Raw genomic sequence first — 54720 nt, 5'->3', positions numbered from 1 at the left:
CCCACCTCTACGAACTGACCTGGTCCGCACCGGCGTTCGGCGGCGCGCTCGGAGCCTGCCACGGCCTGGACATCCCGCTGCTGTTCGGCACGTACGACGCCGACCTCGGGAATCTGCTGTTCGCGGGGACCGGGGTGCCGGACGAGGCGAGGGCACTGACCGCGCGCTTCCAGGCGGCGTGGACGGGCTTCGCGCGGACCGGGGACCCGGGATGGCCGGCGTACGACGGCGAGGGGCGCGCCACTCAGGTCCTGGACGCCACGCCGGAGGTGCGGCCGTACCCGGAGGAGGTCTCGCGGCGGCTGTGGGAGGGGTACGACTTCGCGGCGCTGCCGCTGCTGAAGTAGGTCTCCCGGGCGCCTTGGGACTCTTAGAGGTTGCCGAGCGGCTCGATGTCGACCCGCACCGGGGTGCCCCACACCCGCAGCACCTCGTAGTCGGTGAACTCGTGGACGAGCCGGTACGCCATCGCGGCGCGCGGTCCGCGGCGCTGGGCGTTGATGTACAGCTCGGCCTCGTGCCGGTCCCGCCTCGGCGTCCCGCACAGCTGCCACTCCTGGCCGGTCCACAGCTCCGGCAGCCAGCGCTGCTGGGGCTGGGGGCGGTCCTCGCGGACGCCGTAGCGGGAGGGGGTGGGTTCGGCGGAGCGGGGGCGCGCGGCGGGACCGTTGATCTCGGCGCGACGGGCCGCCCTGCGCCGGGTCTCGCACAGCAGGCACAGGTCGGGGGCGTTCTCGTCGACCGGACCGTTCGGGTGCTCGGCGCAGCGGGTGGTGGGGACGGCGGTGGTGACGGTGGTCTCCAGCAGCTCCAGGGCCCGCTTGAGGTCGGTCCTGACCTCGTGCAGCTTGGCGTCCGGGGCGTCGCCGGAGAGCGACTCGCCGTGCTCCCCGAGGAGACGGAGGGCACGGCCTAGGGCGGTGAGCTGGGCGTGGTTCATGGTCCCAGTCTGCGTAATCCTTGAGTTTTTCGGTATCGAGGGTGACGCCGACCCGGGTTTTTCTGATCCGGCCCAAGAACGAGCGCTCGCAGCATCGCCGCGCCCGCCCCCACCGCCGCAAGGTGCAGGACCGCCGCGAGCGCCAGGTTTTCCGGCAGGGCTGCATCGGCCGGCTGCGCGACCGCCAGGTACAGGGTGAACGGAAGCTTCCAGCCGCTCCAGGCGAACAATGAGCCCGAGCCGACCCAGCCGAGCACCATCGGGCACCATCGGGGCATTCGTGCGGGCCTGCCTCGGACGGCAGCCCAGGTAGCGGCGGACGCCACGAACGCCCAGAACCCGAAGACGCCGGACAGCACATACCAAGCGAGGTCCCGCTCACCGCGGTGGGCCACACCTGCGGTGCCGCCCACCGCCCAGTACAGCCAGATGAGACCGACTGCGACCCCGACCACGACCATCCATGGCAGCGGCGCCCTTGGCGAGCCCTCCCCACGGTCCCCGAGCCGACCCGCGAACGCGTCCGGCCAGCGTCGCCGCAAGTACGTGGGCAGAGCGATGGCCAGACCCAGCCCCATACCTACGAACCCGATCTGAATCAGCGCTGCCTCCCAGACCGGCATCGACGGGCCTGCGTCGCTCCCGCTCTTCGGATCGCCGTCCTCCGAGCCCAGCAGCGAACTGAGAACGGCGTACGGCAACACCGGGACGAGGAACCCCGTTCCCACCCAGGCGCAGAAAGCCAACGGCGCTCCCGGTATGCGCATCCCCCACGGCCGCACCAGCGCGAGCGCCACCGTGATCCCGATCCCCGCCATACCGATCGTGGCGCTGTTGAGCACCACCCACTCCGCCATGCCGAACCCGGTCCCGACCGGCAGCAGCCCCAAGAGCGAACCGACCACCCACGACACCTTGATCAGCAAGTAGGGCGTCAGCGCCAGTGCTGCCCCATACGCCGCGACCCGCCCGACCCGATCCCACCGATCCACCTGAACCCCCAATTCAAGCAACGGAGTTCCAGTCTCGTTCGGCACGCCCGCACGGGCGTCAACCGCCGGGCGCATCCATGTCATCTCTCAGGAGGAGTGAGAATCAGCCGACGGGAGCACAGGGAGAGGGCTCGGAGCTGGAGGCTTGAGCTTCGGGAGCAGGTCAGCCCATGCTCTTGGCGCCGTCCAGGGACTCTCGGATGATGTCGGCGTGACCTGCGTGCTGGGCGGTCTCGGCGGTGATGTGCAGCAACACCCTGCGGGCCGACCAGCGGGCCCCGGGCTCGTTCCAGGGCGCCTTGGGCAGTGGGTGAGAGACGTTCAGGTCGGGCAGGGCGGTGACGAGTTCGTCGGTGCGGCGGGCCGTCTCGTCGTAGTCGGCCAGCACACCGGCCAGCGTCTCGCCGGGCTGCATCCGGAACTCGTCGGCCCGCCGGGCGAAGTCTTCCTCGGTCATCGCGGTGAAGTCGGGCATGGCCGCGGGGCCGTTGAGGATGAAGTCCGCCCAGTGCCGTTCCACCGACGTGACGTGCTTGATCAGGCCGCCCAGACAGAGTTCGCTGGCCGTGGTCCGCTGCCCGGCCTGCTCGTCGGTGAGGTCGCGGGTCGTGAAGCGCAGGAAGCGCCGGCTGTGGGCCAGCGCCTCCAGCAGGTCGGTGCGCTCGTCGGTGGTGGTGGCGGTGGCGGTGGTGGTGTGTGTGGTGTCGGTCATGGGGCCACGCTAGGAGCCGTATAGGTCAGATCCTGACCTCTACGACCGCCTCGACGAAGGCGGACCATGCCTCCGGCCGGAGCATGAGCTTCGGGCCGTGGGGGGTCTTGGAGTCGCGGACGGGGATGGTAGTGGGGTGACCGTCGGCTACTTCAAGGCAGTCGTCGCCGGTGCCACCGCTGTACGTGGACTTGCGCCAGGACTCAGGGGTGTTCCTCATGTGCGTAATCCTGCGCCATCCTCCTGATCAAGACCAGGGACTTCTCGCGGGGGAGGGCGGATGACGTGAGGAGTTCGTAGTAGAGCCGGTAGCGGGCGACGCTCGCGGGATCGTCCTCCAGCCGTCCGGTGTCGACTCCCTCCAGGTAGACCAAGGGCGGAGCGTCGTCGAAGTCCATCAGCTTGATGGAACCCTGCATCGCCGGGTGGGCTCCCGCGTCGAACGGCAGGACCTGGACGATGACACGGCTCCGGTGGGCCAGGTCGGCGATGTGGTTCAGTGCCTCGCCCATGACCGCTCGGCTGCCCGTGACCCGACGCAGCGCTGCTTCGTCAACCACGGTCCACAACAGCGGCGTTGTTGGATCGGCCAGGATGCGGGTCCGCTCCATCCGGCCCTTCACCAGTTCCTCGATCACGTCGTCCGGAGCCGTGGGCTGATAGGCACGGCAGACGGCTCGTGCGTACGAGGGTGTCTGGAGCAGGCCCGGGATCAGCATCGACGCGTATTGCCTGATCGCCGTACACCTCGCCTCCGCCTCGGCGGCCTCCGCGAAATGCTCCCGATACTTGGACTTCGCCGACGCCCCGCAGTTCCGCCGGAAGAAGTCCTCCGTCCCCAACACCTCATCCAGCAACCGCGCGTACTCCGACTGCATCCTCCGCGTACCCGACTCCAACTGCCCGACGAACGACCCGCTCACGAACAGCCGTTGCCCCAGCTCCTCCTGGCTCAGCCCCGCCTTCTCCCGCGCGTGCCGCAACTCCGCGCCCAGCAGCGCCCTCGGTGACGACGACGGGTCCAGATCCTTCGGTCCTGCCATGCCCAGCTCCCGATCCAGCAGACGAGGTTGTTGGGACGCCCTGTCTGGCCAGGTTAGAGCCGCACCCGACACGCTGTGTTGCGAATCACCAACCCTGCGTGCCGATGGAGGAAGCGTGCGGTCCACCCAAGAAGTCCTGGAGTCCCTGCGGGAGGCACTCACCGGCGTCGGCGTCGTCCTGCCGTCCCTCGCCGTCGACCCCCTCACCGGCGCCGGTGACGAGCCCTTCCCGCTGGTCGACCTGGGGCGCTGCAACGTACGGACGGCCGAGCGGCTGGCGTCCGTACTGCGCGGGGAGCGGCCACCGGTGGGGTCGTACGTCGTCGACGAGCGGGACGGGCGCGTGGGGGAGGTGATGGGACACCTGGGCGGAAGAGTCCAGCTCAGGCCCCTCGGTGGCGGACGGGAGTGGGACTGTCCGCCGGAGTCCACCGGGCCCGCCCCGCAGGCCGACGTACTAAGGGCCAGGGTGCGGAAGGCCAACAGGGAGGGACGGCTGCCCTGTTGACAGTTCCGGGTGCTGGTGGACCTGCCGGACCCAACGGGCGGTCACTTGGGCGACGGAACGGCGAACACCCGTAGCTGGGCTGGGAGTTCGGACGGGTCTGTCAGGAGCCTGGGACGTACTTCTCGATCAGCCCCGCAAGCCACTCCGGGGCAACGTCCTGGTCGGTCTCGCTGCGCAGCGTGATGATGCTCTGGGCGGCTGCGCTGGTGGCACAGGATGCGAACCGCATGAGTCGGTGGAACGCTCGAAGTCATGGACAACACGAGACTGGTTCCCCTCCGAGGCAGTGAGCGCAGCGTCCACGCGGAAGCGCGCTCGACCGGAGCGGTGAGCGATTCAGAACGCATCGAGGTCACCCTGGTCCTGCGTCGGCGCGCCGAGATCCCGGACGAGTTGGTCGAGGGACCCGAGACGATCACGCGTGAGGAACTGGCGTCCCGTTACGGTGCCGACCCGGCCGACATCGACATGGTGAAGCGGTCGGCAGAGCAGCACGGGCTGACGGTGACGCAAACGGATCCGGCCTCACGCCGGGTCAAGATCTCCGGAACGCTCGGCCGGCTGCGATCCGTAGTGCAGGCCGACTCACTGACCATGGTCACCACACCCGACCCGGCGGACGAAGCACGCATGGTGGAGCACCGGCAGCGGACCGGCGACCTGCGCATCCTGCCCGAGTGGGAAGGCGTGGTGATCGGCGTGACGGGCTTGGACAACCGACCGCAGGCCCGCCCGCACATCCAGCGCATGAAGGCCCATGCTGTCCAGTCGTCGTACTCGCCCGTCGACCTCGGCAAGATCTACCGCTTCCCCGACGGCACGGACGGCAGCGGTCACACGATCGGTGTCGTGGAACTCGGCGGTGGGATCCCGGCAGGCGACCTGGACGCGTACTTCGCCGAGCTGGGCATGCCCACGCCGCGCGTGGACGTCGTCAAGGTGGGCGGCGGCAGCAACTCCCCGGGCGACCCGGCCGACGGGGAGGTGATGCTCGACATCGAGGTGATCGGCGCGCTGTTGCCCGGAGCGCGCCAAGTCGTGTACTTCGCGGAGAACAGTGCGCAGGGCTTCGCCGACGCCATCAGCACCGCCGTGTTCGCTGATCCCACGCCCACGGCGGTGAGCATCAGTTGGGGCCAGCGCGAGGACCTGTGGACCGCCCAGGGCCGCGCGATCCTCGACGCCGCGCTGGCCGACGCCGCTGCCGTGGGCGTCACCGTCTGCGTGGCTTCCGGTGACAACGGCAGCAGCGACGGCGACCCGACGGGCCGGCGGCACACCGACTTCCCCGCCTCGAGCCCCCGTGCCCTCGCCTGCGGCGGTACGCACCTGGAAGCCGACCCGGCCACCGGCACTGTCGACTCCGAGACCGTGTGGAACAACGGCGACGGGTCCGCCTCCGGCGGTGGTGTCAGCCGCAAGTTCAAGCAGCCCAGCTGGCAGGCGAACGTCGGAGTGCCCAACGGCAACGGCCAGGACCGCCGACGCGGCGTGCCCGATGTGGCCGCTGACGCCGACCCCAGGACCGGATACAGGGTACTCATCCACGGCCAGGACGAGATCATCGGTGGCACCAGCGCTGCGGCCCCGCTGTGGGCCGCGTTGAGCGTCCGTCTCGCCGAGGCACTCGGCCACCCGCTCGGCATGCTCCAGCCCGTGCTGTACGAGGGTGCGGCACCGGGGGTGAGCCCGGCCGGCTTCCGTGACATCACTCTGGGCGACATCGGCGACTTCGCGGCCACGCCCGGCTGGGACGCCTGCACAGGACTCGGTGTCCCGGACGGTCAGGCGCTGCTGGACCGCCTCGCCTCGGTCTGACAGCCCACACGCGGCGTGCCGTCCACCGGGAAGCCTCTGATGGACGGCCCGGCGAACCCGGGTGTGCCCCGCCTCGGCCAGTCAGGCGTACGGAGCGCCTCTGGACGCGATGGCCGATCCGACCGCGAGTGGAGGGACCAACGCCTATGACTTCAACGGGTATCCGTTGCCTTGCCGCCGCCACGCTGGTCGCCGCGCTGACGGCGACGAGCGGTTGCAAGGAGGACTCTGCTTCGGGCGGAGGAACCGTACATGAGACCAGTGGCCAGGAGACCGGGAACGGCATGGAGACGCCGGCCGCGGCAGAGACGCTCGCCTCGGTCTTCCCGGGCAGTGACGACGAGAGTGGCTCCGGGCCTACGATCCACATGTCGCAGGTGAGGGTGAACGAGCCGGCCACGGGAAACGTGGCGATCAACGCCCGGGGCAACAGCAGCCCAAACCGGAGCAGAACATCGTCTACCGGTCCAAGGGCAACGGGCAGGGCGAGCTCAAGGGCACCGACTGCTTTGGTCCGCAGCCACCGAACCCGTGCACCGTGGCCATCGAGCACACACCGACGCAGCCGGGGCAGTACTCCGGAGAACTCGTCGTCACGACCGCGGACGGCGCCACCACGACCTACCCCGTGGTCGGGTTCGCGGTCGGTGACACGACCCCGACCACGCAGCCCCCCAGTCCGGAGCCCCCCAGTCCGGAGACCCCCACGACGACGGCGCCCACGACGGCGCCGCCCACCCCCTCCGAACCCACGACCCCGCCAGCTTCCACCGCAGACGGCACTTCGACACCGTAGGGCCCCACATCACACGCCGCGGATCTCCACCCACACGGTGTCGTCATCGGGCAGCGCGAGGACGACGCGGTCATTCCATCGGGATGTGCGGGAGACCAGGTAGAAGCGGTTCGGCGCCTTCGCAATGATGCGGAAGCCCTGGTACTCGTAGCGATAGGGGCTGAAACCGGGGCCGCGGTCCTTCGATGTGATGCCCGGCGCGTAGTGGGCCAGGGGCACTCGCGAATGAACCATCACGAATAGGGTGCCCGGGTAACCCTCGTCGATTTCCGCCCTCCCGTCGCCGCGGCCGACCGCCCCCACGTACTGCGACATGTCGTAGAACAGGCTGAGCGTCAACAGGGCCAAGAGGAGCGTGCCGCCGGCCAGCCACAACCGGTCGCTGTGCGGGGGCCGCCGGTTCTGGGCACCCGCGTGCGCGGTCAGGCGCAGGTGGACGGCGAAGACGGCCAGCGCCGCTCCCACTGCCACCGTCAGGGCCGGCAGGAACTGCCGCGCCCATGGCGTCGGCAGGACCTCCCAGCCGAAGGCCACGCAACCCAGCAGCACCACCCCCGCCCCGAGGGTGAGCAGCCCGCTGATCGCCGCACGGCGACGAGCAGCACGCCTGGGTCCGTCCAGCCACTGTGCCAGCCAGCCGAGCGACAGAAACGAGATCAGGCCACCGATCAGGAACAGACACACGGGCAAGAAGACCACGTCCGTGCTGTTGGCGACGGTGCCCTGGATGGAGAACCCGAGATCCTCGGGGAAGACGCCGAGGGTGGTGTAGTACGACTTGGTGTAGACGCTGCCGAAGTAGTAGAGCAACGCGAAGACGATGGTCCCCGGAGCGGCAATGAACGCAGTCTTCCGCAGGAGAGACGCCGCTGGCGATGAGCGCACGGGCTCCGGGCTGGGTGGCGGCTCTGGCGGAGGAACCATGTCTCTCAGCCTCACCGTCGCCGGCCTCCACTGCACCCGGTGGCGTGCCGCTCGGGTGTACGAGGCGGGCTTGCCCGCCCTGTGACCTGGTGAGACCCGCATGACCCGCCCCCGCATCCCGACCCCTGAGCGACGACGGGCTGCAGTCCGACCCGCTTTGCCCACCTGACGGACCTGTCGGTGCGCTGGTGGCGGGCGGGAGCGGGACTGGCCACCGGAAGGCCACCGGGCCCGCCCCGCAGACAGACGTGCTGCGGGCCAGGGTGCGGAAGGCCAACAGGGAGGGACGGATGCCCTGTTGAAATGGACCCATGCCGCTCCTGGACGCCCTCGCCCGCTTCAATGACGCCCACCCGTGGTCCCACAACGCCCACTTCCACCCGTGGCTCATGCGTCAGCTGCCCCGCCGCTACGACCGTGCCCTGGACGTCGGGTGCGGATCCGGGGACCTCGCCCGGCTGCTGGCCACGCGCGCGACACACGTGCACGGCATCGACAGCGACGAGCGCATCATCGACGCGGCGAGGGAGTCGACCGATCCCGGCCTCCCCGTGACCTTCTCCGTCGCGGACGCGCTGTCGTACGACGAGGGGGGCCCTTACGACGTCATCACCTGCGTCGCCGTACTCCATCACCTGCCCCTGACCGAGACCCTCACCCGCTTCCGGCAGCAGCTGGCCCCCGGTGGAACGCTGGTGATCGTCGGGCTGACGCAGGAAGACACCCGCGTCCAGGCTCTCCTCGGCCTCGCGTCCGTACCGCTCAACCTGGTCACCGGGTGGGTCAAGAACAGGGGACGCAGGGCACCACGGCGTCCCGTCGCGATGACCGCCCCGACCCGCCCGGCCGACGTACCCCACACCGCGTTCGTTTGGGAAGCCCGCCGCATCCTCCCCGGGGTCCGGCTGCGGCGGCGGCTCTTCTGGCGATACACCCTCGTCTGGAAAAAGGTGCGCGAGGATGTCGATCCAGGCAGGCTCTGAACGACGCAGGGGTGAGAGCACGACATCCCACGAGAGGTGAAGGCCATGCCCAAGGTCCGGGTCCACAACGTGACGATCTCCCTCGACGGCTTCATGGCCGGTCCGAACCAGCGACTGGACGCTCCGTTCGGCGACGGCGTCGGCTGGGGCGACGAGCTGCACAGCTGGTTCATCTCCGCGTCCGAGGACGCGGCCGCGGGGAAGACCGGGACCGACGTCGACCACTTCGTCCGCGGTGATCAGAACATCGGCGCCACGATCATGGGGCGGAACATGTTCGGTCCGCAGCGCGGGCCGTGGGAGGACGAGTCCTGGCAGGGCTGGTGGGGCGAGAACCCGCCCTACCACCACGACGTCTTCGTCCACACCCACCATCTGCGCCCGGACCTGGAGATGGCCGGCGGCACCACCTTCCACTTCACCGACGAGCCGCCGGAGGCGGTCCTGCGGCGCGCCTTCGACGCCGCGGACGGCAAGGACGTCCGGATCGGAGGCGGGGCGGCGGTCATCCGGCAGTATCTGCGCGCCGGACTGATCGACGAACTGCACGTGGCGATCGCGCCGCTCCTCATCGGCGGCGGCGAGCGGCTGCTCGACGACCTGGGCGAGGGGATCGACGGCTACCGCGTGTCCGAGCTGGTCAGCTCACCGAACGTGACCCACGCGCTGCTGGTCCGCCGCTGAGGCCGCCACCAGGGTTTCGGCCTGGGGTAAAGGTGATCTCGCGCTTCGAGGCCGCCGAGTTACTCGCGCACGGGGTGAAAGTGACGGTATCGGGCGTCTCAGCCCACCACGCCTGTTGCATGGAGCAGCCCCAGGACGGCCAGGACCGTCCCGATCAGGCGGAAGGCAAGCGCGTTGGACGCTGCCCGAAGAGAGCGATGAGGACACCCACGACGACGTTCATGTCAGCTCTCCCGATTCAGCGTCGACGTTTGGCGTACATGGTGTCGGGGAGCACGGGCCCGCAGGGATGCTCAGCGCCGGGCGGCGGGCCCCTACAGCGTCACAACACGGCCACGGCACCCCCACAGTGGCTCCAGGCGTCGCATGATGCCCCCTCAGGATCCAAGCCCCGGGGGAACCATGAAGACCCGCACAGCCGCCTGCGCCGCACTCCTTGTCCTCACCGCCGCCCTCACCGCATGCAACGGCGGAGACGACGCCAAGGCCGACCCAGCCGCCTGCAAGGGGGCCATGCGCAAGCAACTCCAGGACGCCATCGACGCCGGCGCGAGCGCCACACCCGGCACCCACCCCTCCCAGTGCGACGGCATCGCCACCAAAACACTCGAGAAGTACGCGGGCGAGCTCATGGCCGACCAGGTCCGCGACGCCGTGAACGGCGCCCTGCCCACTGCCCTTGCCACCGCCACCACGGGCGTCACGTCCGAGTGCCGGACCTGGATCGAAGACGAACTCCTCAGCACAGGCGGCGGCATCGACGCCACCGAGGGCTACAAGGTCTGCGGCAACGTGCCCGAGGACGAGCTGAACCAGGCCATCGCGGACGTCACCAGCAGCCTGGTCACCGCCGCACCCACACCCTGACCATGCGGGGAGGCGGCGCCGGTACCCAGTCGCACCACCTGACGCGCGGAAGTCGCGACGCGTCCGCCGACCGTTTCGTTGCCGAGCTCGTCGTACGACCACGGCGTGGCGGAGCCGGTCTGGCCGGTCAGCCGGCTGGCGTCGTTGTCAGTGAGTTGTCGCTGCCAGTGCCGCCCGCAGATGGCCCCCCGTCTCCTCCAGGAGCCGGGCCGCCGTGGGGCCGTCGACGTCGGCCAGGATGGTCAGGATCGCGTTCTTGACCTCGCCGTCCGTCGCGGCCAGGGCGCGCTCGACCTCCTCGTCGTCGGCGCCGGTGGCCAGGGCGACGATACGGCGGGAGCGGGCGCGCAGCTTGTCGTTGGAGGCGCGGACGTCGACCATCAGGTTTCCGTAGGTCTTGCCGAGCCGGATCATCGTGATCGTCGACAGCATGTTGAGGACGAGCTTCTGGGCGGTGCCGGCCTTGAGGCGGGTGGAGCCGGTGAGTAGTTCGGGGCCGACGACCACCTCGATGCCGTGATCGGCCGCGGCCGCCAGCGCACTGCCCGCGTTGCAGGACAGGCCGACCGTCAACGCCCCCTGCGCGCGGGCGTGTTGCACAGCGCCCACGGCATAAGGGGTACGGCCGGACGCGGACACCCCGACCACCGTGTCCAGGGCGGTCACCGCGAGGCCGTCGAGGTCGGCCCGCGCCAGCTCCGCGGAGTCCTCCGCCCCCTCGACGGACGTGACCAGGGCCCCGGGGCCGCCCGCGATCAGGCCCACGACCTGCGCCGGGTCCGTGTTGAAGGTCGGCGGGCACTCGGAGGCGTCCAGCACGCCGAGGCGTCCGGCGGTGCCGGCACCGGCGTAGATCAGCCGGCCGCCACGGGCCATGCGGTCGGCGATCGCGTCGATGGCGGCGGCGATCCCGGGCAGCTGCCGGGACACCGCGGCGGGCACGGAGGTGTCCTCGCCGTTCATCAGCCGGGCGATGTCGAGGGTCGGCAGCCGGTCGATGTCGGCGAGCTCGGGCCGGAAGGCCTCGGTGGTCAGTGACTCCAACTGAGCTTGCAGATCACGGGGGTCGGAGGTGGAGGTCATGGAAATCGGCTCTTTCTTCGTAACCGACGTCTGGCGGGTGGGGCGTGTCTACTGCCAGCCGTGTCTACCGGCGGTGCCGGTGCGCCAGTGCCTCATAGGACGCGGAGAGCGCAGGCGCCGCCGTCTCGTACGTCCGCTGCGCCACCCCCACGAACAGACAGTCCACGACCAGCAACTGACTGGTCCGGGACGACATCGCGGCCGGCCGCAGCTCACTCTCCCGGGCCGTGGACGTGGTCAGCACCTGGTCGGCGTACTGCGCCACCGGCCCGTCCGGCCGCCCGGTGATGGCGACGGTCGTGGCCCCGTGCTCGAACGCGACCCGCAACGGCTCGATGACGTCCCCGGTCGAGCCCGAGTGCGTGATCGCGATCGCGACATCCCCGGCCCGCAGCTGCACGGCGTTCGTCACGGCGAGGTGCGGGTCGCTGTGCGCCTGCGCTATCAGCCCTATTCGCAGCAGCTTCTGCGTGAGGTCCTGCGCGACGAGACCGGAGGCCCCCACGCCGTACACGTCGATCCGCCGCGCCGAGGCCGTCGCGGCGACCGCCGCGCCCAACTGCACGGTGTCGAGACCGGCCGCCGTGTCCGCGAGGGTCTGCTGCTCGTCGTAGGCGAGCTTGGCGACCACGTCCGCGATCGGATCGTCCACCGCGATGTCCGTGGTGATCGCGGGCGACCGCCCGGACTGCTGCTGCGCGGCCAGCCCGGCGAGGGCGAGCCGCAGGTCGCGGTAGCCGGGGTAGCCGAGGATCCGGGCCGTTCGCACCACCGTGGCCTCACTCGTCCCCGTGAGCTGGGCGAGGCCCGTGACGGTGAGTGCCGCGCACCCCGCGGGGTCCTTCGCGACGGCCTCGGCGACCCGCTGCATGGAGCGGGTCATGGACGGACCCAGCGTGCGCACCTTCGAGGCGAGAGCGCTGCCGAAAATTTCCTTCACTTCCTGGGGCACGCCTGAAAGATATTTTCGGCCCGGGCCGGTGGTCAAGAGCGCGCACAATGGCTCCATGGAGTCGATTGGTCCACTTGAGCAGGCCCTGCACACCGCCCGCGCCCGTGTCCTCGCCGATCTGGCCGCGGGGGAGGTCGCCGCGCCCGACGTGGTGTCGCTGGTCGAGGACTCCGTCGTACAGCGCCGCTGGTGGGTGGAGCAGTGGCCCGAGGGCGCGGAATTCGTGCCGGGGCTGGTCGCCCAGGACGTCCAGGACGCGCTGCTCGAACGCTACGGCCGCTGGCCCCTGTGCCCGGTGTGCGGCTCCGGTGACCCGCACGCCCTGGAGGTCGAGCCGGAACTGGGCCCCGATCCGCACTGGGTGTGCCACAAGGTGGGCGTGAAGGTGGCGGCGGTCGGCTCGCTCGGGACCGCGGCGGGCGGGAGCGCCCCCTCGTGACCGTCTACGTCGACCCACCCACCTGGCCGGGCCACGGCCGCATGTGGTCCCACCTGGTCAGCGACACCTCCTTCGAGGAACTGCACGCGTTCGCCGAGGAGGCGGGCGTCCCCAGGCGCGCCTTCGAGCGCGACCACTACGACATCCCGTCACACCGCTACGCCGACGTGGTGGCGGCGGGCGCGGTGGAGGTGAGCAGCCGGGAGGTGGTGCGGCTGCTCACGGGGGCGGGGTTGCGGCGACCCAAAGGCCGCGCGTGGTCAACCGGCCCCGCCGGAAAGGACGTACAGCCGTAGCCCCGGCTCCGCCTCCCCGTACGCCTGCTCCTCCTCCACGGTCGCCCGGACGAATCCGGCGCGGGCGATGACCCGCTGCGAGGGCGCGTTGTCGGGCTCGATGGTGGCGCAGAGGCTGCGCACGTCGTCGCGGGCCAGGGCCCAGTCGCTCAGGGCGCGCAGGGCCTCGGTGGCGTAGCCCTGGCCGCGGGCGCTCTCGGCGAGGTCGTAGCCGACCTCCGCGCGGCCGTCCTCGTCCGGGGCGCCGTGGAAGCCCATGCCGCCGATCGCGCGGCCGTCCTCCCGTCGTACGAGGACGAAGAGGCCGAACTCCGGGCGGTGGACGCCCGCCTCGTAGGCCTTGATGGTCATGCCGGCGGCCTCGCGGGTGCCCTCGAAGGGGCCGTCCCCGACCCACTCGAAGTCCCCGTCGCCGCCCGCGGCCAGTTCGGCGGCGGACGCGGGCGTGACGCCCTGGAGGGTCAGGCGTTCGGTGGGCAGGACCAGGTTGTTGCTCCAGCGCCACCGGGTGCGCGGGTCGCGGCCGGGCAGGTCGCCGCGGCCGGTGGCCCACAGGAGGGTGCGCCAGGGGTCGGGGCCGGGCTGGACCTCGGGGAAGATCCGGGTGAGGACGTACTCGGGGAGGTGGGCGGGGGGCTCGTACTCCAGGCCCAGGCCCTCGGCGATGTCGTAGGTGTGCAGCAGTACCTCGGTGACGCCCATCGCGGCGAAGCCCACGCGGTTCGCGCTGCGGAACGGGTACGGGTGGAATGCGCGAGCCTCGCGGGGCGCGGTGCGGACCGCCGCGGCGAGCAGGGCGCCGCCTGTTTCCAGGACATGCAGCAGGCCCGTGTTGTCGGTGCCCTCGTCGAGCGTGATGTCGAAGGGGACGTAGTCGTCCTGGGCGCCTCCGGCCAGGTTCGCGGCGTACGAGATCAGGCAGCCGCAGATGTGGAAGGCCGTCTCGTGGACGGTCCACTCCATCGCGGCCGGCTTCACGGCCGTCCAGTCCCGGTCCACCGCAGGCCGCAGCACTGCCACCGCGCCCGCGACGGCCTCCATCACCCGTTGTCCGCCCAAGTCCCCGCCCATGTCTGCCATGCGGGCAGGCTATGACGCCGGACGCCTCAGAGCGACAGCATTTCCAGCTCCGAGGTGAGGTTGTAGCGGGCCGTGGCCTCCCACTCGCGCTCCCCGTACGGCGTCCTGAACAGCCGGGGCAGTTCGAGCAGTTGACGCAGGACCGCGGACCGGCCCTCGCGGAAGGCGTCGGTCGGGACGAAGCCGTACTCCTCGCGGACGGCGGCCGTGTACGCGGCGTACGCGGAGGGCGGGGCGGCGAGGATCGCGAGGTCGGCGTCGCAGAGGACCTGGCCGTCGCGGTCGTCGTCGGCGGGGGCGTGGGTGGTGGTGAGGCGGACGAGGCGGGCTACTTCGGCCGTGCCTTCCTGGGAGAGCCCGGCCTCGGTGAGGGCGCGTTCGGCGAGGCGGGCGGAGCGCTCCTCGTTCTCCGAGCGGTCCGGGAGGTAGACGGCATCGTGGAACCAGGCCGCGAGACGCACCAGGTCCGGGTCGTCCGCGTACTCCTCCAGTACGTCGACGTGGTCGAGGACCGCCGTCAGGTGGGAGAGCGTGTGGTAGCGCCGCTGCGGCTCCTGCCAGCGGGTGAGGAGGTTGTCGGCGTACGGCGCCGGGTCGGGGCCGTCACCGGCGCGGGCGCTCTCCAGAGCGCGGACGAAACGGTCGCGGAGGTCGTCGAGATCGGCCATGCCTTCATTGTCCCGCGTGTCAGCCGCTGAACGTGCGGCGTATTCTGGAATTGGACTAGACCTGTAGCCGCCCGAGACCGTCGACGAATGGGGTCCCATGAGCAAGCGTGCAGTCCTGGAGGTGATCGCCCTCGACGTCGAGGACGCGATCGCCGCCCAGGCCGGAGGCGCGGACCGGCTGGAACTGGTGACCGACATGGCGGCGGACGGTCTGACGCCGGCGGTCGCGACGGTCGCGGAGATCCGGGGGGCCGTGGACATCTCGCTGCGGGTGATGCTGCGGTTGTCGGGCGGGTTCGGCGCGGGGGACGTCTCGCGGGTGGTCCGGGCGGCGGGCGAGATGCGGGACGCCGGGGCCGAGGAGTTCGTGCTGGGGTTCCTGGACGCGGACGACGAGGTGGACCTGAGGGCCGTGGAGCGGGTCGTCGGGGCGCTGGACGGGTGCCGCTGGACCTTCCACCGGGCCATCGACCACGCGACGGACCGGGACGCCCTGCGCAAGCAGCTGGCCGACCTCCCGGGCCTGGACACCTACCTCACCGCGGGGTCGGCGGCGGGCGTCGACGAGGGGCTCCCGGTGCTCCTCGCGGAGGCGTCGAGGGCGGGGGATCCGGGGTACGAGCCCCAGCTCCTGGTCGGCGGAGGCCTACGACTGGACCACGTCCCGAGACTCCGAGCGGCAGGCATCGACGCCTTCCACATCGGCGGGGCGGCGAGGCGGGAGGGCTGGGGGATGCCGGTGTCGGCGGAGGCGGTTGCGGAGTGGCGGCGGGTTTTGGATGTGGGGTGAGGGGATCACCCCGGGGGTGCGGGGGGCCGGCGAGCACGGGGGCAGGGGACTGCGCCAGGTTGGGCGGGGGCTGCGGGGGCGGCGCGTTTGACGTCGGCGGGGCGGCGGGTGGTGGGCGAGGTGCCCGGTCAGCCCTTCAGAGGGCGCAGACACAGGGGCTCGTCGTGGTCCTTGCTGTACGACGGGCCGACGGAGTGGTCCTCGGACGTGCACGAGTCGTTCGTCCAGAGGTGGACGCTGTACTGCGCGGCAGGGGAGTCACAGGGCTCGGGCTTGAGGTTCTCGTAGGGCCAGGTGGCGTCGTTGCGGGCACATGAGCCGACCGTCAGGGTCGGGTAGTCGCCGCTCGGGTAGTCGGAAAGACCCCTGCCGCTGTCATCACTGCTTGCACCGCTCTCCCTGCTCGGGCCCGCCACCAGACCGATGGCCAGGAGCGCCGTGAACGCGAACACCGCCAGGCCCAGCAGGCCCATCGGGATCAGGGCCAGGATGCCCGCCGGCCGCTTGAACACCGGCTTGCCGGGGTCCAGGGGCGGCCGGAACCCCGGGGCGACCGGTTCCGGGATCCGCCGGATGCCGGACAGCGCGCCGAGGTTGGCCAGCAGGGTGAAGGGAGTGATCAGCAGCGACAGGGGACCCCACCAGCCCAGCACCATCGTGTCCGCCTGCATGTCCCTGAAGCTCGCCAGCGCGCAGGTGCGGCAGAACATCCCCTCGCGCTTCAGGAACCGCATGATCACCAGCATCCCCTGGTGACCGCGGATCGTCACCGGCGCGGCGGGCGCCGCCCCGCAGATCTGACAGGCCACCGGCCCCGGTCCTCCCGTCGGCTGGCCGCCGCCGTACTGCTGCGGCCAGCCGGGGGTGGGCAGTTGCTGGTACGGCCACGGGGCGGGCACCTGCTGATACGGCCCCGGGACGGGCGTCGGCGCCTGCTGGTGGGTCCCCGAAGCCGGTGTCTGCTGATAAGGCCCCGGATTCGGCGAATACGCGGGGTGCGGGGGCGGTGGCGTGCTCAACGGGGGCCTCTCCGGGGGGACATGGCGGAACGGATCAGCACCCTACCCGGCGAGCGCCGCGGGCAGCGGGGCCGTGTGGGTCACGGTCAGGCCTGACACCGCTCGGGTCAGGGCCACGTACAGCCGTCGCAGGCCCGTGCGTTCGTCCGGTTCGCCGTCCACCACCGCCTGCGGCTCGTCCAGGACGACGTAGTCGTACTCGAGGCCCTTGGCGAGGGACGCCGGGACCAGGGTCAGACGGGTCTCGGCCGTGGTCTCCTCGCCCGGGGCGAGATACGGGATCCCCGCCGCCGTCAGCGCCTCGGCCAGTTCCGGGACGCGGGCGTCCGCCGCGATCAGACCGGTCGAACCCTCGTTGCGCAGCAACTCCTCGCACGCGGCGACCACTTCGCCCGCACCGGAGATCTCGCGCACGTCGAAGAAACCCGGGTTCTCACGGACCGACGCGACCGGCGTCAGACCCGGCGCGATGTGCGGGAGGAGACGGGAGGCGTATGTGATGACGTCCGTCGGGACGCGGAAACCGGCCGTCAGCTCCTCGATCACCCCGTCCGCCTTGCCGAGGTGGGCCAGCGCCTCGTCCCAACTCCGCGTCGCCCACGGCGTGGTGCCCTGTGCCAGGTCGCCGAGGACCGTCGCCGAACCGGTCGAGCAGCGGCGGCCGACCGCGCGGTACTGCATGGGGGACAGGTCCTGCGCCTCGTCGAGCACCACATGCCCCAGCGAGTGCGTGCGCTCCACGATGTCCGTCGCCTCGTCGATCAACACCGAGTCCGCGGAAGACCACTTGGCCGACTTCACCGACCGCACCGGCTTCGCCCACAGGATCGTCTTGCGCTCGTCCTCGTCGAGGATCCCGTCCGCGTGTACGGCGAGGAAGTCCGCGTCCGTCAGCAGCCGGAGCACCAGCTTCGCAGGATCCACCGGCGGCCAGATCGCCTTCACCGCCGCCTTCACCGCCGGATTGCGGGCCACCGCGTCCTGCACCCGGTCGTCCGGAGCCTCCCCCGACCGCTCCATCTGCACCAGCACGGCATGCGCGATCCGCTGCGGAAGGGCCTCGCGGGCGGCGCCGTACCGGATGCCCCGGTCGAGCAGCTCCCTCACGATCTCCTCGATCTCGTACGCCGGGACCCGCCACCTGCGCGACCCGCGCACCACCATCACCGGCTCGGTGGGCATCGTCACGTGCGAGTAGACGGCCCGCCTGAGCACCTGAGCCATCCTCGCGTCACCCTTGAGTACGGCGGCGGCCGCGTCATCGGTGCCGCGCACCTCCAGGCCCGCCGCCACCAGGTCGTCGACGGTCGCCTGCTTGACCGACAACTCGCCCAGCGCGGGCAGGACTTGCTCGATGTAGTGCAGGAAGGACCGGTTCGGCCCGATCACGAGGGTGCCGGTGCGGGCGAGCCGCTCGCGGTGTGCGTAGAGGAGATAGGCGACTCGGTGGAGGCCGACAGCGGTCTTCCCGGTGCCGGGGCCTCCCTGTACGCAGACCGTGCCGCCGAGACCGGACCGTACGATCTCGTCCTGCTCGGGCTGGATGGTCGCCACGATGTCGCGCATCGGGCCGACGCGCGGGCGCTCGATCTCCTGTTGGAGCAGCTTGCTGGTGGCCGCGGCCTCGGCGGGGTCGGAGAGGTGCTCGTCCTCGTAGGCGGTGATCTCACCGCGTGTGTAGCCGAAACGGCGGCGCAGCCCGATGTCCATCGGGTCCTTCTTGGACGCCCGGTAGAACGGCTGCGAGACCGGCGCCCGCCAGTCGATCACCATCGGGTCGCCGTCGTGGTCGTGGACGTGCCGGCGGCCGATGTAGAAGCGCTCCCCCTCAGCGCCCTCGGCCCGGTCGGCGCCGGGGGAGTGCAGGTAGTCGAGGCGGCCGAAGAACAGCGGGGTGTCGCTGAGGTCGGCCAGCGACTTGATGCGCTCGCCGATCTGGCGGGCCAGGACCTCGGCGTTGACCCAGTTCGCGGTGACGTCCTTGATGTCCAGCGACTCGGCGTCCTCGCGCATGGCTCTCAGTGCGGCACGGGAGCCGGCGAGGTGGGAGCGTTCGCGGGCGAGGGGGTCGTCGTGCGCGGGCACGGGAGTGGACGGCCTGGACAAGGGGGTGCCTCCGAGGGTGCTGCGGGCCGCGTGGTGGGATGCCGACCGGTTTCCGTCCGGGCGGCGGCACTCCGTGAGGGAGGCGGGCAAGGGGGGAGATTCTAGAGGGGCGGCGTGGGAGGGGGCCAACGGATTTCCCCGGCCCTCGGTTCCCCGGCCCCCGGCCCCCGGCCCTCCAGGCCCCTAAGGGATCGCCCCTCCTCCTCTCGGGGTGGGTCCACCCACGGGCAGTCCTCAGGTAGCACAAGAAGTGGATACCTGGGACCGATGCCCTCCTTATGCCTCGAAAGCCACTATGGAGGCATGAGCGCAGCGACCTTCACCCCAGCCCCCGGTCGCCCGTCCGGGGCGACCCCCCTCTCCGGTACCCACAGCACCCACCGCCTGGGCAACGCCCTGCGGGCGATCCGCGTCTTCGCCGGTGCCGCCTTCGACGTCGTCATACTCGGCGAGTACGGCGAGGAAGCCGGCGTCCGCCGCAGGTAGTCGCAGGTGGCCGCCGGTCAGCTGTCCGCGAGCAGCTCGTCCGCGTCCACGATCCGGTAGGCGTACCCCTGTTCCGCCAGGAACCGCTGGCGGTGCGCGGCGAAGTCCTGGTCGATGGTGTCGCGGGCGACCACCGAGTAGAAGTGGGCCTGGTGGCCGTCCGCCTTCGGGCGCAGGACCCTGCCGAGCCGCTGAGCCTCCTCCTGGCGGGAGCCGAAGGTGCCCGAGACCTGGATGGCGACGGTCGCCTCCGGCAGGTCGATGGAGAAGTTCGCGACCTTGGACACCACCAGCACGCTGATCTCGCCCTGCCGGAAGGATTCGAAGAGCTTCTCGCGCTGGGCGTTGGAGGTCTCGCCCTTGATGACGGGGGCGTTCAGATGCTCGCCGAGTTCGTCGAGCTGGTCGATGTACTGGCCGATCACCAGGATCTGCTGGCCCGCGAACCGCCGTACCAGAGCCTCCGTGACCTTCCGCTTCGTCGCGGTCGTGGCACAGAAGCGGTACTTCTCCTCCTGCTCGGCGGTGGCATAGGCGAGCCGCTCGGAATCGGTGAGGTTCACCCGCACCTCGACGCAGTCGGCCGGCGCGATGTAGCCCTGCGCCTCGATCTCCTTCCACGGCGCGTCGAACCGCTTGGGCCCGATCAGTGAGAAGACGTCCGACTCCCGCCCGTCCTCCCGGACGAGGGTCGCGGTCAGCCCCAGCCGCCGCCGGGCCTGGAGGTCGGCGGTGAACTTGAAGACGGGCGCCGGCAGCAGGTGCACCTCGTCGTAGAGGATGAGCCCCCAGTCCCGGGAGTCGAAGAGCTCCAGATGCGGGTAGACGCCCTTCCGCCGGGTCGTCAGCACCTGGTAGGTGGCGATGGTGACGGGCCGGATCTCCTTGCGCGTCCCGCTGTACTCGCCGATCTCCTCCTCGGTCAGGGAGGTGCGCTTGATGAGCTCGTGCTTCCACTGCCGGGCCGAGACGGTGTTGGTGACGAGGATGAGGGTGGTCGACTTGGCCTGCGCCATGGCCCCGGCGCCGACGAGGGTCTTACCGGCACCGCAGGGCAGCACCACGACCCCGCTGCCGCCGTGCCAGAAGTTCTCCACGGCCTGCTTCTGGTAGGGCCTGAGCGCCCACCCGTCTTCGTCCAGCTCGATCGCGTGCGCCTCGCCGTCGACGTACCCCGCGAGGTCCTCGGCGGGCCAGCCCAGCTTCAGCAGCGTCTGCTTGATCTGCCCGCGCTCGGAGGGGTGCACGGCCACCGTGTCCGGGTCGAGCCGCGCCCCGACCAGCGGGATGATCCGCTTCGAGCGCAGGATCTCCTCCAGCACCGGCCGGTCGGTGGTGGTGAGCACGAGCCCGTGGGCGGGGTGCTTGCTGAGTGTGAGCCGCCCGTACCGGTCCATCGTCTCGGCGACGTCGACGAGCAGGGCGTGCGGCACCGGATACCGGCTGTACTGCACCAGGGCGTCGACCACCTGCTCGGCGTCGTGTCCGGCGGCGCGCGCGTTCCACAGCCCGAGCGGGGTCACCCGGTAGGTGTGGATGTGCTCGGGCGCCCGCTCCAGCTCGGCGAACGGCGCGATGGCCCGACGGCACGCGTCGGCCTGCTCGTGGTCGACCTCGAGCAGCAGGGTCTTGTCGGACTGGACGATGAGAGGACCGTTCACGTACAGGCATCCTTCCGCACGGGCCAAACGTCCAGTGTGCCTCAACCGGGGACGATCAAGGGAGGCCGAGGAGACCGCCGGGTCTCCCGGGGCAACCTCGGCCCCCGCTCGTGTGTCTTGACTGGCGGGACTCGGCCGGGGAGGACACATGGGGATGTCTGCGGGCAGATGGGTGGTCGGCGGGGGCGCGGCAGTGCTGCTGGTGGCGACCGGTGCCTGGGCGCTGCGGCCGGTGGACGTCGACACGGACCTGTGGAGCCGGGTGCGGCCGGCCATCGAGGCGCGGCTCGTGGACCAGGCGCGCGGCACCGGGTACGGGGAGAGCGAGCCCGGGCTCGGGGCCCGGTGGTTCTGCCGGGCGCAGGCGCTGGACCTCGAGGAGCGGGACGGACTCGTGCGGGCCGGCGTCAGCACGCTGTGCCTGGAGTACGGGGTGCGCGCGGGGCGGCTGGTGGAGTGCAGCGGCGCCGAGGTGCCCCAGGTGCTGCGGCTGCGGCGGGAGGCCGACGGCGACTACGTGGTCGTGTCGCAGGAGGAGCCGCCCGAGGGTGCGGGCAACGCGGAGTGGCTGACGACCCACTTCGGTCACGCGATCACCGCCGCACTCGACACCACCGTGCCCTCCACCCCCCTGGAATCGGCGGCCCGCACCCACTTCGGCCTGCCGGCCACGGCCCCGGTGAACACGGACTGCTGAGCCGCCCCGGCACACCGCGCGGACCGTCAGAGGGTCGTCGCCTTACCGGTCGTCAGTCCGTGTCCTCCGCCAGTTCCGCCACCCCGGTCACCCGGTGCAGGGGATACGTGCGGACCTCGTCCGCCGTGTGGTCGTAGGCCGTCACGAAGCCGCCCTCGACGCGGACGGGGGCGATGACGCGCTGGCTGGCGGCGCCCTCGGCGTTGACGTAGCCGATCCACAGGGCCTCGCCGGTGAGGACCGCGGCCTGCATGGTGGCGAGGGTCTCGGCGGGGCTGGTGCGGGGGAGTGCGCCGCTGGCGGGCAGGGACTGGTCGGACTGCCGGCGGGGGGTCGTCGAGGCCAGGTCGCCGGCCCGGATGGCGCGGATCGCGGCCGACAGGAGGGTCGCGTCGGGAATCGGGGGGCCGTCCGGGACGGGTTCGGGGGCGGTGCGCGGCGGGGTGCGGTGGGCGTGGGCCCGGGTGATCAGGACATCGCCCTCCGCGGACTCGGCGGCCGGGGCGAAGCCCATCGCGCGCAGGCCGTCAAGGAGCGACGCGGGGTCGGCCTGGGCGGCGAGGACGGTCGGGGCCAGGCGGCGCAGGCGCAGGTTCGCGGCGCGCTTGTCGGCGAGGATCTCGTTGAGCAGGGCGTCGTCGTCGCAGCGGACGTACGCGGAGGCCGCGCCCACCCGAAGGTGGCCGTGCCTGCGGGCCACGTCGTCGATCAAGTACGTCAGCGGCTGCGGCACCGGCGTACGCGCGTGCGTGGCGAGGAAGGCGTGCAGGTCGGAGGCGGACTGACCGGCGTCCAGAGCACGGCGTACCGACGCGGGGGTGAACCGGTAGACCGTCGCCCCGCCCTTGGACTCCACGTCGGCCAGGACGTCCAGCACCTCGGCCAGCGACCGCTGCAGGGGACCGGGCGCCACCGCCGTCAGGTCGGCCTGGAGCAGGACGTGGTCGAGCGGTTCGGGCAGGAGCGGTGCGAGCAGCCGGGCCGCCGCGGCGGACGCGGTGGCCTGCTCGACGGGGGACAGGGGCTCCGTGACAGGGGGACGGTGGTGCACGGGGAGTTTGTCGCCGGGGCCCTCCGGAGCCGTGGCCGGCGTCCTCGGCGCGGCCACGCCGAGCAACGCCCGCCCGTGCCCCGACAGCGCCCCCCGCCCCGTCACCCCCAGCAGCTCCGCCTCCGCCAGCGTCCACTCGGTGAGCCGTGAGCGCAGGTCGTCCTCGCGCTGCGGCCCCCGCAGCGGACGCTCCCAGCGCAGCCGGGCCAGCACCGACTCCTTCGACGGCGACGCCCCTTCCGGCAGCCCCGCCAGCAGCGTCAGCACCCGGTGCCGTACCTCCGGCGCCGCGCTGCGGTCGAGTCCCGGGCCCAGCGTCGACAGCGTGCGCTCCTTCGCGTCCCGGCCGCCCACCAGACCGGGCACCCGCGTCGCCGTCAGCCACGCCTCCGCCAGCCGGGTCCAGCGCTGCGCCGCGGGCTGCTCCAGCCACTCGTCGTGGGCCGGGGTCGCCGCGTACCGCTCGTCGGCCTCGCCGTCGGAGGCCAGCAGGCCCGCCGCGTACGCCAGCTCGACCCAGAACGCGGCGACCGGCTCCGCCACGTCCAGCGCGACGGCCGTGCGCTTGAGGTCACGGACGCTCAGACCGCCCGCCCGCAGCACCGCGGGACCGCCCTCGTCCCAGTCCCGCAGCAGCTCCTCGACGGTCGCGAGCGCGGTGTACGCCTGCCCGGCCGCCGTCGCGTCCACCACCTGTGGACGGTGGGTCGCCGCGGGCTCCACGGCCGGCGGCAGCGGCTCCACCTCCCGGTGCGCACGGCCACCGCGCAGATGCAGGGCGACCTCGCGCGGCAGTACGACCGTCCCGGGCGCCGTCGGCACCAGCAGCCCCAGGTCGAGGAGACGGCGCAGATGGGCCGCCGGCTCCGCGGTGACCTGGCCGTACGGCGGGCCCCACACCAGTCGCGAGAGCACCTCCCGCGACTCCTCCGGGAGTCCGGCGAGCAGCGCCGACATCCGCTTGCGGTCGGTGAACAGGGCCGTCAGCGACGCCACCGCGGACACCGCGTCGTGGGTCGAACCGAGCCCCGCCGCCGTGACGATGTCCTGGATACGGCCCGGCGACATCCCCGCGGTGGCCTCCTGCACGGTCGGCCCGAGCCCGGTCGGCGAGGGATGCTGCGGCGAGGGCGCGAGCAGCTCACGGGCCGTGCGCACCAGCCGCAGCCGGTCGTCGTCCCCCCACACCAGGGCCTGCTCCCGCAGGGTGACAAGGGCGCGGGGGAGCGCGGCCGACACGGCCGGGTCGCCGCCGTCGCCGGTCAGCAGCGCCAGCAGTTCCCCGTACGGCGCCGGGTCCGCCGCCACCGCCAGCGCCTCCGCCGTCTGCAGCGTGAAACGGTCCAGCCGCTCCAGCGCCCGCACCACCGACGCCCGCGTCCCGGCCCGGGTCGCGAGCTGCGTCAGGTCCGTGGGGACGGGCGTGATGAGGTCGGGGCGGGCACGCAGAAGCGCGGCCAGGGATGCGTCGTCCCTGGCCCGGAGCGCTTCCGCGAGGGAGCGCGGCGGTACGGCCGGGTTGCTCATCCGACCAACGGTAGCGGGTTGCCCCCGGCGGCCGGGCCGGGCAGGTGGGGTCGGCGGGGGTGCGCGCCCCGGGGTGCGGTGCGCTAGTTTCGTCCCACGGGGGAGCCAACGCACCAACCCCGGAGGGGACTTCGTGGGTATCGAGAGCGATCAGGTCGTCTACGAGTATCTGAGCCGCGTCGGCGATGTCGCGCAGCAGCGGCAGTTGCCGTCGTCCACCCGTATGCGGCTCGTCTCGGAACTGCGCAACGAGATCGACCGGCGGCGCGCCAAGGTCACCGTGGACTCGCCCGCCGCCGTCCGCCGGATCATCGCCAAGCTCGGCAGCCCCGACGAGGTGGTCACCGCCGCCGGCGGTACGGCGGACAGCGCCCCGCAGGCACCGGTCGTCGCCATGCCCGTACAGCGGGACCGGGAGGCGGAGGAGCCCGAGCGGCCCAAGCGACCGCGCAAGGCCGTCCCCCGGCAGCGCCCCGACACCCCGCCCCAGCCCGCCCCCGCCCGCGACCTCTCCAACGGACCCCATCTGGCCGGCCTGGACGAACTCGGCGACACCGCGGCACAGCCCGACTGGTGGCGGGTGGACAGCAGTCCCTTCGGCGTCGGCGACAGCGTGCCGGGGTTCGTGGGCGGAGTGGAGATCCCGGAGCTGCTGAAGCCACCGCCGCCCAAGGAGGAGCGGAAGCCCGAGCCCGCGCCCGCCGTGGAGCAGGCCCCGCCCGCGCCGGTGGTGAAGGCCCGCACGGCCTGGTGGAGGCCGAAGACGGTCGTCAAGGCGGCGGAGCCGGTCGTCGAGGCCGCCCCGGTCCGTCGGCGCCGTTTCTTCCGGGCCAAGGGCTCCGCCGCAGTCCCAGGCGCCGCAGTCCCCGGAGCCGGCGGCTGGAGCAACCCCCTCCTCCTGCTCGCCGCCGCCCTGCTCGTCGCCGGTGCCGTCCTCGGCAACCTGCTCGTCCTCGTCGTCGGCTGGCTCATCGCGTGGGCCTCGCGCCGGCTGACCGACGCCGAGACCAAATGGGCCGTCGTGTTCCTGCCGAGCCTCTCGCTCACCGCGGGGCTCCTGTGGCTGTGGGGGAGGAACGAGGGCCGCTGGGGCGAGCCGATCGCCCGGGGCCACATGAACGACGCGGTCGCCGAGACCTGGCCGTGGGTCGTGCGGGGCGCGGCCGTGGCGTCGGCGCTGTTCCTGGTGTGGCGCTCGCAGCGGCGCCGGTAGGCCCCGAAGCGCCGGCAGGCCCCGAAAACCCGGTGTCCGCGCCCTCGGTGCCCCCGGCACAATGACCCATATGGCCTCTACAAGCATCTCCGCCCCCGGACCCACCGTCGGCTTCGACCTCGACATGACGCTCATCGACTCCCGCCCCGGCATCCACGCCTGCTGGGTGGAACTGTCCGAGCGGACCGGGACGTACGTCGACGCCGACCTGGTGGTCACGCGGCTCGGGCCGCCGCTGGCGGAGGAGATGGCGCACTGGTTCCCGGCGGACCGTATCGCCGCCATGGCGGACCTCTACCGCGAGCTCTACCCGTCGTACGCGATCACCGGCACCCGGGCGATGCCCGGCGCCCGCGAGGCCATGGACGCCGTGCAGGCGGCCGGCGGGCGGGCGATCGTCGTGACGGCCAAGTGGGAGCCCAACGCCAAGCTGCACATGAAGCACCTGGGCATGGAGCCCGACGCGGTGATCGGCAACCTGTGGGCCGAGCAGAAGGGCGAGGCGCTGCGCGAGCAGGGCGCGAGCGTGTACGTCGGCGACCACCTCGGCGATGTGCGCGGGGCGCGGATCGCCGGGGCGTTCTCGGTCGCGGTGCCCACGGGGCCGTGCAGCGCAGAGGAACTGACCGAGGCCGGAGCCGATGTCGTCCTCGGCGATCTCACCGAGTTCCCGGGATGGTTTTCGGCCTATCGTGCGGACTACCGGCCGGCCCGCGCCTGACGCCTTCCGGCCGCGACCGATTGCAGTACGCCCGCACCGGCCACCACGAACCCGACGGCCATGAGCATGCTCAATCCGAACATGTACGTCGGAAATGGCTTCGTTCCGAGCAGAAACGGGGCCACGGTGACCAAAGTGGCCACCGCGCCGATGAAGAACACGATGGCTCCGGCACGGATCAGTCGGTCACCGGGAGCGGTGGAATTCGTTTGGGTTTTGTCACGCACCGGACCAGGGTAGTTCCCTGCCCGAAGGAACAACCGGGGGACGTCTTGTCACCGGCCTGAAGACCATTAGCCTTGGTACCGGCGGGTCCCACGACCCGCCCCAGTGCTATCAAGACCCGTTTCCAGAAGCAGTTTTCCGACGAGTACGAGGACGAGGACAGACGTGCCTACCGGCAAGGTCAAGTGGTTCAACAGTGAGAAGGGCTTCGGCTTTCTCTCCCGCGACGACGGCGGTGACGTCTTCGTCCATTCCTCGGTCCTCCCCGCCGGAGTCGAGACGCTGAAGCCCGGGCAGCGGGTGGAGTTCGGAGTGGTCGCCGGGCAGCGCGGTGACCAGGCGCTCTCGGTGGCCATCCTCGACCCGACCCCCTCGGTCGCGGCGGCGACGCGCAAGAAGCCGGACGAACTGGCCTCCATCGTCCAGGATCTGACGACCCTCCTGGAGAACATCACACCGATGCTGGAGCGCGGCCGCTACCCCGACAAGGCCGCCGGCGGGAAGATCGCCGGCCTTCTGAGAGCGGTCGCCGACCAACTCGACGTGTAATGAGCGAGATACGGGCCGAGGCGCCGTCCCCCCAGCTGCTGGAGTACATCCGGCGGCAGCGGCGCCACACCCTGGAACTGCTGACCGTCTGCGCCATCGGCCTCGTCCCGTGGACGATCCTGCTGGCCTTCACGCTGCCCAGCGGCTACACGGTCCGTCAGTGGCGCACCACCTGGGTCGGCTTCGACGTCCTGCTCCTGCTCGCGATGGCCGCCACGGCCCTGCTCGGCTGGCGCCGCCACCGGGGGGTCGTGGTGGCGGCCGTGTCGACGGGGGCCCTGCTGGTCTGCGACGCGTGGTTCGACGTCTCGCTGGCCCTGGGCACCCCGGACGTGTGGTGGTCGGTGGCACTGGCGGTGTGCGTGGAACTCCCGCTGGCCGGCTTCCTGATCCACCGAGTGCTGGGCATGCTGAAACTGGCGCAGTGGCCCATCGCCCCCAAGCGCGTCAGATGAACGACAGCGCGTCGGGCCGCAGAGCCGGCACCAGGCCTTCCGCGGCCGCCCGGGTCAACAGCCCCCGGATCGCCGCGTATCCGTCCTCGCCGAGGTCCGCGGTGAACTCGTTGACGTACAGACCGATGTGCTGATCGGCGACGGCGGGATCCATCTCCTGCGCGTGCTCCATGACATAGGGCCGGGAGACCTCGGGCTCGTCCCACGCGGCCCGCACGGACGCACGCACGGACTCGGCGAGCCGTGACAGCCGCTCCGCCCCCAGCGACCGCTTCGCGATGATCGCCCCCAGGGGAATCGGCAGCCCGGTCGTCGACTCCCAGTGCTCGCCCATGTCCGCGAGCTTGTGCAGACCGTAGTTCTGGTACGTGAACCGGGCCTCGTGGATCACGAGCCCCGCGTCGACCTTCCCGTCCCGCACGGCCGGCATGATCTCGTGGAACGGCAGCACCACGATCTCCCCGACCCCGCCCGGGAGGACGTCCGCCGCCCACAGCCGGAACAGCAGATACGCCGTCGACCTCTCGGACGGCACGGCGACGGTACGGCCGGTGAGGTCCACCCCCGCCTCCCGCGTCAGCACCAGCGGCCCGCACCCGCGCCCCAGCGCACCCCCGCACGGCAGCAGCGCGTACTCGTCGAGGACGTACGGCAGCACGGCGTACGACACCTTCAGCACATCGAGCTCACCGCGCTCCGCCATCCCGTTGGTGATGTCGATGTCGGCGAAGGTCACGTCCAGCGCGGGCGCCCCCGGCACCCGGCCGTGCGCGAGGGCGTCGAAGACGAAGGTGTCGTTCGGGCAGGGGGAGTAGGCGATCCTCAGTGATCCGGTCGTCGGCTCAGTCGTCATGGTGTCTCCAACTCTCCAGTACGGGCGTCAGCTTCCCGAACCCCTCCGTCAGGGCCGCGAGCGCGTCGCCGATGCGCCAGGCGGCCCGGTCGCGCGGACCGACCGGGTTGGACACGGCACGGATCTCCAGCACGGGCACGCCATGCGCCCCGGCCGCCTCGGCGACCCCGAAGCCCTCCATGGCCTCGGCGAGGGCAGTGGGATGGCGTGCTCTCAGGGCGGCCGCGCGGGCGGCCGTACCCGTCACGGTGGAGACGGTGAGCACGGCTCCGGCGCGCCCCCCGGTCGCGGCCACCGCGGCCCGTACGAGTGTTTCGGGCGGACGGTGGGTGACGACGCCGAATCCCAGCTCGGTCACCGGCACGAACCCGTCGGCGGTCTCCGCCCCGAGGTCGGCCGCGGTGATCTCGTCGGCGACGACGAGCGAGCCGACCGGCGCGTGCGGCAGGAAACCGCCCGCGATCCCGGCGGAGACCACGAGGCCGTAGGGAGAACCCGCCACGGCGGCCCGGGTGAGGGCGGTGGCGGTGCGGGCGGCGGCGAGAGCGGGCCCGACCCCCACGGCGAGGACGTCCACGGGGAGCCCGGTGCCTTCGAACGCACGGGCCACCGCGTCCCGTTCGACCGGGACGGCGGTGGCCACGAAAATGCGCATCGGATACGGCGGATCAGTAGTCGGAGTTCTCCAGCTTGAAGTTCCACACGCCCTTGTACGCCTTGCTCTCGCCGGAGGACTGCTTGTCCTGCTCGACGATGCTGATGTACAGCGTCTTCTGCGGCGCCTGGCCCTGCTGCTGGGCGAAGAGGTCGACACCCTCGAAGGAGTAGTACGACTTCTTGTAGACGTACGTCATCTGCTGGCCGTTGATCCACAGCGCCCAGCCGGTGTCCGCGACCTTCCGGTCGACGCCGACGCGCAGGGTCTCGCTCTGCTTGACCTTGATCGTTTTGACGTCCGACTTCTTCAGGGCGCACTTGGCGGCCTTGGCCTTGCCGAGGTCGTTGCCGTCGTCGTAGCAGACGGCCTCGGAGCTCACCGAGGTCGAACCGACCGTGACGGTGACGCGCGGCGTCGGCTTGTCGCAGGCCGACAGGACGAGCAGTCCGGCGGAAACGAGGCCGGCGGCGGCGACGGCGCGGCGGCGTCGCACATCGGATTGCAGCGTGGTCATGGCGGAAGGCTATCGGGCGGGTACAGCGGTGCCTCTACGCGGGGTGCGGCGAGCCCTGTTCGTTACGCCACTCGCGCCTTGGGAGCACTGCCGTGCCGGGCCGAGCTGAGCAACCCCTTCGCCGTGGCCAGCCAGCCCGCGGCGACGACCGCGGCGGCCACCGACAGGCCGAGATAGCCGTTGAGCGGCATCACGATGCCGACCGCGCCGCCGAACACCCACGACACCTGCAGCAGCGTCTCGGAGCGGGCGAACGCCGAGGTGCGGACCAGTTCGGGTACGTCCCGCTGGATCAGCGCGTCCAGGGACAGCTTGGACAGGGCCTGCGAGAAGCCGGCGACGGCCGCCAGACAGGCCACCAGGAACGCCCCGAAGAAGATCGCCGCCGTGATCGCCGCGCCCAGCACGATGGCCACCACCGTCAGGATGATGATCTCCGGCGCCCGCGACCTGAGCCAGGCCCCGACCGCCGTGCCGAGCGCGTTGCCCACGCCCGCCGACACGGCCACCAGGCCCAGGGAGACCGCCGCGCTCTCGCCGGTCAGCGGATGCTCGCGCAGCAGGAAGGCGAGGAAGAAGGTGAGGAAGCCGGACAGCCAGCGCAGGGCGGCGTTCGCGCCGAGGGCATGGGTGACGGCGGTGCCCACCGTGCGCAGCCCGGGCCGCTTGAGGGGCTTGAGGTGCGGCCCGTGCAGGTGCTCCTCGTCGGCGGCGAGCAGCGCCACGTCCTCGCCCTTGGCGGAGTCGACCTTCGGCGGCAGCGAGAAGGACAGGAACATCCCGGCGATGAAGATCACGAAGGCGCCGTAAAGCGGCCAGCGCGCTCCGATGGCCTGGAGTCCCGCGCCGATGGGGGCCGCGACACCCGTGGCGAGGAGGCCGCCGAGGGTGACGCGGGAGTTGGCCTTGACGAGGGAGAAGCGGGGCGGGAGCAGACGGGGCACGACCGCGCTTCTGACGACGCCGTACGCCTTGGAGGCCACCAGTACACCGAGGGCCGCCGGATACAGCTCCAGGCTGCCCGTGGCGACCGCCCCGGCGATGATCAGCGAGAGCATCGCCCGGGCGAGCATGGCGCCCGCCATGGCGGCGCGGCGGCCGTGCGGGAGGCGGTCCAGGAGCGGGCCGATCACGGGCGCGAGGACCGTGAAGGGGGCCATGGTGATGGCGAGGTACAGGGCGACGCGCCCACGGGCCTCGTCGGTCGGCACCGAGAAGAACACCGTGGAGGCGAGGGCGACGGTGATCATCACGTCCCCGGCGCCGTTGACCGCGTGCAGTTCGATCAGCTTGCCGAGGCCGGACTCGCCGGCCCCGTGCGCGTGGGTCGCCTTGCGGATGCCGCGGGCCGTACCGGTGAACGGGAGGTGCAGGGCACGGCCGACAGCGCGTACGGACCCGGTCATCCGGCCCGCACCGCCACCGATCCCGGTGGCTCCCTGGGGTGTCCTCGTGGCTGCCACCCCGTCATAGTGCCCCGAGAAAGCTGTGAGTAGTGCGGTTACCGCTCGTATGAACGCATATGAAGCGCCACCGCGGGCCCACTGGAGGCAACGAACCATCACGTCGGTGTAGGCCGAGCGGCGGCGAACAGGTAGCGTGCGTAGCGCGCCGTGGCGAACGTTCTCGGCCGCGCGCCTCTCCGGCATCCCGCAGAATGGATGGGAGCAGGTGCGCCCGAGCGCGATCGGGCGCGGACGTCGACGCGGTCCTCCGGTCCGCTCCGTCCGCACCCACCGCCTTCAGGCCGGCGCACCCGAGTGACGGCGTAGGAGAGAAGCGATACCTGTGAGCGCAGCGACAACGCGAAGCCGCACCCCCGACCGCCTGTGCGCCGAGGCCGTCGACCTCGCCCGCGCCGCAGCCGAGGAGGCCGCCGCGCCCGGGGTGGTGGGCGAGCACTCGGGCCTGGTCTCCGAGGGAGACCGGGTCGTCACGCACTTCTTCGAGTGCAAGGAGCTCGGGTACCGGGGCTGGCGCTGGGCCGTGACGGTGGCGCGCGCCTCCCGCGCCAAGCTGGTGACGCTGGACGAGGTCGTCCTGCTCCCCGGCCCCGACGCGCTGCTGGCACCGGAGTGGGTGCCGTGGAGCGAACGCCTGCGCCCCGGCGACATGGGCCCCGGCGATCTGCTCCCCACCGACGCCGAGGACCTGCGCCTGGAGCCCGGCTACACCGGCGAGGACGAGCCGCTGCCGAACGCGCCGGTCTCCGAGGAGATGGCCGAGCTGGTCGAGGCCGAGGACGCCGAGCTCACGGCGGGCACCCCGTCGCACCTCCCGGTGGTCCCGACCCGCGGCTCGATCGCCGCGGTCGCCGAGGAACTGGGCATGCGCCGGGCCCGGGTCCTGTCCCGTTACGGCCTCCACATCGCCGCCGACCGCTGGGAGGAGTCCTTCGGCGCCAAGACGCCGATGGCCCAGGCGGCCCCGGCGCCCTGCGCCAGCTGCGGCTTCCTGGTGCCGCTGGGAGGCTCGCTGGGCCAGGCATTCGGCCTGTGCGCCAACGAGTTCGCCCCGGCCGACGGCCGTGTGGTCTCCCTGTCCTACGGCTGCGGAGGCCACTCCGAAGCGGCCGTCATGCCCAAGCCCCCGCAGCCGGCCCTGCCGGTGATCGACGAGACCCGGGTGGACCCGTTCCCGCTGCGCCCGGCACCGGACTCGGGATCGGTGCCGGTGGTCACGGACGAGGACGCGGCGGAGCTGGGTCACTCGTAGGACGGGCCCGCTCAGGGGCGCTGCTTCACCCGGTCCACCACCCCCTGGGCGGTCACGTGCTGCGGGGTACCGGCGGGGCCCAGTTCGATGATCGAGGCGTCGCTGTCCTGCCCCACCCTGACGAGGAGACGTGAAGGGCAGGTACGTGCGATGCGGGAGCGGGGCCCTACTTTCCGAGCACGGCGGCCAGCGCCACGACGGCGAACATCATCACGAGCACACCGGCCATGATCCGGTTCCGGGTCTTCGGGTCCACGCATCGAGCCTAACCGGCCCCGCCCAGCGCCCAGCGGCCGACCACCTCGTAGCGGGGCTGCTCCCCCGGCACCCCGGACTTCGGAAGGTTGCTCCGCACCAGCGCCAGCTCGTCGACGGTCCAGGTACGGCTCGTGAATCCGTCCAGAACCGAGAGATACGGCCCTGCCTCCACCGCCTCCCGGCTGCGCGCCACGGTCAGATGAGCCTTGTACCGCCGGTGCTCCCCCATCTCCACCCCGGCCCGGCGTCCCGCCGCCTCCGCCCGCTCGGCCAGCAGCCGCAGCACCGGCAGATCACCGGAGGCCCCCGCCCACAGCGCCCGCCCGTGCCCGAACTGGCCACCGCCGCGCACGGCCAGCGGGAAACGGGCGGTGTGCCGGGCCGCCCGCTCCAGCCGCTCCGACAGCTCCGGTACGACGTCCTCGTCGACCTCGCCGTAGAAGGCGAGCGTGAAGTGCCAGCCGGCCACCCCGGTCCAGCGCAGCTCGGACGCTCCGGGAAGCCGCCTCAACTCGGCGACCTTCAGCGCGAGTTCATCGGTCACGTCCTGCGGGGGCAGCACCGCGGCGAAGAGTCTCATGGAGGGCAGCCTGTCACCATGAGGGCATGGAGATCAGCATCAGGGACGGCGGACCCGACGACATACCCGTGATCCTCGGCATGCTCGACAGCTGTGTGGAGTGGCTGGTCGCGCAAGGGCGTCCCGGGCAGTGGGGAACCGAGCCGCTGTCCGCGAGCCCCAGGACGGTGGAGTCCGTCGCCCGGTACATCGACGAGGGCCGCGTGTTCATCGCCGAGGCCGACGGGGCGCCGGCGGCGACCCTCACGATCACCGACTCGCCGGGCGCGTATCTGGCCCATCTCCCGCCGCCGGGCGAGCCCGAGCGGTACATCCACTGGCTCGCCTCCGACCGCCGCTTCAAGGGACACGGCATCGGCAGCGCCCTCCTCGCGCACGCCGCCGAGGAGACCCGGCGCGCGGGCGTCGCCCTGCTGCGGGTGGACTGCTACGCGGGCGGCGACCGCAGACTGGTCGCCTACTACGAGGCCAACGGCTTCACCCCGACGGAGACCTACACCGCCGGGGCGAACAACGACTGGCCGGGCCAGGTGCTGGCCCGGCGGGTAGGGCCGTAGGGCTCAGGCCGCCGGGGCCAGTTGCTCCTGATTCTCGCGGGGCACGAACCGCACGTGCGGGTGGCCGCGGTTCCAGCCGACCGACAGCCGCAGGTTGCCCATGCGGGCCAGGACCAGGCCGATCGTCGCGGCCGCGACCGCGGCGATCGCGCCGCCCACCGCGAGGCCGGCGCGGACGCCGTACGCGTCGGTGATCCAGCCGGCGATCGGCGCGCCGATCGGGGAGCCGCCCATGAACACCATCATGTACAGGGCCATCACGCGGCCCCGCATGGCCGGGTCGGTGCCCATCTGCACGCTGGTGTTCGCGGTGACGTTGACCGTCATGCCGAACATCCCGATCGGGGCCATGAGCAGGGCGAAAAGCCACAGCGAGGGGGCGATCGCGGCCACGATCTCCAGCGCGCCGAAGGCCACCGCGCCCACGACCAGCACCCGCATCTTGGCGGTGCCGCGCCGGGCCGCGAGGAGGGCGCCGGCCAGGGAGCCGACCGCCATCACCGTGTTGAAGAGGCTGTAGGAGCCCGCGCCCGCGTGGAAGACGTCGTCGGCGAAGGCCGAGAGATAGACGGGGAAGTTGAAGCCGAAGGTGGACACGAACCCGACCAGGACGATGGTCCAGATCAGCTCCGGCCGCCCGGCCACGTACTGAAGGCCCTCCCGCAGCTGTCCCTTGCCGCGCGGGGCGCGCTCGACGGCGTACAGCTCGCGCGACCGCATCATCAGCAGGCCGACCAGCGGGGCGACGAAGGACAGGCCGTTGGCGAGGAACGCCCAGCCGGTGCCCACGCCGGTGATCATGACGCCCGCGACGGCGGGGCCGATCAGCCGGGCCGACTGGAAGTTCGCGGAGTTCAGGCTGACCGCGTTCTGCAACTGGTCGGGGCCGACCATCTCGGAGACGAACGACTGGCGGGCCGGGTTGTCGACGACCGTCGCGAGGCCCGCGGCGAAGGCGGCGAGGTAGACGTGCCAGACCTGGACGTGGCCGGTCAGGGTGAGGACCGCGAGCGCGATGCCGGTGGCGCCCATCGCGGACTGCGTGAACAGCAGCGCGCGGCGCTTGGACAGCCGGTCGACGAGGACACCGCCGTAGAGGCCGAAGAGCAGCATCGGCAGGAATTGCAGGGCCGTCGTCACGCCGACGGCGGTGGCGGAGCCGGTGAGGCTGAGCACCAGCCAGTCCTGGGCGATGCGCTGCATCCAGGTGCCGATGTTGGAGACGACCTGGCCGAGGAAGAACAGGCGGTAGTTCCTGACCTTCAGCGAGCTGAACATGGATGACTTGCGGGACACACAGGTAGAAGGGATCGGTGCGGGGGCGGAGGGTGCTCCGGGTCCCGTACTCAAAGTGCGTTCGCCTCCTCTTCGTGACTTACAGGTGTGCGAGTTTCTCCAGCACGGGGGCGGCGGCGCGCAGTTTCGCCCACTCGTCCTCGTCGAGGCCGTCTACCAGGGTGGCCAGGAAGGCGTTCCGCTTGGCGCGGCTCTCCGCGAGCATGGCCTCGGCCTGCTCGGTCTTGGTGACGACCTTCTGGCGCCGGTCCTCGGGGTGCGGCTCCAGCCGGACGAGTCCCTTGGCCTCGAGCAGCGCCACGATGCGGGTCATCGACGGCGGCTGCACGTGCTCCTTGCGGGCGAGCTCGCCCGGGGTGGCCTTGCCGCAGAGGGAGAGGGTGCCCAGCACCGACATCTCGGTGGGGCTGAGCGACTCGTCGACCCGCTGGTGCTTGAGCCGACGGGACAGTCGCATCACGGCTGATCGCAGGGAGTTCACGGCGGCTACGTCGTCGCCATGGGTAAGGTCCGGCATCTCTTTAGCGTAACTCATTACTCTCGCTAAACAAACCGGGGTGCACGGGGATTCCCGTGACGCACGCCACGGAAACCCGATCTTCACCCGTACGAGTGAGTCGGCAGCGGAAAGTGAACGCCGCTCACCGTGGGCGGCGACTCTCGACTCCATGGGGACCAGTGTGCTCAGCCTGCGGATAGACGGGGAGCTGCTCGAGCGGCTCCGGGACCATGCGGCCAAAAGGGGGATGAGCGTCCAGGACTATGTGATCCGAACGCTCATCCGGGACGACTTCGACGAGCGGTTCCAGACCGCCGTCGACGAGACCGAGAAGTTCTACGGGGTGACGTGAGAGGGGGTCACGTGAGGGCGGGTCACGTGAGAGCGGGTCACGTCAGGCCGAGCGCCGGCATCAGGTAGTAGAAGCCGAACACCGCGGCCACGACGTACATCGGCACCGGGATCTCGCGGCCACGGCCGGCCGCCAGCCGCAGCACCACGAAGGTGATGAAGCCCATGCCGATGCCGTTGGTGATCGAGTAGGTGAACGGCATCATCACCATGGTGATGAAGGCCGGGATCGCGATGGTGTGGTCGGCCCAGTCGATGTCCTTGACGTTCCCCGCCAGGATCAGGAAACCGACCGCGAGCAGGGCCGGGGTCGCCGCCTGGGACGGGACCATCGTCGCGACCGGAGTGAGGAACAGCGCGAGGGTGAAGAGCCCGCCGGTGACGAGGTTGGCGAAACCGGTGCGCGCACCCTCGCCGACTCCCGCCGTCGACTCCACGAAGGCCGTCGTCGCCGACGACGAGCTCGCGCCGCCCGCGGCGACCGCGAGGCCGTCCACGAAGAGGACCTTGTTGATGCCCGGCATCTGGCCCTGGGCGTCGGTGAGCCTGGCCTCGTCGGAGACGCCCATGATCGTGCCCATCGCGTCGAAGAAGCACGACAGCAGGACCGTGAACACGAAGAGGATGCCGGTCAGCACGCCGACCTTGTCGAAGCCGCCGAAGAGGCTGACCTTGCCGATCAGACCGAAGTCGGGGCCGGCGACCGGGTTGCCGGGCCACTTCGGGACGGTGAGCCCCCAGGAGGGGACCTTGGCGACGGCCTCGATGATCATCGCCACGACGGTCATCGTGACGATCGAGATGAGGATCGCGCCGGAGACCTTGCGGACGATGAGTGCGAGGGTGAGCAGGGCGCCCAGGATGAAGACCAGGACGGGCCAGCCGTCGAGGTGTCCGTCGCCGCCGAGCTGGAGCGGGACGGTGGTCTGGGCGACGTCCGGGATGCGGGAGACGAAGCCGGAGTCCACGAGCCCGATCAGCATGATGAACAGGCCGATACCGATGGAGATCGCCTTGCGCAGGCCGAAGGGCACCGCGTTCATCACGCGCTCGCGCAGACCGGTGGCGACCAGCAGCATCACGATGAAGCCCGCCAGGACCACCATGCCCATCGCGTCCGGCCAGGACATCCGGGGCGCGAGCTGGAGCGCGACGACGGAGTTCACGCCGAGCCCGGCGGCCAGCGCGATCGGGACGTTGCCGACCACGCCCATGAGGAGCGTGGTGAATGCCGCGGTGAGGGCGGTCGCGGTGACCAGCTGGCCGTTGTCCAGCTGATGGCCGTACATGTCCTTGGCACTGCCGAGGATGATCGGGTTCAGCACGATGATGTAGGCCATCGCGAAGAACGTGGCGAAGCCGCCCCGGATCTCGCGGGGCAGACTGCTGCCCCGCTCGGAGATCTTGAAGTAGCGGTCGAGGGCGGTCGGCATTGGATGTTCCTACGAGCAGAAGTGGACAGGCGCAAACTGTTTCAGTATGAACGTATAACGTTTGCCGGGCCATCTCCGCGCGTAGATGTGATCGCCTCGTAAGCTGTCCCCATGGACGTGTTCTCTTCGGGATCCTTCAAGCACGAGGCGCCGGAGCCCCTGGAGGGCCCCGTGGTCGCCACGGTCACCGGCGGCACGATCCTGTGGTTCGTCCTCTTCCTCGTACAGCTCCCGTTCTACGGCTGGTTCGAGGACCACGGACACACCTGGTGGCTGTGGACCTGCCTGGCCGGGGGCGGGCTGGGGCTGTACGGCACCTGGTACGTCCGCAAGCGTGACGCCGCGATCAAGAGGGCGGACGGCACCGATCCCGCCGCCACCCCTGCTGCCGAGTGACGAGCGCCCCCTAGTACCACGGCATCACTCACCCGTTCCCCTCTCCTCCCCAGGTCGGAACTTCCGGTCACTCGGCGGGTGAAGCCGCAAAACCGCACGTACCGTCGAATGCATGACGCACATCGACGCGGGCGCCGAACTCGACCCTGTGCACCCCGTGGCCCTCCCGGCACCGGCGGCGGGCGGCCTCTCCGCGGCCGAGGTCGCCGAGCGGGTGACGCGCGGACAGGTCAACGACGTGCCGGTGCGCAGCAGCCGGAGCGTGGGGGAGATCGTCCGGGCGAACGTCTTCACCCGGTTCAACGCGATCATCGGTGTGCTCTGGCTGGTCATGCTGTTCGTGGCGCCGTTCCAGGACAGCCTGTTCGGGTACGTCATCCTCGCCAACACCGGGATCGGCATCATCCAGGAGTGGCGGGCGAAGAAGACCCTCGACTCTCTCGCGGTGATCGGCGAGGCGAGGCCGACCGTACGGCGGGACGGGACCGCGTCCCGGGTCAGCACCTCGGAGATCGTCCTCGACGACCTCATCGAGATCGGACCCGGCGACAAGGCCGTGGTCGACGGGGTGGTCGTGGAGGCGGACGGCCTGGAGATCGACGAGTCGCTGCTGACCGGCGAGGCCGACCCGGTGGTGAAGCGGCCCGGCGACGAGGTGATGTCCGGGAGCTTCGTGGTCGCCGGCGGCGGCGCCTTCCGGGCCACCAAGGTGGGCCGCGAGGCCTACGCCGCCCAGCTCGCCGAGGAGGCCTCCCGGTTCACCCTGGTCCACTCCGAACTGCGCTCAGGCATCTCCACGATCCTCAAGTACGTGACGTGGATGATGGTCCCGACCGCGATCGGCCTGGTCATCAGCCAGCTGTTCGTGAAGGACGACGACCTCAAGGACTCCCTCGCCCGCACGGTCGGCGGCATCGTGCCGATGGTCCCGGAGGGGCTCGTCCTGCTGACCTCCGTCGCCTTCGCCATCGGCGTGATCCGGCTCGGCCGGAAACAGGCCCTCGTCCAGGAACTCCCGGCCATCGAGGGCCTCGCCCGCGTCGACACGGTCTGCCTCGACAAGACCGGCACCCTCACCGAGGGCGGCATGGACGTCACCGGGCTCAGGCCGCTGCAGGGCGCCGACGAGTCGTACGTACGGAAAGTCCTGGGCGCCCTCGGGGACTCGGATCCGCGGCCGAACGCCTCACTCCGGGCGATCATCGACGCCTACCCGGACGCCGAGGAGTGGCGCTGCACGGAGTCGCTCCCCTTTTCCTCGGCCCGCAAGTACAGCGGGGCCACCTTCAGCGAGGGCGACGGCGAGTCCAGCACGTGGCTGCTGGGGGCGCCGGACGTGCTCCTGGCCCCCGAGGACCCCGCGCTCGCCGAGACCGGGCGGCTCAACGAGCAGGGGCTGCGCGTGCTGCTGCTGGCCCGGGCCTCCCGCGACCTGAACGATCCCGAGGCCGCCCGGGGAGCGCGGCCGACCGCCCTCGTCGTCCTGGAACAGCGGCTGCGGCCCGACGCGGCCGACACCTTGCGGTACTTCGCCGAACAGGACGTGCGCGCCAAGGTCATCTCCGGGGACAACGCGGTGTCGGTCGGGGCGGTGGCGGCCAAGCTGGGGCTGAACGGCAGCGTGGTCGACGCACGTCAACTGCCCGCCGACCCGGAGGGCATGGCGAAGGCGCTCGACGAGGGCACGGTGTTCGGGCGGGTCACCCCGCAACAGAAGCGGGACATGGTGGGGGCGTTGCAGTCACGCGGGCACACCGTCGCGATGACCGGCGACGGGGTCAACGACGTGCTCGCCCTGAAGGACGCCGACATCGGGGTGGCGATGGGCTCCGGATCGGAGGCCACGCGGGCGGTCGCGCAGATCGTGCTGCTCGACAACAGCTTCGCGACGCTGCCCTCGGTGGTCGCGGAGGGCCGGCGGGTCATCGGCAACATCACCCGGGTCGCGACCCTGTTCCTCGTGAAGACCGTGTACTCGGTGCTGCTGGCCGTGTTCGTGGTGTGCTGGCAGGTCGAATACCCCTTCCTGCCCCGGCACCTGACCCTGCTGTCGACGCTGACGATCGGCGTCCCGGCCTTCTTCCTGGCCCTCGCGCCCAACAAGGAACGCGCGCGACCGCACTTCGTGCGGCGGGTGATGCGGTACTCGATCCCGGGCGGGGTGGTGGCGGCGATCGCGACCTTCGTGACGTATCTGATCGCCCGGCACCACTACACGGGCCCCGGCGCGCTGGACGCGGAGACGAGCGCGGCGACGCTGACCCTGTTCCTGATCTCGATGTGGGTGCTGGCGATCATCGCCCGCCCGTACACCTGGTGGCGTCTCGCGCTGGTCGCGGCGATGGGCCTCGGTTTCGTGCTGGTCCTCGCCGTGCCCGGGCTCCAGCACTTCTTCGCGCTGAAGCTGGTGGGGGCGACGATGCCGTGGATCGCGGTCGGCATCTCGGTGGTGGCGGCGGCCGCCCTGGAACTCCTGTGGAGGTGGGTCGACCGCCGCGTGCCCGCTTAGCGCGGGGCTTCAGCCCGGGTGGTGGGCCGCGGTTCTACTGGACGTCGACGAAGTCCCCGGTCGACGTGACCGGCGAGGTCGTCGTCGTGCCCGCGAAGACGTAACGGAAGGAGCCGTCGGCGGAGGCCGTCACGGTGGTCTTCAGGGCGCCCGTGGTGCTGGTCTTGATGGTCTTCAGGGTGGTGTAGGAGGTCGCACCCTTCTTCTTGAACTGGAGCTTCACCGGCTGGGTCGAGTAACCCGCGTACGTGTTGGTGTCCCAGTTGGCGCGGGCGAGCTTGCCCGTGACGGTGATGGTCTTGCCCTTCTTCACCGGCTCGGGGGCGGCGTTGGTGGTGAGGGTGGCCCGGCGCTGGAGGTGGGTGGTGCCGAGGCCGCCCTGCCAGGTCAGGCCTTCGTCGCCGTTGACCGCGAGGGCGCCCAGCTTCCAGGTGCCAGCCTCGCTGCTGTACAGGTCGCCGTCCTCGTCGGAGCCCTTGGGACGGAACTGGATCTTCGCGGTGCACTTCAGCACCGTCGAGGAGGACGCCGTGCAGGTGCCGGGGTCGTCGCCGCCGAGCAGGTCGTCGGAGTTCATGCCGAGGGTGGCGCCGCGGTAGAGGAGTGGGAAGGTACCGAAGGAGTTCGGGTCCAGGTTCGCGGGCTTGGTCACGGTGTAGCTGGCCGAGACCGTGACCATCGCCGTCGAACCGACCACGATGTCCTTGCCGCTGTTGACCTTCAGGCTGGAGAAGGTGACGGCGGGCCCGGCGGTGGTGGCGGCCTGGGCGGCCGGCACGGCGAGGGCGGAGAGTGCCACGGCGCCGGAGGCGACGAGGACGAGGGCGCGTATGCGCATGTGCGTTCCCCATGAGGAGAGAAGGATCTGGGAGTCTGATGACTCACTCCCTAGATCCGTGACTCACGGGACAGGTTGTACCCGTGGGACGTGATTTTGTTCGCACATGCGCAACGCTTTACTTCCGGCCTACTTACCTGACGTCGATGAAGTCGCCCGGGGCGTTGACCGCCGGGGTGGTGGAGGTGCCCGCGAAGCTCCAGCGGAAGTAGCCGTCGACCGTCGCCTTGACGGTGGTCTTCAGGTCACCCTTGCTGTTGGTCTTGACCGTCTTCACGGTGGTGTAGGTGTCGGAGCCCTTCTTGCGGAACTGGAGCTTCACCGGCTGGGTCGAGTAGCCGGCGTACTTGCGGGTCTCCCAGTTGGCCCGCGTCAGCTTGCCGGTGACGGTGATGGTCTTGCCCTTCTTCACCGGCTCGGGGGCGGCGTTGGCCGTGAGCTTGGAGAGGCGCTGGACCTTGTGGGTGCCGTAGGAGTCGTTCCAGTAGTCGCTGCCGGCCTCGTCGGCGGCGATCGCGGCGGCCGTCACGTGCCAGGTACCGGCCAGCGTGTTCATGTACAGCTCCCGGCCGACGTCGACCGTGATGGTGAGCTTGCAGTTCGAGGTTGTGGCGCTGACCGCGGTGCAGGTCGCGTTCTGCTCGTTCGGGGCGAACACGCCGTCGTGGTGGGCCAGGTCCCTGCCGTGCCACAAGTCGATGTACGCGTCCTGGATACCGGCGGAGTGACTGGCGGTCAGCGACACGGCGAACGTCTTGACGCCAGTCGTACCGAACACGATGTCCTTGCCGCCGTTGACCTTCACGTCGGAGACGACCGGCCGTTCCTCGTCGGCGGCGGCACTCATCGGGGCTCTGGAGACGCCGAAACGCTCCGCGGCGGTGGGTTTGTGCAGGCCCTCGCCATCGGCCTGGGCGGCCGGGACGGCGAGGGCGGTAAGGACGAGGCCGCCGGAGACGGCGGCCACGATGGTGCGGATGCGCATGCGTTCCCCCAGGGACTGGTCGTGGAGCCTGGCGGCTCGTGGGGTCAGATGCGAGACGCGGCTGAACCGTTGCAGCGGGACACCCTGTTTTTTCGTCCCGGATACTGGAGCCCGGACCGAGCCCGCCGATCTCACCCGGAAGGTGACACCGTGTCGGTGTACTACCTGGTCACCCGCTATCCCAAGGACGGCGACAAGCCGCTCTCCACAACCGACGCCAGCGCGGTGGGAGCAGAGGCCTGGGGAGAAGTCCTCGGGATGGCGCCGGAGCAGCTGGTCAACGTGTATCCCCTGACGCAGCAGCACGCCGAGCGTGTCCGGCAGCTGACCGGTATCGCGCTCGACCTCGAGGAGTACGACTACTTCCTGGAGACCGAGGCGGACTCTTCCTCATGAGACTCGCCATCTCCCGTTTCCCGAAGGACGGCGAGTTCCTCGACTCGTCCGTCGATGTCACGGCGGTCGGCCTGGACGTCCTCGCGGACCTCGTGGGGATCGCGCCGGACGAGCTGATCGGCGATGTGCCCCTGACGGAGGAGCACGCCGAGCGTGTCCGGCAGCTCACCGGTATCACGCTCGACCTGGAGACGTACGACTACCTCCTGGAGCCGGAAGGGGACGGTTCCGGGTGAGCGGCTGATCAGTCGAACCAGCGGTCCCTCGCCAGTTCCTCCGTGCGGGTCGGGTCCTCCAGGAGGGCGGCGACCTCGAAGCGGCGGGGCCACTGGCCCGCTGCCCAGGCCAGGCCCGCGGCCACGCCCTCCACCGTGGACGCGTGCAGGATGCCGTCGTCGGTGAGGCGCCAGTCGAGCTCCACGCCGTCGACGACGAGTTCCTCGTGCTCGATGTACGAGGACGGGGTGTCCGGGCCCAGCAGCAGCCCGACCGCCTCCGGTACGTCGTGTTCGGTGCCCTCGGAGTCGATGGAACCGGTGACGGACTCGCTGAGGCGGCGGACCTGGAAGAGTTCGGCCAGCTCGGCGGCGCGGGACGGGCGGACCGGCAGCAGGGGGACGCCCTCGGTGAAGGGGAGCAGGTCGGGTGAGTCGACGACGACGGCGTCGGCCGCGTCCACGACCTCGACCCGGCCGTCGGTCACCGCCCGCAGCTCGTCGGGCAGGGTGACCTGTTCGGGGTCCAGGTCGGCCAACGCGCTGTAGAGGGCGTGCAGTTGGGCGCCGGTCACCGATCGGTCGGGGTCGGCGAGGCGGTCCAGGAGTTCCGCCGCCCCGCCCGGCTCCGCCAGCAGCGCGGCCACCGACGTCCGTACGCCCAGCGCCCGCAGCACCTGCTCGTCGTCGAACCCGGTCGCGTCCGCCTCGTCGTACAGGCCGCGCAGGAGGGGGTCTCCGCCGGCCGCGAGCAGACCGGCGGGGCGGCGCCCGTCGAGCACCGGGTTCCCGCGCAGCCACCAGGCGGTGTACGGCCGTACGACCTCGTGCGTGCCGTCCGGCAGGAGGATGCGGACCTGCTGGGTGATCGCGTCCCTCAGGGGCGGCCGGGACAGCAGGGCCAGGGCCTCGGGCCACTTGTCCTCGTCGACCAGGTCGAGATCGCGTACGGCGACCAGTTCGGTGGCGACCGGCGGTACCGGGGTGTCCGGGAAGCGGTCGAGGATGTCCTCGCACCACACGTCCACGGCGTCGAGGAGCCCGGCGTCGTCCGGTTCCGCGAAGTCGCCCTCGCGCGGCTCCAGTTCGTCGGGGTCGAGGACCACGTCCGTGGCCCGGACCAGGGCGAAGTTGGCCAGCACCCCGCAGGCGGCGAGGGGCTGCTCGCCCCACTTCTCGGCCAGTTCGCCGTCCACGAAGGCGAGTTCGTCCTCCCGCATGACCCGCGCGAACGGGCTGCCGGGGAGGACGAGTTCACCCGCGGGGACCAGCTCCCCCTCCTCGTCGGGCAGGGCGAGCGCGCCCAGCCACGGCTCGTCGCCGGGCTCCAGGCCCGCGTCCCGCACGAGCGCGAGGACGGTGTCGGCCAGCTCCTCGGCGTCCGGGGTGTCCTCCTCCCAGCTCACGCCCCCGTCGTCGTCCAGGGAGGCGGCCACGGCGGCCCGTACCTGGGGCGTGGTGAGCACCGCGCGCGCAGTCGCGGGCAGCGCGCCCAGCTTCTCCAGGAGCGGGTGGGCGGCGGCCGGGTGGGCGACCTTGAGACCGAGCCGGGCGAGGATCTCGGCGTCGATCAGGGGCCCGTCCGACGTGGGCAGCAGCACCTGCCGGGGCCCGATGGTCGTCCGCCCGTCGGCGAGCGGCACGGGCAGGCCGGAGAGCCGGTCGGGGTCGACGCCCGCGAGGCTGTCGTAGAGCCGCTGCCACCACTCGGGCTCCTTCTCCAGGCCCGCGAGCCGGTCGACGGCCTCGGTCAGCGGGACCCGGGCCACGCCCAACGTCCGCAGCTCCACCCGCCGTTCGAGACCGGCGGGCAGCAGGGTGGGCAGCACCTCGGCGAGCACCCGTACGGTGTCGGCGCCCGCGCCCTCGACGACCTCGGCCTCGCGCGGGCGCAGTACCTCGGGCAGTTCCGAGTCGTCGCCGGGCTCGAGTGCGGGCGGGAGAAACGCGGTTTTCGGGAGGCGGTCGAGAATCGCCTGCCGCAGCGACCCGTCCAGCTCGCCCTTGCCCAGCGGACCGGGCACCAGCGCGATGATCCCTTCGCCGACCGGCCGCCAGCCGGCGAGGAGGCCGGCGTACACGTCCGCCGCGCGCTGCACGAGGAAGTCAGTGAGCGGTCCGGGTGCCGCGTGCCGGCGGGTGGTGTCCAGCGGGAAGGACGCGATGAGCAGCGCGGGGACGCCGAGGGGTTCGTCGCTGGGCGTCGGGGCGTGCACGACGGGGCTGGTGCGGGGGTGGGCCGGGCTGCCGTCGGGGTCGGCGGGCACGGCCCAGGTGAGCGACCAGTGCGGCCGCAGCCGCTCCTCGACGGGCCGGCCGGCGAGGAGGTCGGGGGTGAGGGGCCCGTGCGCGGACGCCGTACGCCACCGGGTCGTACCGTCCCGCGAGTCCTCCACGACGGTGAGGTGGTCCTCGGCGCGGCGGCTGATCGTGCGGGTGGTGTCCGTCTCGATCACGACCTCCTCGAGCCCGGGGAGGGCGAGGAGGAGGGCGTCGTCGACGGCGTTCAGGAGCCGCTCGGCGAGGTCGGCGGCGGCGGCGTCGCGCAGCGGGAGGATCACGACGGTGTCGTAGGGGTCGGGCGCGCTGCCCTCGGCGGCGAAGGGGAGCCGCAGCAGCGGGACATGGCCGTCGCGGCGGCGGATCTCGTCGCCGAGCCCGGGGCTGTGGCGGGCGGTCTCGGCGGCGTGTTCGCGGGCCTCGGCGAGGGACCAGCGGATCCCGCCGTGGCGGCCGACGACGGCGGGCTCGTCGGTGACGGCGAGCACGGCGGCGAAGCCGACGCCGAAGCGGCCGACCGAGCCGTCGACGCTGTCGCGCTTGGCGGAGGCGCGGAGCGTGGAGAGGGACTCGACACCGGCCGCGTCCAGCGGGGCGCCGGTGTTGGCGGCGAAGAGGACACCCTCGCGGAGGGTGAGCCGGAGCCGTCCCGGCACGCCCGCCCTGGCCGCCGCGTCGGCGGCGTTCTGCGCGAGCTCGACGACGAGCCGGTCCCGGTATCCGCCGAGGACGAGGTCCTCCTCGGCGTTGGCGTCCTCCCGGAACCGGGCGGGGCTGGTGGCCCAGGCGTCCAGCACCCCTCGCCTGAGCCGGGCGGTCCCGAACGGGTCGGCACCCTCGGCGGCGGGCCGCACGAACTTGCTCACGTTGACTCTCCTCATCGGCGTGACGATGAAGGTACCGCGATGAGGGAGGACCGTAACTCGGGGAGGGTTCGCAGCGGCGAAGGCGGGCGGCGAGGGATTGCCTCGCCGCCCGTCGGTGCCCGGGTCGGGCCGGCGGACCGGCGTACAGGGCGCTGCGGGCGCCGATGCCGTCGCCGTCGCCCACCGTCGGGCCGGCGGTCGTTCGCACCGGGCGAACAACCTCGCGGCCCATGGAGGGAGCTACCAGGCGAAGGCCTCCGGAGACGGTCCCGGGCCCGGGAAGATCTCGTCCAGGCCCGCCAGGACCTCCTCGCTCAGCTCGAGCTCGACCGCGCGGATCGCCGACTCCAGCTGCTCAGCCGTGCGCGGGCCGACGATCGGGCCCGTGACGCCGGGGCGGGTGAGGAGCCACGCCAGGGCCGCCTCGCCGGGCTCCAGGCCGTGCTTCTCCAGCAGGTCCTCGTACGACTGGATCTGGGCCCGCTTGGCCGGGTCGGCGAGGGTGTCGGCGGCACGCCCCGAGGCGCGGCGGCCACCCTTGGCCTCCTTCTTGATGACCCCGCCGAGGAGCCCGCCGTGCAGCGGGGACCAGGGGATCACGCCGAGGCCGTACTCCTGGGCGGCCGGGACGACCTCCATCTCGGCGCGCCGCTCGGCGAGGTTGTAGAGGCACTGCTCGCTGACGAGGCCGATGGTGCCGCCCCGCCGCGCGGCGATCTCGTTGGCCTGGGCGATCTTGTAGCCGGGGAAGTTGGAGGACCCGACGTACAGGATCTTGCCCTGCTGGACGAGGGTGTCGATCGCCTGCCAGATCTCCTCGAAGGGAGTGGAGCGGTCGACGTGGTGGAACTGGTAGAGGTCGATGTAGTCCGTCTGGAGCCGCTTGAGCGAGGCGTCGACGGCACGGCGGATGTTCAGCGCCGACAGCTTGTCGTGGTTGGGCCAGGCGTCGCCGTCCGCGGCCATGTTGCCGTAGACCTTGGTGGCGAGGACGACCTTGTCGCGGTGGGCGGCGCTCTTCGCGAACCAGTTGCCGATGATTTCTTCGGTACGGCCTTTGTTCTCGCCCCAGCCGTACACGTTGGCGGTGTCGAAGAAGTTGATTCCCGCGTCGAGAGCCGAGTCCATGATCGCGTGGGAGTCGGGCTCGTCGGTCTGCGGGCCGAAGTTCATGGTCCCGAGGACGAGTCGGCTGACCTTGAGTCCGGTGCGTCCGAGCTGCGTGTACTTCATGACCCCTCAGCCAACGCCTTCGAGTGCGCTCAAGGCAAGGATGCGCTTCGGGGGGTTGGCTCCCCTGTGGAATCGGGGATTCCGTGCCACCCGGCGGGGCGTGCTGGCGCTCGGCACCGCGGCGGCGGCCACGCCCTGACTGGGCACCGCCCCGGCGCAGGCGGCAGTTGTCGGGCCCGGGGAGTTCGACGAGCTGGGCATCACCGAACTGCGTGCGCTGATGGCCGGCGGACGGCTCGACGCGGAGCGGCTCACCCGCTACTCGCGTTCGGCCTGCCGGTGGGCGTGACGTTCATGGGGACGGCGTGGAGTGAGCCGCTGCTGCTGCGGCTCGCGTACGCGTACGAGCGGGCGAGCGGGGTTCGGCGGGCGCCGGCGTATCGGGGGCCGGATGTGGGGTTCTGACCTCGCGCCTTCTTGCTGACTCCGTGCACAGGGTTTTTCTCAGGGCCGCCGGTGCAGAGTCGCGAACACACCCCGGACGCGGGTGCCGTCAGGGGCGTCCCAGGCTCCGGAGACATGGCCGGCCGCTCCCTCGGGGGCCGTGGGCCGCGGGCGCCGGTGCAGGCGGAGGACCGTGCCGTCCGGGAGGCGGAGTTCGGTGCCGTCCTGGTCGTCGGTGACCTCGGCGGGGCCGGTGGGGAGGACGGGGCCTGCGTAGGAGTGGGTGACCTCGTGGTCGGGGGTGTCGGTGAGGCTCTGGGCCTGGGCCTGGGCGCGGCCCTCGAACAGGGCGAGGAGTTCGGTGCGCAGGACCGGGTCGTGGGTGCCGTCGTAGGCCCAGCGGGGGCCCAGGACGCCGTGTTCCATGGTGCCGATCAGGGCGTGTTCGGCGCCGGGGAGCGGGGCGGCGCGGTAGGTGAGGGGGGCCAGCCAGGCGACGGGTTCGGGGCCGGAGGAGTCGAGGGCCACCATGAACTCGATCCCGACCTCACCCTCCGGGTCGTCCAGCCGGAAGCCGCCGGCCTTGGTCAACTCGGGCGTACCGGTGCCGGTGTACCACGGGCGGGTGGGCAGCCAGGTGGTGAGCAGTTCCAGCTTGCTGGGCTTGAGGGTGGTGTGGTGGATGATCGCCATGCGGTGGATTGTGTCAGTCAGTCGCGGGGGAACTCATCGGTTTTGAGGATGAGGCCGACGACGGTGTCGGTGAGGTCCACGTCCTTGCCGAATGGCACCCTGGTCTCGACCTCGTAGTCGCTGCCCTTGGGGTCGGTGTAGATGTGACACCGCCCCTGATACGGATCCGCGATGACGTAGACGGGGACTTCCGCCGTGGCGTAGGCGGCCTTCTTCGGGCCGTAGTCGTTGGCCGCGGTTCCCTTGGAGATCACCTCGGCGACGAACTCGACGTCCTCGTAGGACCAGTGGCCGCTCTCCGCCTTGGTGGCGCCTTCGGCCATCACCGTCACATCGGTCGCGAATCCGTTGAGGTGCCCCGGGTAGTCGATGCGCACGTCGGACTTCACGCGCTTCCGCGGGTACTTGGTCCGCAGCTGCTCGTAGATGTCCGCGATGATCTCCCAGTGGGTGTCCCGCTGCGGCGACATGTAGACGGTCCCCTCGACGATCTCGACCTTGTATCCCTCGGGGACGGGCATCGTCTCGAGCCGCTCGAACATCTCGTCGAGCGTGCTCGTGTTGTCGCTCTCGGCCATCGCGATCCTGTCTTCAAGGACGGTCATCGTGGCGCTCCTCCCCGGCTGCCCCATGGACAAGCACAGCCGCGCAGTCCAACGATACGCACGCTGACCAGGACACGGAGGGATGACGGCATCTACCTCCACGGTTCCGCCGTCCTCGACCGCACAGCGACATCGACGTGATGGTCGTCGTCGTACAGGACGAGGGAAGAGCAGCCGGTGTTTCAGGAGCCGGTGGCAATCCCCTGTCTGCGTAGAGGCGTTGGTTGTGCGGCCCGTCCTGATCGGTAGGGGTTGCCGTGACCGGTCAACGGTGGCTGCGGGAGCCGTTCGTGGCCGATGCCGGCCACCCTGGCTGACGCCAGGGTGGCATCTCGCCGTGCTTCGGCTCTCCGCTGGGCAGGGACAGCAGCAGCCCCAGCGGGTACAGGCGGCTGAGGCGGATGACGGCTGCGGCGACACCGGAGAGCACAAAAACAGCGATCAGGTGCCATGCGATGCCGAGCGCGATGCAGGCGAATGCCAGGCCCACGACACCGGTCAGCAGGAGAACCAGACCGCAGGTCGTGACCAGCAGCTTCCTGAGGCGTTTCTTGCGGCCGCGTGTTTGTTCCCAGGCGGCGTCGGTGCTGGTCAGGATGTCGATGAGCGCTTTGGCGTAGACCACGTTGAGGAACTGGTCGAAGAGTACTTCCGGCACGATCGCGACGGCGAGCAGCAGCGCCTTCCATCCGCCCCGTTTGGCTGCCCAGACGCGTTCGAAACCCGCGATGCCGGTGACCGCGACCCAGAACCACGGCAGGCCGGGGAATTCCTTGGTGACGGTGTAGTACCCCAGGACGGTGAGGAAGAAGGGGACGAAGGCCACGCTCAGATAGGTGAGCGCCTGCCGGCACAGGTAGGGCAGCGTGACGCGGGTGAGGCCGTAGGCCCTGAGGTTGTCCAGGGCGCCGCGTTGCCACCGCAGCCGCTGGTAGTAGAGCCGGGACCAGGTGGGCATGAGCTCGGTGCCCACGATGCAGGCGCACGGGGAGGCGCAGCGGTATCCGAGGTGTTTGAGTGCGAGGGTCAGTTCGTTGTCCTCGGTCAGCGACTGCACGTCGTAGACGGCGTCCCCTCGGGGCAGGATGTGCTCGGTGCGGGCTCGGTGGACGTGGCGCAGGGCCTTGACGAAGTAGAGGGAAGCGGTGCCGGTCAGGACGTCAGCGCGGCCGTGGCGGCGGTGGAGTTCGCGTGCGTAGCGCACGTACTCGTTGTTCTGGAGATGGCAGACGAGTCGGCGCAGCGGGTAGCCGAAGAATATGGCGCCCACGCCGCCGATGGGTGGGAGGCCGGGTTCCTGCTCGTGCAGGCGGCGGGCCGCCCGGGCGATGAACTCGTGGGACAACGAGGTGTCGGAGTCCATGATCATGACGGCGTCGTCGTCGGACAGCCGTGGCAGCAGTTCGTCCAGCACCTGGTTGAGCGCGCCTGCCTTGGCCTGCGTGTTAGCGACCGATTCGACGACCTTCGCGCCGTGGGCTGTGCTGATCTGAGCGGTGCGGTCGGTGCATCGGTCGGCGACGACGATGACCTCGTCCGCGGGCCTGGTCTGGGCCGCGAGCGACTGAAGGGTCTCGGCGATGAGCGCTTCTTCGTTGTGCGCGGGAACCAGTACGACGATCCGGCCGGGACGGGTCCGGCGGAGGTCCGGTATGTGTCCGGGCAGGGTCAGGCCCTTGGAGGTCAGGGCTCTGTGCTGGCGTACGAATGCAGGTCCCCAGGCCTCTTTGCGCGTTTGCCCCCGCGTCGGCCGGGCCACCAATGGCACCTCGAGCTTCCGGTAGCGCCCATCAACAGAACGAGCTTCCGCGCCGCTCGATCGATGGAGAGGGCGGCGGGCGGGCTCTTGGCGTCGATGAGGGGGCTGTCCTCGTCGTGGCGCGGGGCCACCTGCCGCTTCGGGGCGTCTCCTTGCCCTACAGCCGATTCTCCCCGATCAGGGCCGCCCGGCAAGTGGATCACTGTGGTCGAGTCCTTGTCCCTGCCGGTCAGAAGCCCTTGACGAAGTCGAGGACGTACCACTTGTTCGTGGTGGCGTTGTAGATCGCGGTGAGGAAGTCCCGTTTGCCGGCCGTCGTGGTGAGGGTGACGGTGGGGATGGTGGTGCCCCTGACGAAGATCGAATTGAGGGTGAGGGTGCGGTTACCGGTGGCGTCCTGGATGAGTTCCCAGGTCACGCGTTGGCCGTTGGTGGGGTTGGTGGGTGCGCCGAGAGTTCTGTTGCCCGCCAGGGTGACGCGGAACAGGTCACCGAGGGCCGCGTTGGTGGCGATGGTCGGGGCGTCGGTGAGGGTGACCGGGGCGGGGTTGACCTTGGCGTCGACGTAGTCCTTGCGCGCCAGATGCTCGGCCGAGGTCGGCGCGGTGCCGGAGGAGACGGTGCCTTCGTAGTAGGCGGAGCCGGCGCCGTAGACGAAGCCGGTGGCGACCGTGCCGCCGGCGGTGTCGTTGATGATGTTGGTGCTGCCCGCCAACGACAGGGGTTTCACGTTGCTGAAGTCGCCGAGGGTCGCCGAGCAGCCGGAGTCGACCTTGATCGAGTTGACCGCCGGGCCGGTGGGGGTGTTCTCGGCGAATCCGAGAATGCTGACCGCTCGGGCGCCGCCGGTGACCCAGATGCTGACGTTGGGGCTGTTGTAGGTGAAGGAGTTGAACAGGCCCACACCGATCGCCGCGTTGATCTTCCAGCTGTAGCCGTCGTACCCGGTGCCCCGGTTGACCGCGGATTCGGCGCCGCACCCGCTGAAACTGATGCCCTGGCTCCCGACGCCGGTCACCTCGTAGCCGATGCCGCAGTGGTCGGCGGCACAGCCGACGAAGGAGCAGTAGGCCATCGTGTCCAGACGGAAACCGGCGTTGGTGACGATGTCGGCGTAACAGCCGATGAACGAGCAACTCGTTCCTGCCGCACCTCCGGAGACCCCGTGAATGTCCCAGCCGTGATTGCCGTTGTTGGCCGACGTCACTGCGGTGAACGTGGACACGATCGGGTTGGACAGCTCGATGCCGGTGTTGCCGAAGAACTTCACCGTCACCCGCGAGAACGACAGCGAGACGGTCGCGGGGTTCGCCGACCGCGTCAGCAGAATTCCTTTACCGCTTCCGCTGCCCGGTCCCTGGACGGTGAGGTCCTGGATGGTCAGCCTCGTGACGTCCGAACCCGTGAGGCCGTGGGCCGTGGTGCTGCTTTGCGCGATCACCGACGAGCCGTCACTGACGCCTTGCAGGATCAGGTTGGAGCGGGTCACCAGCGCGGAGGAGATCTTGTAGGTGCCCGCCGGGAAAACGACCGTTCCGCCGGAGGAGGGCACCGCGTTGATCGCGGATTGGATTGCGGTGGTGTCATCGGTGACGCCGTTGGCGGTCGCACCGTAGTCCAGGACGTTGAACCAGTAGCTGGTGGCCATGAGGGTCTCCGTCACTTGCATCGTCGACGCGGGGTGCTGAGCTCGGGCCGGCGGAACGTCGTGTTCGGCGGTCGGCGGTCGGCTCAAGGAGAGGCGATCAGAGCGCCCCGGCACCGCAGCCCGTTCTCCGGGAACGGACTCGGGACCGGCTGCTCAGGGGCAGGCGAGGGCACGATGGCCGACACTCGCCTTCTGATTACACTGAAGATGCGGATGATGACGCTATGTCAGCGTAGTGACTCCGGAACGACCCGTGAAGTCCTTGCGTGGGCGCACATGCGTCCTTCGGCTTGGTGATCGACGATGCCGGTGCGGTGTCCGGCATTGCCCAGCGATCAAGTCGCCGGTACGCCTGGCGCAGGCCGACCCGGATGTCGTGCGGGCGCTGCGCATCCGCACGCTGGGTGCTCACACCGCCTTCCGATGGTCGCGGAAGCGGTGACGGAAAATCCGGCTGCCGAACGATGGGCGCGGCAGCCGTAGGCGTGAGACAAGCAGGCGAGCAGACATGGTCAAAGCGGCCTGGTTGTCACCGCTGAGGCATCCACTTGTCACAAGTACCTGGCTGGCGGCCTTCTGTCACCAGTTGCCCGGATCGGCAATGCGGGGATCGCCTGTCGGACCAGCACGGTCCAGGTGTGGCTGAGCGTGAAGCCGGCGGGGCGGGACAGGCACGGGACATGCGGGCCGGCCGAGGCCAGGGTGGGAGACTGGTGGGGACCGTCGTCATGTCTGCCCCCGCCGAGGGGCCAGGGTGGGCTGGTCGCGCCGGTGGTCGCGCCGGTGGTCGCTCCTGCGGGCTGGGTCCTGTGCTTTCCGGTGGCATGCGTTCGTCGGTTCGCGGGCCCTTGTGGTCTTGCCTTTGTGGGGGACAGGTCATGGCGGAAGAGTGGGATGTCGGCGGGCCGGGTGCTGGGCTGCGGAGGCTGATATGACGGCGCAGGGCTTGACGCGTGCGCTGGCCGCGCTTCTGGAGGCCAGTCACACGGCGCCCTTCGAGCAGCTGCCCGGTCTGCTCGACACCGCGGCGAAGGAGGCCGGTGCGGGCGGAGCGCGGCTGTTCGTGGCAGATCTTCAGGAGGCTGTGCTGCGTGAGGTCACCGGCATGGGCTTGAGCGCCGGCGAAGGTGGCGAGGAGTGCCGGATCGAGGGCACGTTGCCGGGCCGCGCCTACCAGCTCACAGAGATCATGGTGTCGCCCCGCGACGGGGCGTACTGGGTGCCGGTGCGGGACGGCCGCCAGCGGCTGGGGGTCCTGCAGGTCGAGTCCTGTCCTGGCAACGGGGGCAAGCCCGATGAGGACGTGGTGCGGGCGCTGGCGTCGATGGCCGGATTGCTGTTGGTCTCCAAGCGGGCCCACAGCGACTCGCACGCCCGGCTGATCCGCACCCGGCCGATGGGAGTCCCGGCGGAGCTGCAGTGGGCGCTGATGCCGCCGCGCACCTTCTCCGACCATCGGGTGACGATCAGCGCCTTCATGGAACCGGCCTACCAGGTGGCCGGGGATGCCTTCGAGTACGCGGTGGCCGGCGACATCCTGCACCTGGCGGTCTTCGACGCGATGGGTCACGACACTTCCGCGGGCCTGACAGCAGCCCTGTCGATGGCCACCTGCCGCAGCCACCGCCGCGCCGGCGCAACCATCCCCGAAGCCAGCGCAGCCATCGAGAACACCCTGGTCGAGCAGTTCGGGCACAGCCGCTACGCCACCGGCATCCTCGCCGACCTCGAGCTGAACACCGGCAAGTTCAGCTGGGTCAACCGAGGCCACATGCTGCCGGTACTGATCCGCGGCGGCCGCTGGGCCAGCACACTGCACTGCCCGCCGGCCGGGCCGATGGGCAGCGGTTTCAACCTGCCGATCGAACAGAGCACCGAGCAGTTGGAACCAGGCGACCGGCTACTGCTGTTCACCGACGGCATCACCGAAGCCCGCGACAGAGGCGGCCGTGAATTCGGCGTGGAGCGCTTCACCGACTTCATCATCCGCCACCACGCCGACGAGTTGCCTGTCGACGAGACGCTGCGCCGTCTTATGCACGCCGTCATGGACTACCACCAGGGACGGCTGGAGGACGACGCCACCGTTCTGTTCTGCGAATGGCACGGTCCGGGCGCCCCGGTGGGATGAACGGAGGCGGGGCTGTCCAAGCCGTCGCCGGCCGGGCTCGCGGCAGCCGGCCCGGCGTGTGAAGGGCGACAGGCCCGCTTACGTCCGGAGGGCGGCTTCACCGCGCCCCGGCCACTACCGGCATGTGCGTACGGCCGGTCAGCGAGCTGGTGGCCAGCGCACACAGGTACGCGCCCGGCCTTGTCTGCTGGATCTGGAGAGCAGCGACGGTGCGGTGGAGATCAGCGTGTGGGACACATCGGCACTGCCGTCACCGTGACGCCCGGGTCCGCCCCGCCGGAAGGCTCCAGGCCCTGCCCGCACCGCACTTTCAGGTCCCGGGAGGCGAGGGACCGAGGTGCGCGCCGACCAGCGCGAGCACCTTCTCATCGGCGGGCGTGAGCTGCTTGAGCCTCGTACGGACCGCCACCCCCGAGACCCTCGAAAATCCGCTCATCACACCCCAATGAGCTCAACGCGCAGAGGTCGCACATTCGACGGACGAACTTCCACACTCAGTCACACCAGAACACACCCGTGCTCAGTCAAAACCCAGCAGTTCCCACCCCACCGTCAGAAGACGTCGTCTGGGAGCCGAGCTCCGCCGGCTCCGCCTGGCCGGTGGGCTGAAGAGCAGCGAAGCGGCCGAACGACTCATGGTCTCCCAACCCAAGATCAGTCACCTGGAGAACGGCTGTCCGAGGGCGCCTCCGGTTTGGTGTGGAGGACCTCGCGGGCCTGGTCCGCGGCGCGGGTGAGGCTCTCGGAGACGAAGTCGAGGAAGCGGGCGATGTTCTCCAGGCG

57 protein-coding genes and 1 pseudogene (2 of these 58 only partly in view) are annotated in these 54720 nt (G+C 70.9%); 24 read left to right on the top strand and 34 right to left on the bottom strand.

The window, feature by feature from the left end:
* Positions 1–347, top strand: the end of a protein-coding gene (locus ACGFWE_RS31385) for a carboxylesterase/lipase family protein (RefSeq protein WP_393603287.1). 1177 nt of this gene lie to the left of the window's left edge; the window shows 347 of its 1524 coding nt (coding positions 1178–1524); the start codon falls outside the window, past its left edge; the stop codon is at positions 345–347.
* A 23-nt stretch (positions 348–370) separates the two neighbouring features.
* On the opposite strand, the gene ACGFWE_RS31380 is transcribed toward ACGFWE_RS31385, so the two are convergent.
* From ACGFWE_RS31380 to ACGFWE_RS31360, 5 genes are all read right to left on the bottom strand, one after another.
* Positions 371–940 carry a hypothetical protein gene (locus ACGFWE_RS31380; RefSeq protein WP_352388818.1) on the bottom strand — a complete coding sequence of 190 codons (570 nt, stop codon included), beginning with the start codon at positions 938–940 and terminating at the stop codon, positions 371–373.
* A complete protein-coding gene (locus ACGFWE_RS31375) occupies positions 937–1932 on the bottom strand; it encodes a hypothetical protein (protein ID WP_393603477.1) in 996 nt (331 codons plus the stop codon). Before ACGFWE_RS31375 ends, ACGFWE_RS31380 begins: the two co-directional genes overlap by 4 nt.
* A 163-nt stretch (positions 1933–2095) precedes the next feature.
* Positions 2096–2644 carry a DinB family protein gene (locus ACGFWE_RS31370; RefSeq protein WP_393603285.1) on the bottom strand — a complete coding sequence of 183 codons (549 nt, stop codon included), beginning with the start codon at positions 2642–2644 and terminating at the stop codon, positions 2096–2098.
* Positions 2645–2669: 25 nt separating this feature from the next.
* Positions 2670–2864, bottom strand: coding sequence for a DUF397 domain-containing protein (locus tag ACGFWE_RS31365; RefSeq protein WP_393603283.1), 195 nt, complete (start codon positions 2862–2864; stop codon positions 2670–2672).
* Complete coding sequence (locus ACGFWE_RS31360; protein WP_393603281.1) at positions 2848–3687, bottom strand: Scr1 family TA system antitoxin-like transcriptional regulator; 840 nt, start codon at positions 3685–3687, stop codon at positions 2848–2850. The genes ACGFWE_RS31365 and ACGFWE_RS31360 overlap by 17 nt, the downstream gene beginning before the upstream one ends.
* 115 nt (positions 3688–3802) lie before the next feature.
* Here ACGFWE_RS31360 and ACGFWE_RS31355 point away from each other — a divergent pair, with 115 nt between their 5' ends.
* Positions 3803–4195, top strand: a complete 393-nt coding sequence (locus tag ACGFWE_RS31355) for a hypothetical protein (protein ID WP_352388813.1) — start codon at positions 3803–3805, stop codon at positions 4193–4195.
* A gap of 100 nt (positions 4196–4295) precedes the next feature.
* Here the strand turns inward: ACGFWE_RS31355 and ACGFWE_RS31350 are convergent, their stop codons facing one another.
* Complete coding sequence (locus ACGFWE_RS31350; RefSeq protein ID WP_352388812.1) at positions 4296–4424, bottom strand: hypothetical protein; 129 nt, start codon at positions 4422–4424, stop codon at positions 4296–4298.
* 23 nt (positions 4425–4447) lie between these two features.
* On the opposite strand from ACGFWE_RS31350, the gene ACGFWE_RS31345 reads away from it, so the two are divergent.
* A complete protein-coding gene (locus tag ACGFWE_RS31345; protein ID WP_393603279.1) occupies positions 4448–6013 on the top strand; it encodes a S8 family serine peptidase in 1566 nt (521 codons plus the stop codon).
* A gap of 805 nt (positions 6014–6818) precedes the next feature.
* On the opposite strand, the gene ACGFWE_RS31340 is transcribed toward ACGFWE_RS31345, so the two are convergent.
* On the bottom strand, positions 6819–7619 hold the full coding sequence (locus tag ACGFWE_RS31340; RefSeq protein ID WP_393603277.1) for a hypothetical protein: 801 nt from the start codon (positions 7617–7619) through the stop codon (positions 6819–6821).
* 425 nt (positions 7620–8044) lie between these two features.
* Here ACGFWE_RS31340 and ACGFWE_RS31335 point away from each other — a divergent pair, with 425 nt between their 5' ends.
* From ACGFWE_RS31335 to ACGFWE_RS31325, 3 genes are all read left to right on the top strand, one after another.
* A complete protein-coding gene (locus ACGFWE_RS31335) occupies positions 8045–8716 on the top strand; it encodes a class I SAM-dependent methyltransferase (RefSeq protein ID WP_393603275.1) in 672 nt (223 codons plus the stop codon).
* A 45-nt stretch (positions 8717–8761) separates the two neighbouring features.
* Positions 8762–9400 (top strand): dihydrofolate reductase family protein, encoded by a 639-nt coding sequence (locus ACGFWE_RS31330; protein ID WP_393603273.1) that lies wholly within the window; start codon positions 8762–8764, stop codon positions 9398–9400.
* A gap of 402 nt (positions 9401–9802) precedes the next feature.
* Positions 9803–10267 carry a hypothetical protein gene (locus tag ACGFWE_RS31325; RefSeq protein WP_352388804.1) on the top strand — a complete coding sequence of 155 codons (465 nt, stop codon included), beginning with the start codon at positions 9803–9805 and terminating at the stop codon, positions 10265–10267.
* Between the two features lie 147 nt (positions 10268–10414).
* Here ACGFWE_RS31325 and murQ read toward each other — a convergent pair whose 3' ends face one another.
* Complete coding sequence (murQ, locus tag ACGFWE_RS31320) at positions 10415–11350, bottom strand: N-acetylmuramic acid 6-phosphate etherase (RefSeq protein WP_352388803.1); 936 nt, start codon at positions 11348–11350, stop codon at positions 10415–10417.
* Between the two features lie 64 nt (positions 11351–11414).
* Positions 11415–12290: a MurR/RpiR family transcriptional regulator gene (locus tag ACGFWE_RS31315; RefSeq protein WP_352388899.1), complete on the bottom strand. Its 876-nt coding sequence runs from the start codon at positions 12288–12290 to the stop codon at positions 11415–11417.
* A 67-nt stretch (positions 12291–12357) separates the two neighbouring features.
* On the opposite strand from ACGFWE_RS31315, the gene ACGFWE_RS31310 reads away from it, so the two are divergent.
* A complete protein-coding gene (locus ACGFWE_RS31310; RefSeq protein WP_393603271.1) occupies positions 12358–12741 on the top strand; it encodes a hypothetical protein in 384 nt (127 codons plus the stop codon).
* On the top strand, positions 12738–13037 hold the full coding sequence (locus ACGFWE_RS31305; RefSeq protein WP_352388800.1) for a DUF4031 domain-containing protein: 300 nt from the start codon (positions 12738–12740) through the stop codon (positions 13035–13037). Before ACGFWE_RS31310 ends, ACGFWE_RS31305 begins: the two co-directional genes overlap by 4 nt.
* Here the strand turns inward: ACGFWE_RS31305 and ACGFWE_RS31300 are convergent.
* A complete protein-coding gene (locus ACGFWE_RS31300) occupies positions 13002–14108 on the bottom strand; it encodes a GNAT family N-acetyltransferase (RefSeq protein ID WP_393603475.1) in 1107 nt (368 codons plus the stop codon). The two genes, ACGFWE_RS31305 and ACGFWE_RS31300, sit on opposite strands and share 36 nt — an antisense overlap.
* Positions 14109–14143: 35 nt before the next feature.
* Positions 14144–14785: a hypothetical protein gene (locus tag ACGFWE_RS31295; RefSeq protein WP_393603269.1), complete on the bottom strand. Its 642-nt coding sequence runs from the start codon at positions 14783–14785 to the stop codon at positions 14144–14146.
* 97 nt (positions 14786–14882) lie between these two features.
* Between ACGFWE_RS31295 and ACGFWE_RS31290 the strand changes: the two genes are divergently transcribed.
* Positions 14883–15575 (top strand): copper homeostasis protein CutC, encoded by a 693-nt coding sequence (locus ACGFWE_RS31290; protein WP_393603267.1) that lies wholly within the window; start codon positions 14883–14885, stop codon positions 15573–15575.
* 128 nt (positions 15576–15703) lie between these two features.
* Here ACGFWE_RS31290 and ACGFWE_RS31285 read toward each other — a convergent pair whose 3' ends face one another.
* Both ACGFWE_RS31285 and ACGFWE_RS31280 read right to left on the bottom strand, forming a co-directional pair.
* Positions 15704–16474, bottom strand: a complete 771-nt coding sequence (locus ACGFWE_RS31285; protein ID WP_393603265.1) for a hypothetical protein — start codon at positions 16472–16474, stop codon at positions 15704–15706.
* A 162-nt stretch (positions 16475–16636) separates the two neighbouring features.
* Positions 16637–18700: a HelD family protein gene (locus tag ACGFWE_RS31280; protein WP_393603263.1), complete on the bottom strand. Its 2064-nt coding sequence runs from the start codon at positions 18698–18700 to the stop codon at positions 16637–16639.
* Positions 18701–19003: 303 nt separating this feature from the next.
* Between ACGFWE_RS31280 and ACGFWE_RS31275 the strand changes: the two genes are divergently transcribed.
* Entirely contained in the window at positions 19004–19186 is a 183-nt protein-coding gene (locus tag ACGFWE_RS31275) for a hypothetical protein (RefSeq protein WP_352388792.1), read from the top strand.
* Positions 19187–19203: 17 nt separating this feature from the next.
* Here the strand turns inward: ACGFWE_RS31275 and ACGFWE_RS31270 are convergent, their stop codons facing one another.
* Positions 19204–20847, bottom strand: a complete 1644-nt coding sequence (locus tag ACGFWE_RS31270; RefSeq protein ID WP_393603261.1) for a DNA repair helicase XPB — start codon at positions 20845–20847, stop codon at positions 19204–19206.
* Positions 20848–21001: 154 nt separating this feature from the next.
* On the opposite strand from ACGFWE_RS31270, the gene ACGFWE_RS31265 reads away from it, so the two are divergent.
* A complete protein-coding gene (locus tag ACGFWE_RS31265) occupies positions 21002–21544 on the top strand; it encodes a hypothetical protein (RefSeq protein WP_352388788.1) in 543 nt (180 codons plus the stop codon).
* A gap of 52 nt (positions 21545–21596) precedes the next feature.
* On the opposite strand, the gene ACGFWE_RS31260 is transcribed toward ACGFWE_RS31265, so the two are convergent.
* Complete coding sequence (locus ACGFWE_RS31260; RefSeq protein ID WP_393603259.1) at positions 21597–24122, bottom strand: helicase-associated domain-containing protein; 2526 nt, start codon at positions 24120–24122, stop codon at positions 21597–21599.
* A 133-nt stretch (positions 24123–24255) separates the two neighbouring features.
* On the opposite strand from ACGFWE_RS31260, the gene ACGFWE_RS31255 reads away from it, so the two are divergent.
* Together ACGFWE_RS31255 and ACGFWE_RS31250 are read left to right on the top strand one after the other, a co-directional pair.
* Positions 24256–25335, top strand: coding sequence for a hypothetical protein (locus ACGFWE_RS31255; RefSeq protein ID WP_352388784.1), 1080 nt, complete (start codon positions 24256–24258; stop codon positions 25333–25335).
* 70 nt (positions 25336–25405) lie between these two features.
* Complete coding sequence (locus ACGFWE_RS31250) at positions 25406–26056, top strand: HAD family hydrolase (RefSeq protein WP_393603257.1); 651 nt, start codon at positions 25406–25408, stop codon at positions 26054–26056.
* On the opposite strand, the gene ACGFWE_RS31245 is transcribed toward ACGFWE_RS31250, so the two are convergent.
* On the bottom strand, positions 26035–26283 hold the full coding sequence (locus ACGFWE_RS31245; protein ID WP_393603255.1) for a hypothetical protein: 249 nt from the start codon (positions 26281–26283) through the stop codon (positions 26035–26037). The genes ACGFWE_RS31250 and ACGFWE_RS31245 overlap by 22 nt on opposite strands.
* 163 nt (positions 26284–26446) lie before the next feature.
* Here ACGFWE_RS31245 and ACGFWE_RS31240 point away from each other — a divergent pair, with 163 nt between their 5' ends.
* Complete coding sequence (locus tag ACGFWE_RS31240) at positions 26447–26830, top strand: cold-shock protein (protein WP_007382863.1); 384 nt, start codon at positions 26447–26449, stop codon at positions 26828–26830.
* Entirely contained in the window at positions 26830–27285 is a 456-nt protein-coding gene (locus tag ACGFWE_RS31235) for a hypothetical protein (RefSeq protein ID WP_352388778.1), read from the top strand. Before ACGFWE_RS31240 ends, ACGFWE_RS31235 begins: the two co-directional genes overlap by 1 nt.
* Here the strand turns inward: ACGFWE_RS31235 and ACGFWE_RS31230 are convergent.
* The 4 genes from ACGFWE_RS31230 to ACGFWE_RS31215 form a co-directional block, all read right to left on the bottom strand.
* The gene (locus ACGFWE_RS31230; protein ID WP_393603253.1) at positions 27278–28138 is read right to left on the bottom strand and encodes a 1,4-dihydroxy-6-naphthoate synthase; all 861 of its coding nucleotides are present in this window, start codon (positions 28136–28138) and stop codon (positions 27278–27280) included. The two genes, ACGFWE_RS31235 and ACGFWE_RS31230, sit on opposite strands and share 8 nt — an antisense overlap.
* Positions 28128–28793: a futalosine hydrolase gene (locus tag ACGFWE_RS31225; RefSeq protein WP_393603251.1), complete on the bottom strand. Its 666-nt coding sequence runs from the start codon at positions 28791–28793 to the stop codon at positions 28128–28130. The genes ACGFWE_RS31230 and ACGFWE_RS31225 overlap by 11 nt, the downstream gene beginning before the upstream one ends.
* 13 nt (positions 28794–28806) lie before the next feature.
* Positions 28807–29310: a hypothetical protein gene (locus tag ACGFWE_RS31220; protein WP_352388772.1), complete on the bottom strand. Its 504-nt coding sequence runs from the start codon at positions 29308–29310 to the stop codon at positions 28807–28809.
* A 62-nt stretch (positions 29311–29372) separates the two neighbouring features.
* The gene (locus ACGFWE_RS31215) at positions 29373–30716 is read right to left on the bottom strand and encodes an MFS transporter (RefSeq protein WP_393603473.1); all 1344 of its coding nucleotides are present in this window, start codon (positions 30714–30716) and stop codon (positions 29373–29375) included.
* A gap of 382 nt (positions 30717–31098) precedes the next feature.
* On the opposite strand from ACGFWE_RS31215, the gene ACGFWE_RS31210 reads away from it, so the two are divergent.
* On the top strand, positions 31099–32025 hold the full coding sequence (locus tag ACGFWE_RS31210) for a DUF3027 domain-containing protein (protein WP_352388770.1): 927 nt from the start codon (positions 31099–31101) through the stop codon (positions 32023–32025).
* A 265-nt stretch (positions 32026–32290) separates the two neighbouring features.
* Here ACGFWE_RS31210 and thpR read toward each other — a convergent pair whose 3' ends face one another.
* Entirely contained in the window at positions 32291–32863 is a 573-nt protein-coding gene (thpR, locus tag ACGFWE_RS31205) for an RNA 2',3'-cyclic phosphodiesterase (protein ID WP_352388768.1), read from the bottom strand.
* A 26-nt stretch (positions 32864–32889) separates the two neighbouring features.
* Between thpR and ACGFWE_RS31200 the strand changes: the two genes are divergently transcribed.
* Positions 32890–33420: a GNAT family N-acetyltransferase gene (locus ACGFWE_RS31200; RefSeq protein ID WP_352388766.1), complete on the top strand. Its 531-nt coding sequence runs from the start codon at positions 32890–32892 to the stop codon at positions 33418–33420.
* Between the two features lie 3 nt (positions 33421–33423).
* Here the strand turns inward: ACGFWE_RS31200 and ACGFWE_RS31195 are convergent, their stop codons facing one another.
* Together ACGFWE_RS31195 and ACGFWE_RS31190 are read right to left on the bottom strand one after the other, a co-directional pair.
* Positions 33424–34770: an MFS transporter gene (locus ACGFWE_RS31195; protein ID WP_393603248.1), complete on the bottom strand. Its 1347-nt coding sequence runs from the start codon at positions 34768–34770 to the stop codon at positions 33424–33426.
* 25 nt (positions 34771–34795) lie between these two features.
* A complete protein-coding gene (locus ACGFWE_RS31190; RefSeq protein ID WP_057608571.1) occupies positions 34796–35233 on the bottom strand; it encodes a MarR family winged helix-turn-helix transcriptional regulator in 438 nt (145 codons plus the stop codon).
* Positions 35234–35384: 151 nt separating this feature from the next.
* Between ACGFWE_RS31190 and ACGFWE_RS31185 the strand changes: the two genes are divergently transcribed.
* Complete coding sequence (locus tag ACGFWE_RS31185) at positions 35385–35567, top strand: hypothetical protein (protein ID WP_030317890.1); 183 nt, start codon at positions 35385–35387, stop codon at positions 35565–35567.
* 37 nt (positions 35568–35604) lie between these two features.
* On the opposite strand, the gene ACGFWE_RS31180 is transcribed toward ACGFWE_RS31185, so the two are convergent.
* A complete protein-coding gene (locus tag ACGFWE_RS31180; protein WP_352388763.1) occupies positions 35605–36999 on the bottom strand; it encodes an NCS2 family permease in 1395 nt (464 codons plus the stop codon).
* A gap of 111 nt (positions 37000–37110) precedes the next feature.
* On the opposite strand from ACGFWE_RS31180, the gene ACGFWE_RS31175 reads away from it, so the two are divergent.
* On the top strand, positions 37111–37395 hold the full coding sequence (locus tag ACGFWE_RS31175) for a DUF2530 domain-containing protein (RefSeq protein WP_352388761.1): 285 nt from the start codon (positions 37111–37113) through the stop codon (positions 37393–37395).
* A 112-nt stretch (positions 37396–37507) separates the two neighbouring features.
* Positions 37508–39904 carry a cation-translocating P-type ATPase gene (locus ACGFWE_RS31170; RefSeq protein ID WP_393603245.1) on the top strand — a complete coding sequence of 799 codons (2397 nt, stop codon included), beginning with the start codon at positions 37508–37510 and terminating at the stop codon, positions 39902–39904.
* A gap of 34 nt (positions 39905–39938) precedes the next feature.
* On the opposite strand, the gene ACGFWE_RS31165 is transcribed toward ACGFWE_RS31170, so the two are convergent.
* Positions 39939–40742 carry a hypothetical protein gene (locus tag ACGFWE_RS31165; protein ID WP_393603243.1) on the bottom strand — a complete coding sequence of 268 codons (804 nt, stop codon included), beginning with the start codon at positions 40740–40742 and terminating at the stop codon, positions 39939–39941.
* Positions 40743–40875: 133 nt separating this feature from the next.
* On the bottom strand, positions 40876–41727 hold the full coding sequence (locus tag ACGFWE_RS31160) for a DUF5707 domain-containing protein (RefSeq protein ID WP_393603241.1): 852 nt from the start codon (positions 41725–41727) through the stop codon (positions 40876–40878).
* A gap of 150 nt (positions 41728–41877) precedes the next feature.
* Between ACGFWE_RS31160 and ACGFWE_RS31155 the strand changes: the two genes are divergently transcribed.
* Both ACGFWE_RS31155 and ACGFWE_RS31150 read left to right on the top strand, forming a co-directional pair.
* Positions 41878–42123 (top strand): hypothetical protein, encoded by a 246-nt coding sequence (locus ACGFWE_RS31155; protein WP_393603239.1) that lies wholly within the window; start codon positions 41878–41880, stop codon positions 42121–42123.
* Positions 42120–42359: a hypothetical protein gene (locus ACGFWE_RS31150; protein ID WP_393603238.1), complete on the top strand. Its 240-nt coding sequence runs from the start codon at positions 42120–42122 to the stop codon at positions 42357–42359. The genes ACGFWE_RS31155 and ACGFWE_RS31150 overlap by 4 nt, the downstream gene beginning before the upstream one ends.
* Positions 42360–42367: 8 nt before the next feature.
* Here ACGFWE_RS31150 and ACGFWE_RS31145 read toward each other — a convergent pair whose 3' ends face one another.
* The 6 genes from ACGFWE_RS31145 to ACGFWE_RS31120 all read right to left on the bottom strand — a co-directional run bounded on the left by ACGFWE_RS31145 (position 42368) and on the right by ACGFWE_RS31120 (position 51821).
* Positions 42368–45484: a sacsin N-terminal ATP-binding-like domain-containing protein gene (locus ACGFWE_RS31145; protein ID WP_393603236.1), complete on the bottom strand. Its 3117-nt coding sequence runs from the start codon at positions 45482–45484 to the stop codon at positions 42368–42370.
* A gap of 240 nt (positions 45485–45724) precedes the next feature.
* Complete coding sequence (locus tag ACGFWE_RS31140) at positions 45725–46717, bottom strand: aldo/keto reductase (RefSeq protein WP_352388743.1); 993 nt, start codon at positions 46715–46717, stop codon at positions 45725–45727.
* Positions 46718–47161: 444 nt separating this feature from the next.
* Positions 47162–47794, bottom strand: coding sequence for a 1,4-alpha-glucan branching protein (locus tag ACGFWE_RS31135; protein WP_393603234.1), 633 nt, complete (start codon positions 47792–47794; stop codon positions 47162–47164).
* Positions 47795–47811: 17 nt separating this feature from the next.
* The gene (locus ACGFWE_RS31130) at positions 47812–48399 is read right to left on the bottom strand and encodes a Uma2 family endonuclease (RefSeq protein WP_393603232.1); all 588 of its coding nucleotides are present in this window, start codon (positions 48397–48399) and stop codon (positions 47812–47814) included.
* Positions 48400–48664: 265 nt separating this feature from the next.
* A complete protein-coding gene (locus ACGFWE_RS31125) occupies positions 48665–50158 on the bottom strand; it encodes a glycosyltransferase (protein WP_393603230.1) in 1494 nt (497 codons plus the stop codon).
* Between the two features lie 229 nt (positions 50159–50387).
* The gene (locus tag ACGFWE_RS31120) at positions 50388–51821 is read right to left on the bottom strand and encodes a glycosyl hydrolase family 28-related protein (RefSeq protein WP_393603228.1); all 1434 of its coding nucleotides are present in this window, start codon (positions 51819–51821) and stop codon (positions 50388–50390) included.
* Between the two features lie 916 nt (positions 51822–52737).
* Here ACGFWE_RS31120 and ACGFWE_RS31115 point away from each other — a divergent pair.
* Complete coding sequence (locus ACGFWE_RS31115; protein WP_393603226.1) at positions 52738–53937, top strand: PP2C family protein-serine/threonine phosphatase; 1200 nt, start codon at positions 52738–52740, stop codon at positions 53935–53937.
* Between the two features lie 310 nt (positions 53938–54247).
* Here ACGFWE_RS31115 and ACGFWE_RS31110 read toward each other — a convergent pair whose 3' ends face one another.
* The gene (locus tag ACGFWE_RS31110; protein ID WP_393603494.1) at positions 54248–54373 is read right to left on the bottom strand and encodes a hypothetical protein; all 126 of its coding nucleotides are present in this window, start codon (positions 54371–54373) and stop codon (positions 54248–54250) included.
* A 130-nt stretch (positions 54374–54503) separates the two neighbouring features.
* Here ACGFWE_RS31110 and ACGFWE_RS31105 point away from each other — a divergent pair.
* Positions 54504–54611: pseudogene (locus tag ACGFWE_RS31105) on the top strand (helix-turn-helix domain-containing protein); the annotation flags it as partial.
* On the opposite strand, the gene ACGFWE_RS31100 reads toward ACGFWE_RS31105, so the two are convergent.
* Positions 54592–54720: the final stretch of a helix-turn-helix domain-containing protein gene (locus ACGFWE_RS31100; protein ID WP_393603224.1), read on the bottom strand. Its footprint extends 615 nt past the window's final position; the window shows 129 of its 744 coding nt (coding positions 616–744); its start codon lies off the right edge, out of view; the stop codon is at positions 54592–54594. The pseudogene ACGFWE_RS31105 and the gene ACGFWE_RS31100 sit on opposite strands and share 20 nt — an antisense overlap.

It is taken from the genome of Streptomyces sp. NPDC048523 (genome assembly GCF_043199815.1).
Taxonomy (GTDB): domain Bacteria; phylum Actinomycetota; class Actinomycetes; order Streptomycetales; family Streptomycetaceae; genus Streptomyces.
Note: the sequence above shows the minus strand (reverse complement) of the source record. Positions and strands in the feature narration are given on the sequence as shown.

Bases quoted from the DNA above. Each gene is read 5' to 3' on its own strand.
- ACGFWE_RS31380 (WP_352388818.1), bottom strand. From the start codon at position 940: ATGAACCACGCCCAGCTCACCGCCCTAGGCCGTGCCCTCCGTCTCCTC.
- ACGFWE_RS31370 (WP_393603285.1), bottom strand. From the start codon at position 2,644: ATGACCGACACCACACACACCACCACCGCCACCGCCACCACCACCGAC.
- ACGFWE_RS31365 (WP_393603283.1), bottom strand. From the start codon at position 2,864: ATGAGGAACACCCCTGAGTCCTGGCGCAAGTCCACGTACAGCGGTGGC.
- ACGFWE_RS31360 (WP_393603281.1), bottom strand. From the start codon at position 3,687: ATGGCAGGACCGAAGGATCTGGACCCGTCGTCGTCACCGAGGGCGCTG.
- ACGFWE_RS31350 (WP_352388812.1), bottom strand. From the start codon at position 4,424: ATGCGGTTCGCATCCTGTGCCACCAGCGCAGCCGCCCAGAGCATCATC.
- ACGFWE_RS31345 (WP_393603279.1), top strand. From the start codon at position 4,448: ATGGACAACACGAGACTGGTTCCCCTCCGAGGCAGTGAGCGCAGCGTC.
- ACGFWE_RS31335 (WP_393603275.1), top strand. From the start codon at position 8,045: ATGCCGCTCCTGGACGCCCTCGCCCGCTTCAATGACGCCCACCCGTGG.
- ACGFWE_RS31330 (WP_393603273.1), top strand. From the start codon at position 8,762: ATGCCCAAGGTCCGGGTCCACAACGTGACGATCTCCCTCGACGGCTTC.
- ACGFWE_RS31325 (WP_352388804.1), top strand. From the start codon at position 9,803: ATGAAGACCCGCACAGCCGCCTGCGCCGCACTCCTTGTCCTCACCGCC.
- murQ (WP_352388803.1), bottom strand. From the start codon at position 11,350: ATGACCTCCACCTCCGACCCCCGTGATCTGCAAGCTCAGTTGGAGTCA.
- ACGFWE_RS31310 (WP_393603271.1), top strand. From the start codon at position 12,358: ATGGAGTCGATTGGTCCACTTGAGCAGGCCCTGCACACCGCCCGCGCC.
- ACGFWE_RS31300 (WP_393603475.1), bottom strand. From the start codon at position 14,108: ATGGGCGGGGACTTGGGCGGACAACGGGTGATGGAGGCCGTCGCGGGC.
- ACGFWE_RS31295 (WP_393603269.1), bottom strand. From the start codon at position 14,785: ATGGCCGATCTCGACGACCTCCGCGACCGTTTCGTCCGCGCTCTGGAG.
- ACGFWE_RS31290 (WP_393603267.1), top strand. From the start codon at position 14,883: ATGAGCAAGCGTGCAGTCCTGGAGGTGATCGCCCTCGACGTCGAGGAC.
- ACGFWE_RS31275 (WP_352388792.1), top strand. From the start codon at position 19,004: ATGAGCGCAGCGACCTTCACCCCAGCCCCCGGTCGCCCGTCCGGGGCG.
- ACGFWE_RS31265 (WP_352388788.1), top strand. From the start codon at position 21,002: ATGTCTGCGGGCAGATGGGTGGTCGGCGGGGGCGCGGCAGTGCTGCTG.
- ACGFWE_RS31260 (WP_393603259.1), bottom strand. From the start codon at position 24,122: ATGAGCAACCCGGCCGTACCGCCGCGCTCCCTCGCGGAAGCGCTCCGG.
- ACGFWE_RS31250 (WP_393603257.1), top strand. From the start codon at position 25,406: ATGGCCTCTACAAGCATCTCCGCCCCCGGACCCACCGTCGGCTTCGAC.
- ACGFWE_RS31235 (WP_352388778.1), top strand. From the start codon at position 26,830: ATGAGCGAGATACGGGCCGAGGCGCCGTCCCCCCAGCTGCTGGAGTAC.
- ACGFWE_RS31230 (WP_393603253.1), bottom strand. From the start codon at position 28,138: ATGACGACTGAGCCGACGACCGGATCACTGAGGATCGCCTACTCCCCC.
- ACGFWE_RS31225 (WP_393603251.1), bottom strand. From the start codon at position 28,793: ATGCGCATTTTCGTGGCCACCGCCGTCCCGGTCGAACGGGACGCGGTG.
- ACGFWE_RS31220 (WP_352388772.1), bottom strand. From the start codon at position 29,310: ATGACCACGCTGCAATCCGATGTGCGACGCCGCCGCGCCGTCGCCGCC.
- ACGFWE_RS31215 (WP_393603473.1), bottom strand. From the start codon at position 30,716: ATGACCGGGTCCGTACGCGCTGTCGGCCGTGCCCTGCACCTCCCGTTC.
- thpR (WP_352388768.1), bottom strand. From the start codon at position 32,863: ATGAGACTCTTCGCCGCGGTGCTGCCCCCGCAGGACGTGACCGATGAA.
- ACGFWE_RS31200 (WP_352388766.1), top strand. From the start codon at position 32,890: ATGGAGATCAGCATCAGGGACGGCGGACCCGACGACATACCCGTGATC.
- ACGFWE_RS31190 (WP_057608571.1), bottom strand. From the start codon at position 35,233: ATGCCGGACCTTACCCATGGCGACGACGTAGCCGCCGTGAACTCCCTG.
- ACGFWE_RS31185 (WP_030317890.1), top strand. From the start codon at position 35,385: ATGGGGACCAGTGTGCTCAGCCTGCGGATAGACGGGGAGCTGCTCGAG.
- ACGFWE_RS31180 (WP_352388763.1), bottom strand. From the start codon at position 36,999: ATGCCGACCGCCCTCGACCGCTACTTCAAGATCTCCGAGCGGGGCAGC.
- ACGFWE_RS31175 (WP_352388761.1), top strand. From the start codon at position 37,111: ATGGACGTGTTCTCTTCGGGATCCTTCAAGCACGAGGCGCCGGAGCCC.
- ACGFWE_RS31170 (WP_393603245.1), top strand. From the start codon at position 37,508: ATGACGCACATCGACGCGGGCGCCGAACTCGACCCTGTGCACCCCGTG.
- ACGFWE_RS31165 (WP_393603243.1), bottom strand. From the start codon at position 40,742: ATGCGCATACGCGCCCTCGTCCTCGTCGCCTCCGGCGCCGTGGCACTC.
- ACGFWE_RS31160 (WP_393603241.1), bottom strand. From the start codon at position 41,727: ATGCGCATCCGCACCATCGTGGCCGCCGTCTCCGGCGGCCTCGTCCTT.
- ACGFWE_RS31150 (WP_393603238.1), top strand. From the start codon at position 42,120: ATGAGACTCGCCATCTCCCGTTTCCCGAAGGACGGCGAGTTCCTCGAC.
- ACGFWE_RS31140 (WP_352388743.1), bottom strand. From the start codon at position 46,717: ATGAAGTACACGCAGCTCGGACGCACCGGACTCAAGGTCAGCCGACTC.
- ACGFWE_RS31135 (WP_393603234.1), bottom strand. From the start codon at position 47,794: ATGGCGATCATCCACCACACCACCCTCAAGCCCAGCAAGCTGGAACTG.
- ACGFWE_RS31130 (WP_393603232.1), bottom strand. From the start codon at position 48,399: ATGACCGTCCTTGAAGACAGGATCGCGATGGCCGAGAGCGACAACACG.
- ACGFWE_RS31115 (WP_393603226.1), top strand. From the start codon at position 52,738: ATGACGGCGCAGGGCTTGACGCGTGCGCTGGCCGCGCTTCTGGAGGCC.
- ACGFWE_RS31110 (WP_393603494.1), bottom strand. From the start codon at position 54,373: ATGAGCGGATTTTCGAGGGTCTCGGGGGTGGCGGTCCGTACGAGGCTC.